Origin of the sequence: Streptomyces auratus (assembly GCF_050433025.1) — a bacterium.
Classification (GTDB): domain Bacteria; phylum Actinomycetota; class Actinomycetes; order Streptomycetales; family Streptomycetaceae; genus Streptomyces; species Streptomyces sioyaensis.
This window is the reverse complement of sequence record NZ_JBNGCB010000001.1, coordinates 4,364,227-4,420,489: the sequence shown is the minus strand read 5'-3', so window position 1 is coordinate 4,420,489 and position 56,263 is coordinate 4,364,227. Positions and strand designations below refer to the sequence as shown.

Genomic DNA, 56,263 nt, shown 5'->3' with positions numbered 1-56,263 from the left:
ACCTCCCCGTGGGGCCGACGCGCACTCCTGCCCGCCACGACCGTGCTCTACATCCACGACGCCCCCGCAGCCACCCTCCGCACGCCGTCGACCACGCGGCTCCCGACAGGGCGCCCTCGCACACCACCGAACAGACAAGCCCACCCCCACCGCCAGCCAATCCCCGCCACCCGACCCACGACACGAAAAAGCCCCGCCCGGTCGACCCGGGCGGGGCTTTCACTACTGTGCGCTCGGCAGGATTCGAACCTGCAACCTTCTGATCCGTAGGATCGGGCAGGCTGTTGGGCGGGGCCGACGCCTCCCTACCGGCTGATCGCCGATGATCGAGATCAACGGTCTCTGTGTGCCGTCGTTGCCGTCAGGGTTGCCGTCAGCGCTGCCGGACGGTGGCACCGACCAGCCCAACCCACCCACTCCTTCCAGTTCTCAGAAGCCTGGGCTCACCCAGTGGGCCATGACTCCGGTGCGTCCGTCGCCACCGCTGCTGACGGCAGCGACGGCGGCGGCGGGCCCTTGGCGGTGCGCGTAGAGTGCCACTTGGTCTTGGGCGGCGAAGGTGTGTAGGAGCGTCTGCCCGAAGGTGTTCTGGAAGCCGAAACCCGCGGCCGATTGAATACCGGACACCGCTTCGCTGCCATCGATGATCACGCCGTTTTTGTACAGCGCTGTGCGGATCAGCACCACCGCGCCGTTCGAGGGCAGAGAGAAGCTTCCGTGGGCGTGGTAGGCGATCTCCCATACCCCGGCGTAGGGAATGGTGAGTGTCGGGGCCTCGGAGATCTGCTCCCAGGCGCCGTCAGCGCCGGTGAGGCTGTGGCTGAAGGCGAGTGGACCAGTCTGGACCCAGGAGCCGCCCTGCTGGGGGGCCGCAGCGTTAGAGGTGGTCATGGCTGTCAAGCTAGCTCTGGCACCCATAGCCTCGGGGCGGAGCGCTCACCCCTAATGGCCGTAAATTCACGTTTACGTAAGAGCTGGCCAACCCGGCTCGGCATGGAGCGGCGGGGCGAGTCCGAAGACATGACGCGAACTGCGTTCATCTGTGTGAGTGACTGGCAAATGTCGCTTTGCCACATGCACCACCACACACGACCGGCGAGGTGCAGGCGGTGCCCCAGGGGTGTGCCGGCGGGCGCGGTGCAGCCGCCGAACAGCAGCATCTCGCCCTCGCCTTCTGTGTTGCGCCGTACCGCGCGGGCGACGCCCTGATGGGGCGTCGCCCTCTTGTGCTCGGCGGGGCGCTGGTCAGCAGTTGACCCACTTGTTGGACTCGATGTACATGGCCGCGCTTTGGGACCCCTTGGATCCCCTCACGTCGACTCCGCTGCTTCCGCTGTAGTTCTTGCCTGAGTACCACCGGAAGTCGCAGGAAGCGCCGTGGTTGTACCACGACTTGAAGTTCTGGAAGACCGAGTAGACGGTCAGGTCCGGGTTGTTCTTTTTGACCTGCTGCCGGTGGCCGGTGTAGTTCTCCCCGGACCAGACGCAGTAGTAGCCCGACGGGCAGTCCGACGCCGCCGACGGAGAGTTCTGTGCCGCGCTGGCTGCACTCGCGCTTCCCAGCAGGCTGCCGGTGAGCACGATGCCGCCGGCGATGGCTGTGAGCTTCCTGTTCATACGCATTCTTTTACCCCCTTCAAGGCACTTGTGTGTTCTTTGCGGATGTCGCCTGACAAGTGCTGAAAGAAGACTGTCCCGGGCCGGGCAACCCTGGCAACGTCTTCCCAGAGAGGTGGGAAGACGGAGGAGAGAAGGCCCCGCCATGCTTCGGATCCACTTCACCAGCGACGATCTGGCGCGCATCCGGATGGTCCCGACGCCCGACCCGCTGTGGGAGGTGCTGCTCAGCTCATACCGGCTGCGGCATCCGAGCGGGGCGGTGTACTTCGGTGACTGGCGGCGGACGGTCACGACGCGCCTGGCGCCTTCGGCGCATCTGCTGGCCGCTCTCGCTCCCCCGACCGGATACGCCGTCGACTTCCTGACCCCGGCGGGCGCGGGCCCGTCGCTGGCGGCGGGCATGGAGACCCTGCGACGGACGCCGCGTACGCGATTACGCAACGACCTGCAGGAGTTGCACGACCGCCACCCCGGACGCCCACTGCCCGCCTGGACGCGCGGTTTGGCGGAGGGCGCCCCGGGAGCGGTGTCAGCGGTGTCCGACGCGGTCACCGCGTACTTCGCGGCCGCGTTGGAGCCGGTCTGGCCGCAGGTGCGGCGGCAGGTGGAGCGTGATCGTGAGTGGCGGACCCGCGACATCGACGCGACCGGGTGGGAAGGGGTGCTCGCCGCCCTGCATCCGTCCGCGACTTGGCACTATCCAGTACTCGAACTCGCCTTTCCCGCCGACCATGACGTCCACCTCGACGGCCGGGGCCTGACGCTGCAGCCGTCGTTCTTCTGCTGGGGCGCTCCCACGACGTTTCTGGACACGGGGCTGCCGCCCGTCCTGGTGTATCCGGTCGAACGCAGCCTCGACTGGTTGGCGTCGCCGCACACGCCCCGGCAACAGGCCGTGGCCGCGCTGTTGGGGAAGACGCGAGCGCGCGTCCTGGAAGTCGTCGCGACGGCAGCGTGCACCACGACTCAGCTCGCCGAACGCGCGCACGTCCCCATCCAGACGGCCAGCCACCAGGCAGCGGTGCTGCGCGAGGCGAACCTGATCCGCAGCCGGCGTCACCGCAACACCGTGATCCATACGGTCACGGCCCTGGGGATGGCGTTGCTCCACGATGAGTGCGGTCCGCCGCCCTTCTTGATGCCGTGATCCCGAGGCCCGGACGCCACCGCGCGGCAGGCCCCAGCGCAGCGCGAAGGCGGACGTGCCGGTGCTTGATTTTGTCGGGGTGAACGGGAGCCACTGCATCGGCGGGATCGGGAGCCACTTTTGCTCCGTCCGTGGCGGCGGCCGTCGGCCTGGTCGAGAATGATCGGGCAGGTCGTGGCCCCGAGCCACCGAAAGAGTCGGACGACTTCCTGCCGCTGCCCGCGCTCTGCCTCAAAGCCCTCCGGATGCGACGCGCTCAGCAGACCGGGGACCGGAAAGCAGCCGGTGATCTCTGGCGGGACAGTCACGGGCTGGTCTTCACGACGAAATACGGCACGCCGATCGAGCCGGGGAACCTCACCCGGATGTTCGCTCTCCGTGCCCGCCGCGCCGGCCTCCGGGTCATGCCGCTGCGGAACACCCGGCACACCTGCAGCTCGCTCCTCGTCGCCCTCGGCGTCCACCCCAAGGTGGCTCAGCGCATCCTGCGCCACTCCCAGATCGCGATGACGATGGAGGTCTACGCCGAGGCGAGTGAGGAAGAGGTGCGCGCCGCCCTCGGCAAGCTCTCCGAGGCGATGGGTGGCAGCGGCTGACCCGCTGACCCGGTTGCTGTACTTCGCTGCTGTACGGCACGAAAAAGCCCCCGCCCGGATTACCCGGCGGGGGCTTTGACCTGCTGTGCGCTCGGCAGGATTCGAACCTGCAACCTTCTGATCCGTAGTCAGATGCTCTATCCGTTAAGCTACGAGCGCTTGGCTTTCCGGCGGTTTTTCTTGCCGGTCGGCGTTGCGGGAACAACATTACATGACCTGTGCCGTGAGGCGAAATCCATTGCCCGTAGCGCCGCTGACCTGCAGAAACGCCCTTGTGGGGGTGTTCTCGGGGGCACTCGGGCCAGGGGGCGTTCTCGATGATCCGGGCGAAGTTCGGGCGGGTGTAGCCCTCTTCGGAAGGGGTCCAGGGCGTCAGCCGTCAAGAGTGCCGAAGGCGGCCGAGGGTGCCGAGGGGTGACAAGGACCTCGCGTTCGACGGTGGCGGTGACGCGCGCCACATCCGGAGCCGCGTGGTGCGGGAGCTCCGGAGGATGCCCTCCCAGGCCAGGCGGCCGCTGGCAGTGACACGCCGGCGTGGGCGGAACCCAGGACACCGGCCGGTGGGCCCGGAACCCGGGACACCGGCCGGTGGGCCCGGAAGCCAGGCAGAACCCCAGACGCAAAGCCCCGGCGGACCCGAGCAGGAAGTCAGGCCGTGATCATTCCGGCCCGGAAAGCGCTCAGGCCCGGGTCGGGAAGACCGGGGCCTGAGCGAAGAAGAGCGGAGGCGGAGGGATTTGAACCCTCGATGGGGGGTAAGCCCCAAACCGCATTAGCAGTGCGGCGCCATAGACCGGACTAGGCGACGCCTCCACACACTCCACGCGCGCACATGCACGCTGTGGCGTGTCCAGATGATGGCACAGCTCCAAGGGCTGTCACCAATCGCCCCCTACGGTACTAGGCGCGCGGGCCACCCGGCAAAGACGTTCCTGCAGCGCAACGTCGGGGGCGGCGGCGCGTTAGGAGTGTGGGGCCGTCGCGACGCCGTTGTCGTGCGCCCCCGGCGTGTACGCACCCCGTGCCGCCCCGCACTCGCCTCTGGAGCCTGTGATGCCGCACCACCGGACGTCATCCCTCTTCTCCGCAGCCGCAGCCGCGGCCGGCGCCCGCCGCTCCGCCACGGCGGCCGCAGTGTCCCTCGCCTCCGTCGCCGCGCTGGCCCTGGCGGCGCCCGTCGCGTCGGCCGCCCCGATCCCGCTGCCGCATCACTGGTCCGGTGACGGCCTCGTCGGCGCCGGCCACCATGCCGCCGGGCCCCGCACGCCCGACGGTCACTACCTCCCGGTCGGCCACGGGCCGGCGGCGGCGCACCTCGCGGTCGGCGACCACCTCACGGTCACCGTCCAGCACTCCGGCTCGGCGCGGACCGACGGCACCTTCGAGCTGTACTGCCACCCCGGCGGCGGCAACCACCTCCATGTCAAGGCCGCCTGCGCGAAGCTCGACGGGATGACGAGGTGGGGCAGGGACCCGTTCGCCGCCGTGCCGCAGGGTGCGAACTGCACGATGATGTACGGCGGCCCGGCCACCGCCCATGTCACCGGGACCTGGGCGGGGCGTCCCGTCAACGCGGATTTCCGGCGCACCAATGGGTGTGAGATCGACCGCTGGGGGCGCTTCGAACCCCTGCTCCCCTCAACCCGTTCATGACCCGGTTCGTGCCGTAGTAGCGCGGCAGGTCAGGACGAGGGGCACATGTCGGGCCTGCGGTGAGTCGCACAGGGCCGTGGCATTACCTCCTCGTCATCCGCCTCCGCGTCCCGGGCAAGTGCCCGTAGACTCCATCCCAGCGATCCGCCACGGTGGATCGGCAAGGTGCGGTAACAGGGAGGAAGCGTCGTCGTGAGCAGCAGGCCATCCCGAGGCGCTGCTCGCCTCGCAGCCATACTCGACGCCCTCCCCGACGCCCTGTTGCTCGTGAACTGCAACGGCACGGTCGTCAATGCCAACACCATCGCGCTGGAGACCTTCGAGGCGCCGGGCACCGCCCTCGTGGGGCGCGGGCTGCTCGATCTGCTGCCGTCCTTCGACTCCAAGCGGATCCCGGGCTCCATGCGGCGCCGGGACGAGGAGGAGGAGCGCACCCGTACGAAGCCGACGCGGATGGTCGCGCGGCGGACGGACGGGACGGAGCTGCTGGTCGAGGTGACCAGCGCCAATCTGGAGGACGGGCGGACCCCGTACGAGTCGGCCTTCGAGGCGGCGTACGCCGATCACCGCAATGGCTATACGGGCAACGAGCTGCTGATGCTCGTCGTCCGTGATCTGACCGGGACGCTGGACACCGAGACCGAGCTGGCCCGTCAGCAGCGGCAGACCGAGATGATCCTGCGGGCCGCGGCCGAGGGTGTGATCGGGGTCGACGCCGAGGGCAAGGTCGTGCTCGTCAATCCGTCCGCGGCGCAGATCCTCGGCTACCGGGCGAGTGAGCTGGGCGGCAAGGAGCTGCATCCGCTCATCCACCACTCCCGGGCGGACGGCTCGGCGCTGCCGTGGGAGGACACCCCGCTGGCCGACACGCTCAAGTCCGGGCGCAAGCACCGGGTGCGCGGGCAGGCGCTGTGGGCGAAGGACGGGCGTGCGGTGTCCGTCGATCTGACGACGGCGCCGGTGCGGGACGGCGATCAGCTCGTCGGTGCGGTGATGACCTTCACCGACCGCCGCGCCTTCGATGCGCTGGCGGCCCGCCACACCCAGCTGCTGGCGGTGCTCGACCAGGCGCTGCGCGGGCCGCTGGAGGAGCTGAAGGGCGAGCTGGGCACGCTCGCCTCCGACCCGGCCGGGCAGCTGTGGCCCGAGGCGAACCAGATCCTGCACCACCTCGCGGCCGGCCACGCCCGGATGACGACGCTGGTGGACAACGTCCTGAGCTATCAGCGGCTGGACTCCGGCAAGGAGAAGCTCAACCGCACGAAGGTTTCGCTGGACGCCGTGGTCGCGGCCGGCGTGGAGGGCGCGGTCGAGCTGATCGGGCCGGGCCGGGCCCAGTTCGCGGTGCATGCGCCGCCGATAGAGGCGACGGTCGACGCGGAGCGGATCGCCCAGGCGCTGTCGCATCTGATCGCGGATGTCGCGGGGGTCGATTCGACGGGCCGGATGCCGGCCGGTGAGGCCGCCCTGGGCGGGCGGTCGGGGCCGATCCCGGGCGATTCGACGATCGTGGTGGCCGCGGCCAAGCGCGGGGATGTCGTACGGATCGAGGTGCGCGGGCCGTTCGGCGGCGGCGATCCGGTCCATGAGCCGATCGTCCGCGGCATCGTGCGGCAGCACGGCGGGCTGATGCAGACGCACGAGGTGCCGGGGGCGCCCGGCGGCGGGCCCGGTGCGGGCGGCAGTTCGTACGTGCTGGAGCTGCCGGTGGCGGCGGACGGCGCGGCCCTGGACGGCGCGACGGCCGGGGCGGACCGGCCGGCCGAGCTGACCGGCAACGAGACGACGGTGATGCCGGTGCCGGCCGCGCGTGCGCGGGGCACCCAGGGCGATGCGGCGGACCCCGCGGCCGGTGAGCGTCCGGACGACGAGGGCCGCCAGGGCCCCGCCGGTGGTGACGGCGGAACCGGAGGATCCGGCCGGCCGCTCGGCGATGGTGGTGCGGGACATGGCGCGGTCCCGGCCCAGGCGGGCGGGGCGCAGCCGACCGGTCGCCGCCGGGCGCGGCACTCGGGCGCGGAGGGAAGCGAGACGGGCTCCGGTGCCACCGACGGCGGCCGGGGAGCGCACCCGCAGCACGGTGACGGGACGAACGGTGCGGGGCTGCCGCCGGGCATGGCGGGAGCCGAGGGCGTGCCGCCGACCGGACGGCGCCGGGCGCGGCAGGGGGCGACGGAGGGCGGCGGCCTGCCCGCGCTCCCCGCCGGTGCGAACGGGACGGCGGAGCAGCGGCCGGGCCACGGGGCGGCCGGCGGGCAGGGTCCCGCGGCGGCTTCGGCCGAGGCGCCCGGCCAGGATCCGGCGGCCGCGGTTCCGGCGCGTCCGCAGATTCCGGGGCAGGCCCCGGCACCGGGCCAGGCCACGGCTCCCGGTCAAGCCCACGTTCCCGCGCAGGCCGCGGGCCCCCAGGGGCTCGGCCCGGTACAGCCGGCCGGTCGACGGGCGCGCCGGGCGCTGGCCGAGGCGCCCGAGCGCACTGCGCAAGGTGCGGGGGACCGCGCCGCCGCCTCCCGGGCTCAGCAGGCGTCCGGTGCCCGTACCGCTTTTGCGCTGCCGCCCGCCGCGGCGGACCGTACCCCGCAGTCGTCGCTGCCGGAGCTGCCCGCGGCCGCCGAGCAGATGGCCGATCAGCAGGCCGGTCAGGCCGGCGGCAGCGGCTCGGGTCGCCGTCGGGCGCGCCGTCCGGTGGCCGGCGGTCCGGAGGCGTCGATGTCCGGTGCGCAGCCGGGGTACGAGCTTGCCGCGGCCGGCGACTCCACGCCGCCGCAGGGCGCCGACTGGGACGGCGAGCCGAGCGGAAGGCGGCGGGCCAGGCGGGCCGCGGCCGAGGAGCGCGCGGCGGCCGCGATGGCCGACGCCGAGTCCTCCGGCACCTTCGTGGCGGGCCCGGAGGGGCTCGTGGCGCAGCCCGCCGAACCGGCCGAGGCGACGGGTACGGCCACCGGCACGGCGGCCGGTATCGCCCCGGCGCCGGATGCCGGTGTGCCCCAGCCCGCCGCCCCCCAGCAGGCCGCCGAGGCCCCCGCCCCCACCGGCCGCCGGCGCGGTCGCCCCAGTCCTGCCGAGGAGGCCGCGGGCCCGTCTGCGCCTGCGCAGGGCGGGCCCGCCGCGGCGTCGCACCGTCAGCCGCTGCCGCCCGCCGCCGAGGACGACGGCTCACAGGGGCGGGCGTTCAGCGTGCGGACGCTGGGGCAGGGCGTGCCGTTCGCGCAGCAGATCGCCGACCAGCAGCGTCCGCCGCTGCCCCCCGGCAGCACGCCGCCCGGCGGTACCTCCGCCGGTTCGGGCCGCCGCCGTAAGCTCGCCGCGCCGCCGCAGGAGGGTGCGCGGGCGGCGGACGCCGGGCCCGCGGCGGCCGAGCATCCGCACCCCGGGGCACCGCCGCAGCAGCAGGCACAGCACCCGGCCGCCGCCCCGCCGCAGCCGCATCTGCTGGACGCGAGCGAGGGCCGGGCCTTTGCGATCTCCGCGCCCGACGAGGGCAGCGAGGGCCCCGAGCCGCTGGACGGTCCGAACGGCGCCATAGAGGTGATGGATCGTCAGCCGATGCCGAAGGACGACGAGCTGCCGCCGGAGCCGCTGGACAATCCGCGCCGGCTGCTGGTCTGGCCGGCGCCGGACGGCGCCACCCAGCAGGCGCTCAGCGACCGCGGCTACCGCCCGGTGATCGTCAACTCCCGTGAGGAGGTGGACGCCCAGATCGCCGCGTATCCGGCGGCGCTCTTCGTCGACCCGCTGACCGGGCCGATCACCCGCACCGCGCTGCAGTCGCTGCGCCAGGCGGCGGGCGCGGCCAAGGTCCCGGTGCTGGTGACGGCCGGGCTGGGGCAGGCCACCCGGGAGGCCGCGTACGGTGCCGACCCGGCCGTGCTCCTCAAGGCGCTGGCCCCGCGCGACAGTGAGGTGCATCCGCCGCGGGTGCTGCTGATCGAGCAGAACGACGACATCGCGGCCGCCCTGACCGCCTCGCTGGAGCGGCGCGGGATGCAGGTCGCACGGGCCTCCGCGGACGCCGATGCGGTCACCCTCGCCCAGCAGATGCGGCCGAACCTGGTCGTGATGGACCTGATGCAGGTGCGCCGCCGGCGGACCGGCATCGTCGACTGGCTGCGCGCCAACGGGCTGCTCGACCACACCCCGCTGGTCGTCTACACCTCCGCCGACATGGATCCGGCGCAGCTGCCCCGGCTGGCCGTCGGGGAGACGGTGCTCTTCCTGGCGGAGCGCTCCACGAGCGCCGAGGTCCAGGCCCGGATCGTCGACCTCCTCGCCAAGATCGGCACGAACTGACGACGGCCGGCGGGCCGGACGCCCACGCCGCGGACGCCCGGCCCCACAGCACCGCTCACGGCCGGCGGCTCACGCCAGCAGGGTGACCTCCAGCTGCCCGTCCGCGTACTGCTTGCGCAGCACCTTCTTGTCGAACTTGCCCACGCTCGTCTTGGGCACCGCCTCGATCACCGCCCAGCGCTCCGGCAGCTGCCAGCGCGCGACCCGCTCGCCGAGGAACGCCTTCAGCTCCTCGTAGCCGATGGTCACGCCCTCGTTGAGCACCACCGTCGCCAGCGGCCGCTCGCCCCACTTGTCGTCCGGTACGGCCACCACCGCGGCCTCCACGACATGCGGGTGCGCCATCAGGTGGTTCTCCAGCTCGACCGAGGAGATCCATTCGCCGCCGGACTTGATGACGTCCTTGGCCCGGTCGGTCAGCGTCAGATAGCCGTTCGGGGTGATCGTGCCGACGTCGCCGGTACGCAGCCAGCCGTCGGGGCTGAACTTGTCCTCCGGGCGCAGCGGTTCGCCCTTGGCACCGCCGTAGTAGGCACCGGCGATCCAGGGCCCGCGGACCTCCAGTTCGCCGGCGGACCGGCCGTCCGCGGGGAGCCGCTCACCGTCCGGACCGATCAGCCGGGCCTCGACGGAGGCGGGGAAGCGGCCCTGGGTGGCGCGGTAGGCCCACTCCTCGTCGCCGCTGACCCCGGCAGGCGGGTGGGAGACGCTGCCCAGCGGCGAGGTCTCGGTCATCCCCCAGGCGTGCACGACCCGGATGCCGTGGCGCTCCTCGAAGCCGCGCATCAGGGCGGGCGGGCAGGCCGAGCCGCCGATGACGACGGTCCGCAGACAGGCGACGTCTCGTCGGGTGGCGTCGAGTTCGGCGAGCAGGCCCTGCCAGATGGTGGGCACGGCGGCGCCGATGGTGGGCCGTACGGTCTCGATCATCTCGGCCAGCGGCGCGGGCTGGAGGAAGCGGTCGGGCATCAGCAGGGACGCGCCGGCCATGTACGCGGCGTGCGGCAGGCCCCAGGCGTTGACGTGGAACATCGGCACGACCGGGAGGGTGATGTCGCGCGCGGTGAGGGCGAACGCCTCGGCGGTGTTGACCTGCAGGGAGTGCAGATAGAGCGAACGGTGGCTGTAGAGCACGCCCTTGGGGTCGCCGGTGGTCCCGGAGGTGTAGCAGAGCGCCGCGGCCTCCCGCTCGTCGATCTCCGGCCAGGCGTAGCTCTCCGGCCGGCCGGCGAGCAGCTCCTCGTAGTCGTGCACCCGCGCCGTGGCGCCGTCCAATACGGAGCGGTCACCGGGGCCGACGACCACGACGTGCGCCACGTTCGGCAGCTTCGGGAGCAGCGCGGCGAGCAGCGGCAGCAGGCTGCCGTTGACGAGGACGACACGGTCCTCGGCGTGGTTGATGATCCATACCAACTGCTCGGCGGGCAGCCGCAGGTTGAGCGTGTGCAGCACCGCCCCCATGGAGGGGATCGCGAGATAGGCCTCCATGTGCTCCGCGTTGTTCCACATGAGGGTGCCGACCCGTTCCTCGTCGGCCACGGACAGCTCCTCGCGCAGCGCATGGGCCAGCTGCGCGGCCCGGACGCCGATCTCGGCGAAGGTGCGCCGGTGCGGGTCCCCCTCGGTCCAGGTGATGACCTGCGACTCACCGTGAACCGTCGCCCCGTGGGCCAGGATTCGCGAGACGGTGAGCGGTACGTCCTGCATCGTGCTGAGCACCGGGTGCCTCCGCTTTGTTACGGGCGGTTAGTGGTGCTGCGATTGTCGGCGCATACCGCTTGGTATGTCACGCCCTCCGGGGTGTGTTCTTGCCCGCTCATGACCGGATGCGGCGACGGACGAGCCCCTCCCCGGCTCGCCCTCCCGTGCGGGCGCACGGGCCACGTCCCGGTCCGGGTCAACCGGCCGGGACGCCGGGCCGCCCGGTTCACCCACAGGGATGGCCCTGTCGGCACGTTGCTTGTGCCGTCTCCGTGCCGCGCAGCACGCTGACGATCACCCGGAATCCGGGCACTCGTTTTTCTCCTCCGATTTCTCTTCTGACAGGAGCGTCCTATGCGCCCCCACCTCGGCCGTTGCGTCGTCCTTGCCGCCCTGGGCGGTATCGGTGTGCTCGCCTGCGGCACCGCCCAGGCGGCCCCGCAGGCCGCACCGGTCCTGCGTCCGGGCGGCGACGGCCCCTCGGTCGGCCGCCCGTTGTTCGCCGGGCAGTTCGACCCCGTCGGCGGTATGGGCGGCGGAGTGATCGCCGGTGGCGGCAAGCCGGTGCTCCTCAAGGCCGACGGCAGGCGGTAAGGCCGACGGCAGGCGGTAAGAGCGCGGCCCCGGCCGCCGCTCCCCGCCACGAGGTCCGGTCGGCCGCACCGGCCGGCCTCACGGGCGCCGGTCGGCCTCCGGGGTCACCGCCTGAAGGACCAGCACCGACAGATCGTCCTCGACCGGCCCGGTGCCGAAGTCGTGCGCGGCGCGCCGTACATGCTCGGCGAGGGCCTTGGCGCCCAGCCCCATACCGTCCCGCAGCACTTCCATCAGACCGTCGTTGTCGTCCAACTGCCAGTTGCCGCTGCGGCGTTCGGTGACCCCGTCGGTGACGCACAGCAGCGTCTCGCCCGGTGCGAGGGTGAAGGAGCTGGCCTGGAATTCGGTGCCCTCGTCGATACCCAGCAGCATCTGCGGCTCGGCGGCCGGCTCGACGGTGCCGTCGAGGAACATGTGCAGCGGTGGCGGGTGGCCGGCCGTGGCGACCGTGCAGCGGGCCCCCGGTACGCCCGGGTCGACCTCCAGCTCGCCGTACAGCAGGCTCAGAAAGCGGGAGGTGGCCTGCTCGCCGCCCAGCTCCACCGCCTCGGCGCTCTCCTCCGCCATGGCCAGATTCAGCCGGCCGAGCACCGACTCGACGCCGTGTCCCTCACGGGCCAGCAGCCGCACGAGGTGGCGGGCCAGGCCGGTGACGGACATCGCCTCCGGATCCTTGCCCTGGACGTCGCCGAGCAGGAAGCACCAGCGGCGGTCGCCCATCGGGAAGACGTCGTAGAAGTCACCGCCGACGGTCTGGCCCTCCCCGTGCGGCTCATAGACGATCGCCGTGTCGACACCGACGATGCTGGCGAGCGACGCGGGCAGCTGCCGGCGCTGGAGCGCCAGGCTGATCGTGGTCTGCCGGGTGTACTGGCGGGCGGTGAACACGGCCAGTGCGACCCGGCGTGCCACGTCCTCGACCATCCGCACCACGGTGTCGGTCATCTGGAGGTGCCCCGCCCGGCCGAGCAGCAGCACGCCCTGGTCGGTGTCCCGGGCGACGAGGGGAAAGGCGAGCGCCGACCCGCCCGTGGAGGACGCACCGGCGCACTCCGGCCAGGGCCAGGGGATGCCGGCGGTGCGGACGACCTCGGTCGGCGGGTCCCGCTCCAGGTCGTCGCGGAGCGGGACGATCCGCCGCTCGTCGACGTGCCAGACCCGGGACAGCTGCATGCCGCCGCCCTCGGTGGTCAGCCAGATCGCACACCAGTCGGCGAGCCGGGGCACCAGCAGCTGGGCGGCGAGCGCGGTGACCATGTCCTGGTCGAGCTGCCCGGCCAGCAGCTCGCTGGTCTCGGCGAGGAAGGACGGGCCCCCGCGGTCGGCCCATTCGGCGGCGAACCCGGGCCGGCGGGCGCGCTCGCGCACGGGGTGAGACAGCGGTGCGGGAGGCTCGGCGCTGCGGCTGTCGAGCTGCCGGGACGGGCTCCCGGCGGTGCCGGGCTCGCCCTCGGTGGCCTCCAGACGGAACCAGACGGTCTTCACCGCCTTGTGGTAGGTCACGCCCCAGGACTCCGCCAGCGCGCCCACCAGCTGGAGCCCGTACCCCGGCTCTCCGCTGCGGGAGTCCACCCCGCCGCGTACCCCCCGGGAGGGGTGGCGGTCGGAGACCTCCATGACGACGCCCACCTTGGCCCGGCCCCGTCGCTTGCCCTCGCCCTCTTCGCCGGGCCGGCCGTACTCCAGGCGGCAGGTCACATCGATATCGGTGCCGGCGTACATCACGGCGTTGGTGACCAGTTCACTGGTGAGCAGGACGGCGTCATGGATCAGCTCCTGGCTGATCGCCGCCGCTCCGGGCCCGGCCGTGGCGGGTGGTGCGGCCGCCCGTTCGGAGAGCAGCGCATGCACGAACTTGCGCGCACCGGCCGCGGCAAGCTGGTTCGCCGGCAGGCCTTTGCGGGAGACGGATTCCGTCATGGGCGGGGAGGACAGCGAGGTCACTGCACCCCCTGGATGTGCCGGGAAAATACATCTACGGGCGCTTTATACTATGTCATACCTGCCCAAATGGATCACTCTGCCCGACTGGACCTTCTCCATATCGATCTTTGGGGGGATGGTGTGTCATGGCGCTCGACCCGACCCGGCGCGAGTCTGCTCCGCAACCCCCGGATCCCCCCGCGTCCACACAGTCCACCGAGGCCGCCGAGAGCGCACGGCCCGCGGAGAGGCCCGGGCCCGCACCGCCCCCTGGCCGGCCCCCGTCGGATGGCCAATGGGTGCGCACCAGTGAGCTGCGGCCGCTGCTCGCGGCGCTGAATGCGCTGCGCGACGGGGACTTCACCACACGTGTGCAGACCATGCCGGACGGCGGCTCCTCGGACCCCGTGCTGGCCGACATGGCCGGCGTCCTCAACCAGATCATCGCCCGCAACGAGCATCTGGCGACCGAGCTCCAGCGCGTACGGGGCGAGGTCATCCGGCAGGGCCGGCTGGACGAGCGGATCTCCGCGAGCCCCGGCCAGGGGACCTGGACGACGAACATCGAGGCGGCCAACACCGTGCTGGAGGCGCTGGTGGTCCCGCTCGCCAAGGCCACCCGGGTGCTGGATGCGGTGGCCGACGGCGATCTGACCCAGCGCGTCGATCTGCACGACGGCAACCGCCAGCTCCGCGGCGATCTGCGCCGGCTGGGCAGCGGGGTGAACCGGATGGTCGACCAGCTGTCGCTGTTCACCGGCGAGGTCACCCGGGTCGCCCGCGAGGTCGGCACCGAGGGCCGGCTGGGCGGCCGGGCCAAGGTCCAGGGGCTCGCCGGCGACTGGCTCCATGTGACCGAGGCGGTCAACACCATGGCGTCGCGGCTGACGGCGCAGGTGCGCGACATCGCCGTGGTCACGACGGCGGTGGCCACCGGCGATCTGACCCAGCAGGTGACGGTGGAGGCCACCGGCGAGCTGCTGGAGCTGAAGCTGACCGTCAACAAGATGGTGGATCAGCTGCGGGCGTTCGCCGACGAGGTCACCCGGGTGGCCCGCGAGGTCGGCACCGAGGGTCAGCTCGGTGGCCGCGCGCAGGTCAGGGGCGTATCCGGGGTCTGGAAGGACCTCACCGACAACGTCAACTTCATGGCGTCCAACCTGACCTGGCAGGTCCGCAACATCGCCCAGGTGACGACGGCGGTGGCCAACGGCGACCTGAGCCAGAAGATCACCGTGGATGCCCGGGGCGAGATCCTCGAACTGAAGTCGACGATCAACACGATGGTCGACCAGCTCTCCGCCTTCGCCGACGAGGTCACCCGGGTGGCCCGCGAGGTCGGCACCGAGGGCCGGCTGGGCGGCCGCGCGCAGGTCAGGGGCGTCTCCGGGGTCTGGCGCGACCTCACCGAGAGCGTCAATTTCATGGCCGACAACCTGACTTCTCAGGTCCGCAACATCGCCCTGGTCGCCACCGCCGTCGCGGAGGGCGACCTCGGCAAGACGATCACCGTCGAGGCCAAGGGCGAGATCCTCGAACTGAAGACGACGATCAACACCATGGTCGACCAGCTCTCCGCCTTCGCCGACGAGGTCACCCGCGTGGCCCGCGAGGTCGGCACGGAGGGAAACCTCGGCGGTCAGGCGCAGGTCAGGGGGGTATCCGGGGTCTGGAAGGACCTCACCGACAACGTCAACTTCATGGCGCTGAACCTGACCTCCCAGGTCCGCAACATCGCCCAGGTGACCACTTCGGTGGCCAACGGCGACCTGTCGAAGAAGATCGATGTCGATGCCCGCGGCGAGATCCTGGAGCTGAAGGACACCGTCAACACGATGGTCCAGCAGCTGCGGGCGTTCGCGGACGAGGTGACCCGAGTCGCCCGCGAGGTCGGCACCGAGGGCCGGCTCGGCGGCCGCGCCCAGGTGCACGGCGTCTCCGGCGTCTGGAAGAACCTCACCGACAACGTCAACTCCATGGCCGACAACCTGACCTCCCAGGTCCGCAACATCGCCCAGGTCGCCACCGCCGTCGCCAAGGGCGACCTGTCGAAGAAGATCGACGTCGATGCCCGCGGCGAGATCCTCGAACTGAAGACGACGATCAACACGATGGTCGACACCCTGTCGTCGTTCTCGTCCGAGGTGACCCGGGTGGCCCGCGAGGTCGGCAGTGAGGGCCAACTGGGCGGCCAGGCCCGGGTCGAGGGCGTCTACGGCACCTGGAAGCGGCTGACCACCAGCGTCAACGAGCTGGCGCTGAACCTGACGACACAGGTCCGCGCGATCGCCGAGGTGGCCAGCGCCGTCACCCAGGGCGACATGTCCGGCTCGATCACCGTGGACGCCCAGGGCGAGGTCGCCGCCCTGAAGAACAACATCAACCTGATGGTCGCCAACCTCCGCGAGACCACCCGCGCCAAGGACTGGCTGGAGTCCAACCTGGCCCGTATCGCCAGTCTGATGCAGGGCCACCGCGACCTGGTCGAGGTCGCCGATCTGATCCTGCGCGAGCTGACCCCGCTGGTGAACGCGCAGTTCGGCGCGTTCTTCCTGGCCGAGGCGGGCGCCGAGCCCGGCGAGGGACTGGAGCTGATCGCCGGGTACGGCACCGGGCAGCCCGAGGGCCGCCGTTCCCTGCCGCGGCTGCGGCTGGGCACCCCCGGCTGGGGCCTGATCACCCAGGCCGCCATGGAGAAGAAGCGCATCGTCGTCGACGCCGTCCCGCCCGACTACATCACCATCAGCTCCGGACTCGGGGCCTCGGCCCCCGCCAGCATCGTCATCCTCCCGATCCTCTTCGAGGACCAGGTGCTCGGCGTCATCGAGCTGGCCTCGTTCAGCCGGTTCAGCGACGTCCACCTCGCCTTCATCGACCAGTTCGTGAACACCATCGGCGTCTCGATCAACACCATCATCGCCAACGCCCGTACGGAGTCCCTGCTCTCGGAATCCCAGCGTCTGACCGCCGAGCTCCGCCAGCGCTCGGACGAACTCCAGCTGACGAACGCCGAGTTGGAGGAGAAGGCGGCACTGCTGGCCACCTCCTCGCAGTACAAGTCGGAATTCCTGGCGAATATGTCGCACGAACTGCGCACCCCGCTGAACTCCCTGCTGGTGCTCTCCCGGCTCCTCGCCGACAACCCCGAGGGCCGGCTCTCCCCCCAGGAAGTGGAGTTCGCCGTCACCATCCACCGTGCGGGCGCCGACCTGCTCCAGCTCATCAACGACATCCTCGATCTGTCGAAGATCGAGGCCGGCCGGATGGACGTCCACCCCAAGAACCTGCCGCTGATCAAACTCCTCGATTACGTCCGGGCCACCTTCAAGCCGCTCACCCTCGACCGCGGCCTCACCTTCGACGTCAAGGTCGGCGAGAACGTCCCCAAGGAACTCTTCTCCGACGAACAGCGCCTCCAGCAGATCCTGCGCAACCTGCTGTCCAACGCCGTGAAGTTCACCTCCTCCGGCGGCGTGGAACTCATCGTCCAGCGGGTACCGGGCACGGACTTCGACGAAGAATCCCTGCGCACCGCCGACGACGTCATCGCGCTCTCCGTCAAGGACACCGGCATCGGTATCTCGTCGGAGAAACTCGACGGCATCTTCGAGGCGTTCCAGCAGTCCGACGGCACCACCAACCGCAAATACGGCGGCACCGGTCTCGGCCTCTCCATCAGCCGTGACATGGCCGCACTGCTGGGCGGCCGGATCATCGCCGAGAGCGAGCCGGGCGTCGGTTCGACCTTCACCCTGTACGTGCCCGCTCGCTACACCGGCCCCTCCACCGCCACGGGTTCCACCGCCGGGCCCCTCACCGCGGAGGGTCCCGCACCGGCCGTCCAGGCTCCGACCCGGGCTCCCCTGCCCACCCTGGGCGAACAGCGCACGTCCGCGCCCGAGGCCCTGGAGAGCACGCCGCGCGGGGACCTCTTCCGCGGCCAGGAACCCCATGAGCCGACGGCACCGGTGACGGCTCCGTCCGCCGAAGGCGATGCCGTCACCTGGCCCGAGACCACCCGCCTCAAGGACTGGCTCAGCGGCCGCCCCGGCGAGGTGCTGGCCGACCGCCGCATCCTCGTCGTCGACGACGACATCCGTAATGTCTTCGCGCTCACGCACGTGTTGGGCCGGGTCGGCATCACCGTCAAGTACGCCGAGAACGGCCGCGAGGGCCTGGAAGTCCTCAACCGGACACCGGATGTCTCGCTGGTCCTGATGGACATCATGATGCCCGAAATGGACGGTTACGAGATGATCAATGCCATCCGGCAGGCACCTCGATTCGCGGACCTCCCGGTCATCGCGCTCACCGCGAAGGCCATGCCGGGCGACCGCGAAAAGGCCATCGAGAGCGGAGCCAACGACTACATCCCCAAACCGGTGGATGTGGACCGGCTGCTGACCGTGATCTGCCGCCTCCTGGACCCTCAGGAGGGCTGCCCCGATACGCCTCCTGAGCGCCAGGAGGGGGGCGAGGCCTCCGATACGGGCGAGATCACTGACGCCGACGAGACCACCGCCGACGAGGCCACAGACCGGGACACGAGCCAGGACGACCAGGGAACGACGGGGGAGCAGTCATGACGACCGCACCGGACACCTCACCCAGCATCCTCATCGTCGACGACATGGAGGAGAACCTCGTCGCGCTGGAAGCCGTACTGGGCTCGCTCACCCAGAAGGTGGTGCGCGCACGCTCCGGCGAGGAGGCCCTCAAGGCCATGCTCCGCGAGGAATTCGCGGTCGTCCTCATCGATGTGCTGATGCCGGGCATGAACGGCTTCGAGACCGCCGCCAACATCAAGGGCCTGGACCAGACGAAGGACGTCCCGGTCATCCTCCTCACCGGCGCCTCCGTCGACCCCAACTACGCCTACCGCGGCTACACGGTCGGCGCCGCCGATTTCCTGATCAAGCCGTTCGACCCCTGGCTGCTGCGCACCAAGGTGAACGTCTTCCTCGAACTCTTCCGCAAGAACCGTCAACTGGCCGCCCAGGCAGAGCAGTTGAAGCGCCTGCTGACCTCGCCCGAGCACCCCGGCGGCGAGGGCGCGCCGGCCCCGGCGGGGGCAACGACCCCGACGGGCGCCGCAACCGCCACGGTTGCGGCCTCGACGCCGGCAGCGGAGGAATCCCAGAAACCACCGGGGGCCGAGAAGGCCGGGCAGCCGACGACGGCCCCGCACCCCGACCTCCCACCGGCCCCGGGAGCCCCGGAGCCCGCCGAGCCCCCGCAGTCGGCCGCCGGCGACGCCTCCCGCCTCGCGGAGATCGCCGGCCAGCTCGCCGAGGTGGAACTCCTCCTGCGCGACGCCGAGGGCTCCGACAAGTCCCGCCTCGCCGACCGCATCGCGGAGCTGGAGCAGGCGGTGGGGAGGCTGATGGTGAGCCGGGGGACATAAGCGGCCCACGTACACCACTACGCGTAAAGCGGCAGGTCCTGAGTGGTGATCGTCCACTCTCCGATCGTCACATCCTCGCCGTACACGAATTCCTTGCGGGTGGCGTAGCGAGGGCCGCTCGGCGTCGGGTGGATGTCGGAGAGCGGGTCGAAGATCACATACAGCGGAATACCCAGGAGGGGGTAGTCGCGCATCTTGCTCACCCAGTCGTTGTCCGGGTTGGACCGGGAAACGACTTCGATCGCGGCGATGAGGGTACGCGGATCGAAGGGTCCCTCGACTTCCATGTCCGCCTCGGCGATCACCATCACGTCAGGGTGCCGCATGATGCGCCGCCGCGGCTGGGCAGCGGCAGTGTCTAGGCTCGGAACCTCGGCGCGGCACACAGAAGCACGGGTTTCCGGGCTCCGGTGGACGGGCGGCCGGCCGCCTCATCGGCCCCACATCGGCAGGTCGAATTCCGCCCAGACCGTCTTGCAGGGGAACGGTCCGCAGCACGTCCCCCATCGGTCGGCGAGCGCCTCGACGAGGATCAGGCCGTAACCCGATTCCCGTACGCCCGTGTCCGGAGGGGCCGGGAGCCGGTCACCCCGGGCGTCCGTCACCTCGATACGGAGCGTGTCCGCGTCAGACAGGACGGCGAGGCGGAAGTCCCGGCCGGGTACGCACCCGTGCGTAGCGGCGTTCGCGGCCAGCTCGGCAACGACCTGAGCCGGGGCTTCGAACGGCAGCCCCCATGACCGGAGTTCCTCCGTGGCGAGGAGCCGCGCGAGGCGGGCACCCCGGCGGGTGGCGGACAGCTGGACCTTGAACTGGAGCTTGTACGCGGCGATTTCCTGATTCACGTCACTCAGCGTGGTCGTCCGTGTCTACGCTGAAAAGTGATTCGGCCGGTACGCACGGTGACTGTCCTGGCGTTGTCCAGGAGTGTCCCCGCTGTCCAGGAGGTGGGAGCGGATGAACGTTGACGGAGCGGATGAGGCGAGCTGGGAAGGCCCGGAAGACGAGACACAAGCCGTCGTCGAGGCGGTCGGCCGCCAGCTGAAAATGTGGCGCAAGGCCGCGGGACTGAGCCCGGCGGAATTCGGGGCGCTCATGGGGTACGGGGAGAACCTGATCTACAAGATCGAGCGGGGTGTGCGTATCCCCCGCCCGGAGTTCCTCGACAAGGCGGATGAGGTGCTGGGGGCGGGCGGCAAGATCGCCGCAATGAAGGAGGACCTGGAGCAGGCCAGGTACCCGAAGAAGGTCCGGAAATTGGCCAAGCTGGAGTCGGAAGCGGTCGAACTCGGGGGCTACAGCAACCACAACCTGCATGGACTATTGCAGACGAAGGAGTACGCGACGGCACTGTTCGAGATGCGAAGGCCTGCGTACTCGCAGGACGAGGTGGAGCGACTCGTGGCGGCCCGCATGAACCGACAGGCAATCTTCGATCGAGCTCCTGCTCCAGCGCTCATGTTTGTCCAGGAAGAGGTGACGCTTCGTCGCCCCCTCGGAGGCACAATGGCCTTGCGCCGACAACTCGAACGTCTGCTGGAGATCGGACAGTTGCGTAACGTCGAGATCCAGGTAATGCCGACCGACCGCGAGGACCACGCCGGAATGGGCGGCGAGATTGAGGTCCTGAAGTTCGGTGATGGTTCCGTTGTGGGCCGCGCCGAGGATCGATCCTTTGCCGGTGCGATCTCCGACCCCAAGCAACTTCGGGTCCTCGAACTGCGGTATGGAATCATCCGGTCCCAGGCTCTCACCCCACGAGAGTCGTTGGCATTCATCGAGAAGCTGCGGGGAGAGACATGACGCTGAGGCCTTCCGGTACCACGCTGGTGTGGAGAAAGAGCAGCTACAGCGGCAGCGACAACAACGACTGCGTAGAAGTTGCCTGGCAGAAGAGCAGCTACAGCGACCAGGGCAATGGCAACGAGTGCATCGAAGTCGCCACCACCCCCGACACCATCCGCATCCGCGACTCCATGAACCCCCACGGTCCGCAGCTGCGCGTCCAACCGGCTGCCTGGGCCGACTTCCTGGCGTACGCCGCCGACCGGGGCTGACTCGGGACGAAAGGCCTCGGGCGCCCGCGTCCCCTCAGGCGATCATCCCCAGCTCCGGGTCCTCGCGGAGCTTGGCCAGGGCGCGGGAGACGGCGCTCTTGACCGTGCCGACCGAGACCTCCATGACCTCGGCGGTCTGGGCCTCGCTGAGGTCCTCGTAATACCTGAGGACGACCATGGCCCGCTGGCGGGGCGGCAGTCGCAGCACCGCGCGCCACATCGCGTCGCGCAGGCCCTGGAGCTCGGCCGGGTCGGGCGCCGGCAGCGGGTCCGGCTCCGGCAGCTCGTCGACGGCGAACTCCTCCACCTTGCGCTTGCGCCACTGGGAGGTGCGGGTGTTGATCAGCGCGCGGCGGACGTAGCCGTCCAGGGCGCGGTGGTCCTCGATGCGCTCCCAGGCCATGAAGGTCTTGGTGAGCGCGGTCTGGAGAAGGTCCTCGGCGTCGTTCGGGTTACCGGACATCGACCGCGCAGCGCGCAGCAGGACCGGCCCCCGGGCCCGTACATAGGACGAGAACGTCGGGAACACAGCGGCGGTCGAAGCGCTTGTGCACACTGGCGTGGTCATGTGGACCACGCTAGGAGCGAGGGTGGTCCCAGCGGATCGCCCCCAGGTGCCGAAGCGTCATCCGCCTCAAGTTGTACGGGTAGGGGCCGCCGGACCTCCTTTGGGGGGACGGCCGGGGCGGTTCCCCCAAGGGGACGGCGCGTGCCACACCCTCCCCTTCTGTCCCACCCGTCCCAGGCTGCCGCCTCTTCCTGGGCGGTGTCGTAGGCCTGGCGGACGGCGGTGACCTGCGGAAGCCGCCGGGCAGCCGCTAGCCGTCCGCGCCCAGGACCAGCCCCGAGGTCGGCACCCCCGTGCCGGCCGTGACCAGTACATGCGCGGGGGTGCCGGCCTGGTTGACGGAGGTGCCGCGGAGCTGGCGGACGGCCTCGGCGATGCCGTTCATGCCGTGCAGATAGGCCTCGCCGAGCTGGCCGCCGTGGGTGTTGAGGGGGAGGGCGTCCGCGGCGACGAGATCGGCGGCCTCGCCGGGGGCGCAGAAGCCGAACTCCTCCAGCTGCATCAGCACGAAGGGGGTGAAGTGGTCGTAGAGGATCGCGACGTCGATGTCGGCGGGGGTCAGTCCGGAGGTGCGCCAGAGCTGGCGGGCGACCACCTGCATCTCGGGGAGGCCGGTCAGCGCGTCGCGGTAGAAGCTGGTCATCTGCTCCTGGGCGCGGCCCGCGCCCTGTGCGGCGGCGGTGATCAGTGCCGGCGGGTTAGGCAGCGTGCGGGCCCGCTCGGGCGAGGTCACCACGATCGCCTGGGCGCCGTCCGTCTCCTGGCAGCAGTCCAGCAGCCGCAGCGGCTCCACGATCCAGCGGGAGGCGGCGTGGTCGGCGAGGGTGATCGGCCGGCGGTGGAAGTACGCGGCCGGGTTGGTGGCGGCATGGCGGCGGTCGGTGACCGCGACATGGCCGAAGGCGTCCGGCGTCAGCCCGTAGGTGTGGAGGTAGCGCTGGGCGGCCATGGCCACCCAGGAGGCGGGGGTGAGCAGGCCGAACGGAAGGTTCCAGCCGAGTGCCGCCCCCTCGGCGGAGGGCTCCCGCTGCTGTACGCCGGAGCCGAAGCGGCGGACGGAGCGCTCGTTGAACGCGCGGTAGCAGACGACGACTTCGGCGAGGCCGGTGGCGACCGCGAGGGCCGCCTGCTGGACGGTGGCGCAGGCCGCGCCGCCCCCGTAGTGGACCCGGGAGAAGAACGACAGTTCGCCGATGCCGGCCGCCTGCGCGACGGTGATCTCGGGGTTGGTGTCCATGGTGAAGGTGACCATGCCGTCGACGTCCGCGGGGCTCAGCCCGGCATCGTCGAGGGCGGCCCGTACGGCCTCGACGGCGAGCTTCAGTTCGCTGCGGCCGGAGTCCTTGGAGAACTCGGTCGCACCGATTCCGGCGATCGCGGCACGGCCGCCGAGGGAGTCGGCGCGGTGGATGCTCATGTGGTGCCCTTGGGGTGGCTCATCGTCGTCGCGTCTTCCGGGAGGCTCACCGTCGCCGTGCCGGTTACGTGGTGGCCGAGGCCGTTCGCACCGACGATCCGCACCACGGCCGTACCGTCCGACACCTCGGTGACGGTGCCGCGCAACACCATGGTGTCTCCCGGGTAGTTGGGGACGCCCAGGCGGATGGCGACCTTGCGCAGGACGCAGCGCGGCCCGAAGTGGTCGGTGAGATAGCGGCCGACCAGCCCGTTGGTGGTGAGGATGTTCATGAAGATGTCCGGGGAGCCCTTCTCCCGGGCCGCCTCGGTGTCGTGGTGCACGTCCTGGTAGTCACGGGAGGCGAGTGCTCCGGCGACGATCAGGGTGCGGGTGATCGGGACGGTGAGCGCCGGAAGCTCGTCACCTGGATTGATCTCGTCACCGGCTTTCATGGGGTGGCCTCCTGCCGGTTCTGCAAATCCCGCGCTTCCCGTGACGTGAGCAACTGCCCCAGCTCTTCGAGCACTTCGGCGCCCGAGCCCAGATAGCCGGCCAGTTGCCGGCCCCACAGGAAGTGCCGGTGGACGGGGTGTTCCAGGTCGGCGCCGATACCGCCGTGCAGATGCTGGCCGGTGTGCACCACACGGGTGCCCGCCTCGGCGGCCCACCAGGCGGCGGTCAGCGCCTGCTCCCCGGCGTCCAGGCCCGCGTCCCGGCGCCAGGCCGCCTCGTACGCGGTCAGCCGGATCGCCTCGGTGTCCATATAGGCGTCGGCGGCGCGCAGCAGGACGCCCTGGTGGGTGGAGAGCGGACGGCCGAACTGCTCACGCGTGGTCGTGTGGGACACCGCACGCGCCAGGGACCCGGCGCAGACCCCGGCCTGGAGGCCGGCGAAGGCGGTACGGGCGGTGGCCAGGACATCGGCGTACGGGCGGGTGGCGGGCGACTGCGGTGCGGCCGCGTCCCGGCCCGGACGTTCGGCCTCGTCCGAGCCCAGGCATTCGGCCGCGTCCGGCCCCAGGCGTTCGGCAGGGGCGTCGTCGAGGGTGAGCCGGCCCGCCGACCAGGGGGCGGTGGTCTCGACCGGGTCCCGTCGCACCCCGGGGGCGTCGGTACGAAGCAGCCACAGCGTCCGCGTCGCCCCGTCCGGCACCAGCACATGGGTGGCCGCGCACAGCCACGGCACTACGGGGACGCTGCCGGTCAGCCGCCCCGCCCCGTCCGCCGACGGCGCCGCCCGCACCCCGCCCGGCCGGGCCGGAAAGGCCCCGGTCGCGATCGCGGCGCCGTCCTGGAACGCCGTGAGCAACCGCGCCCGTTGGTCCGCATCGCCGTGCGCACCGACCGCCAGCAGGCCGTAGACGCAGCTCGCGGCGAACGGCACCTGCGCCGTCGTACGCCCCTGCTCCTCCAGCATCAGGACGAGGCCGAGCAGCCCGGTCTCCGCCACCGCGCCCGGCAGCCCGGCCGTGCACAGCGCCTTCCAGAGCTCGGCGTCCGTACCGCCGCCGCAGTCGGCGAGGCGCTCGGGGGTGGACAGATCGCCGAAGATCTCCGCAGCCAGTTCGCGGGCCGCCGTCTGCTCCGGTGTGGGGGTGAAGTCCATGTCACCCCTCACCGCCCGGCGTCGCACGGAAGACCGGCAGCTCGTACTCCTCGTCCACCCGCTGAAAGGCGAGCCGGACGGGCATGCCGATGCGCACCTGGTCGTACGGGACGCCGACGATGTTGCTGACCATCCGCACCCCCTCCGCGAGTTCGATCAGTCCGACCGCGTAGGGCGGGTCGAAGGCGGGGAAGGGCGGGTGGTGCAGCACGACGTAGGAGAAGACCGTTCCCTCGCCGCTCGCCTCTACGGTGTCCCACTCCGGTGACCCGCACCGGGAGCACCCCGGCAGCCAGGGGAACCGCAGCGTCCGGCAGCCCGTGCACCGCTGGATCAGCAGCCGGTGCCGGGCGACGCCTTCCCAGAAGCCGGCGTTGTCGCGGTTGATGACGGGGCGGGGGCGCCGCGGGGCGGACCGAGCGGCTGCGGCGGGCTGCTCCGGATTCCGTTCCGGCGGCCGCTCGGGCTTCCGCTCCGGCGGGGCCTCCCGGGCGTCCGGGGCCTTCCCGGCCGCCGGGGCGTACTTGAGGATCCGGAAGCGATGCGTCCCCGCCGGCTCCCCGTCCGCGCGTACGTCCATCCGCGTCGTGACGAAGTGCCCCGTCCCCAGCTTTGTCGTCTTACGCTCCGATACGGCTTCGATCACCGCGTCGAAGGTGATGCGGTCACCCGGCCGCAACGGCCGCAGGTACTCCTGCTCGCAGTCGGTGGCGACGACGGAGGTGTACCCGGCGCCGTCCAGCAGCGCGAAGAGTTCGTCGAACGCGCCCGAGCGGTCCGTATGGCCGGAGAGGCCACCCATCGTCCAAGCCTGGAGCATCGTCGGCGGAGCGATGGCATCCGGCCCCCGATAGGCCGGTCCGGTGTCGCCCACCGCCTCGCACCAATGCCTGATCATCGGCGCGTTGACCAGGTCCTTGCCGACCCCCGAGGTCGCGGCCTGCCGCCCCTCGTACGCCTTGAGCCGCTCGTGGGGGAGCGCGTCCACGGCCCGGGCGGTACGCGCCCCAGGCCCCGGCTCCCGGTGCGCCGGCTCCCCCTCCGCCCGCTGCTCCCGCGCCGACTCCCCCTGCGCCGGCCCCTCCTGCGCCACCTCGCTCATCGCCGCCCCCTCCGCATCCCCAGCCGCATCGTCGCGACGATCTCCCGCTGGATCTCGCTCACTCCGCCCCCGAAGGTGTTGATCTGCGCGGCACGGTTCATCCGCTCCAATTCGCCGTTCCCGAAGGCGCCCGGTGAACCGGCCCGTACCAGGGCGGCGTCCCCCGCCACCTCCTGGCACATTCGATAGACCTCGACGGCGCTCTCCGTCCCGGCGAACTTCACCCCGCCGGCGTCTCCGGGGCTGAGCGTCCCGGCGCCCACGTCGCCGACCAGCCGCCAGTTCAGCAGCCGGGTCGCGGCCAGCCGGGCGTGCGCCTCGGCGAGCCGGGACCGTACCCAGGGGCGATCCGCGGGCCGCTCGCCGGTCTCCGGATCCGGCGTACGGGCGTACGCCAGCGCCGCGTCGAAGGAGTCCTCGGCCTGCATCCCGAGGGCGGCCAGGGCGACGCGTTCGTGGTTGAGCTGGTGGGTGATCAGCTGCCAGCCGCCGTTCTCCTCGCCGACGAGGTTCCCGGCCGGGACGCGGATGCCGTCGTAGTAGGTGGCGGTGGTCATCAGCCCGCCGACCGTCTCGATCGGCGTCCAGGAGAAGCCGGGTGCGTCGGTGGGCACCAGGAGGAGGGAGATTCCTCGGTGCTTGGGCGCGTCGGGGTCGGTGCGGCAGGCGAGCCAGATCCAGTCGGCCCGGTGGGCGTTGCTGGTGAAGCTCTTGACGCCGTTGATCAGCCAGTGGGTGCCCTCGGCTGCGCCCGCTCCACCCGGCTGTTTCACCGCGCGGGTGCGGAGTGCGGCAAGGTCGGTGCCGGCCTCGGGCTCCGTATAGCCGATCGCAAAGACCAGCTCGCCACTGAGGATGCGGGGCAGGAAGAAGTCCTTCTGCTGCGGGGTGCCGTACTTCATCAGGGTCGGGCCGACGGTGTTGAGCGTGACCATCGAGACCGGAGCGCCCGCGCGGTACGCCTCGTCGAAGAAGACGAACTGCTCGTCGGGCCCGCGGCCCTGCCCGCCGTACGCGGTCGGCCAGCCCATCCCCAGCATGCCGTCGGCGCCGATCCGGCGCAGCACCGCACGCTGCTGTGCGGCGTCCTCGACCGGCCCGTTCGGCAGCAACTCACGAAAGTAGCTTCGTAGCCGGCTGCGCAGCTGCTCCTGGCGCGCGGTGGGGGCGAGGTGCACGTCGGCGGCCTCCCCTTCTGGTGGCCGTACGCCCGTTGCGCAGGGAGCCGGGCACACGAACGAAGCGAGCGGGTTTCTGACTGTCTGTCAGAAACCCGCTCACTGTCAAGGCCGGCGCAGCGAACTCCGGAGCAGCCCCATTCACTCCGTGCCGGCCCTGACGCCTCACCCGTCGGTCAGCCGCACCGCACTCCCCTTGCGGCGGGCCGCCGACTCACCAGAGCTTGGTGAAGTTGACGGTGGTGTTGGTCTGGTCGATCTGGGTGGGACCGGAGCCGTTCACGCTCGCGGTGTTGTTCTGATTGGCGGCGCCGGCTCCGTTGGCGACCTGCTGGCCCGTGGTCGAGTTGCCGAGGTTGGCGCCGCCGACACCGCTCCCCTCCTGGCTCGTCGCCGCCGAACTCGACCCGCCGGTCGCAAAGCCGCCGTTGTCGGCCTGCGCCACGCCGGTGCAGAGCACGGCCGCGCACGGAAGTGCGGCGGCAGCGGCGAGAACGCGGGCGGTACGGATGCTTGCCATGTTTCTCTTCCTCCTACGGAACACGACTTCTGGATCTACCGCGCCGACTCTGGCGCGGACCTGCTGCGCGGGGGTCCGATGTACGACTGACTTACGACTCTGATGTACGGCTCTGCTTTGCGGGTCCGCTTTACGGGTCCGCTTTACGGCTCTGCTTTACGGCTCTGCTTTACGGCGCTCTTGTAGGGCTCTACTGCGCGGGACCGGAATTGCTGGACCCGCCGATCCGGTCTCACGTCCCGTCTCACACGATCCGGGCTCGACTCACTGGAACTCTGTTGCGTCACCGGGCAGTTGGCCGACCACCGCGATGCTTGCCTCGACGTCGCGCACTCAGGCTTGCCCACGAATCCGCCGCGAACCCATCGCGAGACCCCGATTCCCCCGCAAGCATGAGCACCCCCGAATAAACCCCTGCCGCCCCGCGCCCTCGCCCGCGCGCACCCCCTCGACGACGACAGGTCCCGCCACACCCCCACCACACGCCCCACGACAAGGCCTACCGCCCTAACCCCGATCCCCCGAACCCCGTCCCACCCGGCCGACGCACCCGGCGCACGGGCCGCTCCGTCCACACCCCCTTCCCTTCATCGAACGCTCGTACGAAAATAGAGCCATGGCCACGCACCGAAGCCATGGACGCCACACCGAAACACCGACCGACCGCCGGCCCGATCCACGCCCCGACCACCCGCCCGACCTGCGAGCCGACCTGCAGCCCGACGCGTCGCTCGACGTGCCGCCCGATGTGCCGGCCGGGCCGCCCGCCTCCGACGCCCTGCCGGACCCACCTCCCGGACGTCGGCCTGATGCCGCGACCGGAGCGCGCCCGCATACGGCCACCCCTGCCACCCCTCGCACCACCGAGCACCCGGACGCCCAGGGCACGGCCCCCACACCCACCGAGCCGCCGGAACCGCACGCCGCCGCGCTCGCCGAGGCACTCCTCGCGGCCGGCCGCGGCTACCCCGTCATCCCGCTGACCCGCAACAAGCTCCCCGCCATACGGTCCCCGCACCGCGGCCGCCCCGAGAGCCCGCCCTGCCGCGGCCAGTGCGGCCGGCTCGGGCACGGCGTCCATGACGCCAGCACCGACCCGCTCACCATCCGCCGGATGTTCGCCACCGCCCCCTGGGCCACCGGCTACGGCATCGCCTGCGGACGCCCCCCGCACCACCTCATCGGCATCGATCTCGACACCAAGAACGGCGCCGACGGCCTGACCGCCCTGCGGTTCCTCGCCGAACAGCACGACTTCCCGATCCCGCCGACCGTCACGGTCCTCACCCCCAGCGGCGGCCGCCACCTCTGGTTCACCGGCCCACCGTCGCCACCCATACCGAACTCAGCCGGGCGGCTCGCCCCGGGCATCGACATCCGCGGCACAGCCGGCTATCTCGTGGGCCCCGGCTCGGTCACCACCCACGGGCGATATGCCCACGCACCGCACACACCCCGCCACCCCGCCCCCCTGCCGGGCGCCCTGCTCGACCTCCTCCTCGCCCCGCCGCCGTCCGCCCACCGCGAGCCCCCGCCCGACGTTGCACCCCAGCACGCCGCGGCGCTCATACGCTTCGTACGCACCGCCCCGGACGGCCAGCGCAATGCCCGGCTCTTCTGGGCCGCCTGCCGCGCCCACGAAGCCGGCCTCGGCCAGGAACTCGCCGCCCGCCTGACCCAGGCCGCCCGCGACACCGGCCTCTCCGCACACGAGGCCCACGCGACGATCGCCTCAGCGGCCCGCGCCACTTCCTCCTCCACACCCGACAACCACTAGCAACCCCGAACACCACAACCCCAGGCACGGACCTCACTCAGGCCCCAAGGCCCCGCATCCTCCCCACCTATCCCTTACGCGCCTCGATCAGGAACCGGGTCGTCCGCGCCACGAACGCCCCCTCGCGACGCATCAACTCGTCCAGCTCCCGCAACCGCTCCCGATAGCGCTCCACCGTGAACCCGGGGACCATCCACACCACCTTCCGCAGGAAGTAGACGACCGCCCCGATGTCGAAGAACTCGGTCCGCAGCGACTCCGCCCGCAGATCGACCACCTCAAGCCCGGCCGCCTCCGCCTCCTGGCACGCGTCCTCGGGATGACGAGCCCGCCGTATGTGCTCCGGCTGCGGCCCCAGAAAGTACTCGACCAGCTCGAACACACTGGCCGGACCGACCTGTTGGGAGAAGTACGTACCCCCCGGCCGCAGCACGCGCGCGATCTCCGCCCACCACACCGACACCGGATGACGGCTGGTCACCAGATCGAACGCCGCATCGCCGAACGGCAGCGGGGGCTCGTCCGCATCGGCCACCACGACCGCCCCGCGCGGATGCAGCAGCGCGGTGGCCTGGGCGACATTCGGCGGCCAGGACTCCGTCGCCACCATCACCGGCGGCAGCTTCGCCGCCCCGGCGAGCACCTCACCGCCGCCGGTCTGCACGTCCAACGCGGCCGACGCCCGCGCCAGCCGCTCGCCCATCGCCCGCTGATACCCCCACGAGGGCCGCTCCTCCGTGGCCCGCCCGTCCAGCCACGAAAAGTCCCACCCCTCAACCGACACGGCCTCAGCCTCGGCCACCAATTCCTCAAACGAACGCCTCATACCTCCACACTCACCGCAAACCTCGTACGCTGCCAGCGTTTTACGCCCCCACTGCCCCTCGCCCCTGCTACTTCTCCCCCTGGCTCCCGACCAGGAAAGCGAGCTCCGGACGGTCCCACATCACCACCGGCGGATTCGCCGGCACCATTCCGACGGGCCGGGCGCCCACGCTGCGATAAAAACCCTCGGCGGGCGGATGCGAAACCACCCGCACCCGCTCGATGCCCAGGCGCCGCGCCTCTCCTTGCATGTGCTCGACCAGCCGACGCCCTATCCCGTACCCCTGCGCCTGATCCCCCACAAACATCAGATCAAGCTCGGCCGGCTCCACCACCAACGCATAAAACCCCAACACCCGCTCATTACAACGGGCTTCCCCACCAACTGCCTCCTCCACACCAACATCCGCATCCGCATCCATGGCCACAGCCACAAAGACCCGATGCGCCTCGATGTAATCCGGCCCCACCCGATATCCGTCGACCATCGCGGCATAGCGCCCCTCATACGCCCGCGAACTGCGCACCATCCGCGTGAGCCGCCGCGCATCCCTCCCCTCGGCCCGCCGCACCACCACAGCGCCCAACCGGCCCGCACCCCCGACCCCCGCCCTGCGCACACCCACGGCGACCACACCCCACTTCCCGCATAACGCCCGGACAGGAACCCAACAACATCGGCCATTCACATTCCAATTACCCCCAACCCACCCTACCTCGCCACCCACACAAACCTCCCCCACCAACAAATCAACCCCAGCCCAACACAAACCCCCTCCCTTGTTGCATACAAACAGCGACCAGGAACAAAGCAGTTACACCGCCACTTTCTGTTTTCTCAGAAAACTGCAGAATTGCCCCCGTAAAGAAATCCCCCTCCAGCGCCTCGACTGGCACTGGCCGGAATGACAGAGAGCCGGCACCGGCCATCAGCCCGGAGAAGGCGGTCGCCCCCCAGGAGCACCACCCAGCACCTCCCGCCACAGCGCGGGCCCGCCCGTTCGACGCATGGCATCACCTGGCATCACCCGGCATCGTCTGGCATCACATGACGTCGGATGACACAGGCTTGGCACCATCCGGCGTCACCCGGCACCACCCGGCATCACCCGGCGCCTTCTAGCGCCACCCAGTGCCACCCGACGCCACCCCCCGCCCCCCACAGCAACTGAGCAACCACGCACGGCGCCACAATGACCCAGCTCACCCCCTTAGCCTTTCACCAGCTCAGAGCGGCCCCCCTCAAGCCCGCCCCACACCCCCTCCCCACACGCACACCACTCACACTTGCGCATGGCACCACAGTGGTGCCACTATGACGCCATGGACCTCACTCCGTATGTCGACACCCTGCGTCGCGAACTCGCGGTGGCCGCCGAAGCCGGCGGGAAAGACGCCCGCGAGCTGGCCGAACGGCTCACCGCTCCCCTGGAGTCGGCGACCCGTCTGACCATGCTCAATGTGCTCTCCGCCGCGATGGACGAGATCACCCGCGAGCTCGCCCCCGGCTCGGTCGACGTACGGCTGCGCGGGCTGGACCCCGACTTCGTGGTGACGCTGCCGCCCGGCGACAGCGGCCCCCCGGAAGCAGCCGCCGCACCCGCCGAACCGCTCGCGGCGCCGCCCCCCACGGACGACGACGGTGGCACCGCCCGCGTCAATCTGCGACTGCCGGCCCACCTCAAGGCGCGCGCCGAGGAGGCCGCGAACCGCGAGGGCCTGTCGGTCAACGCGTGGCTGGTGCGCGCCGTGTCGGCCGCGGTCGACGGCGGCACACGGCCGCGTCCGACGGAGAGGGCCCACACCGTCGGACAGAACTTCAAGGGCTGGGTGCGCTAGCCGCACCCGCGCCCGCTCCACTTCACCCACACCACGTCCCCACCAGCGGGGACGACCATGAGACCCAAGAGGACGGGACAGCCATGCCTTCTTTCGACACTCCCGAACCGATCTCGGCCACGGCGCACGTGGAGGCCGGTTCCATCCGGTTCACCGCGGGCGACCGCCTCGACACGGTCGTCGAGGTGCGGCCCCGCGACCCGAAGCAGGACCGGGACGTGCGGTCGGCCGAGCAGACCGAGGTCACGTACGCAAGCGGCACCCTGACCGTCAGGACCCCCAAGCTGCGCAATTCGCTTCGCCGCCCCGGCACCGTCGATGTGACGGTCGAACTGCCCACGGGCTCACGCATCGACATGACCGGCGCCTGGGCCCAGGTGCTCGGCGAGGGCCGGCTCGGCGAGGTCCGCGTGAAGACCTCGTCCGGCGACGTCCGCCTCGACACGACCGGGCCGCTCCAGCTGACCGCCTCCCACGGCTCGATCACCGTGGACCGCGTCGAGGGCAAGGCCGAGATCACCACCAGCTCCGGCAGCCTGCGCGTCGGCCACCTCGACGGTCCCGCGGTCCTGAAGAACTCGCACGGCAGCACGACCATCGGCGCCGCGACCGGGGAGCTGCGGGTGAGCGGCGCCAACGGCGACATCGACATCGTGCGCGCCGAGGGCTCGGTCACCGCGACCACCGCGAACGGCACCCTGCGCGTGGCCGAAGTTGCCCGCGGAACCGTCCAGTTGGAGACCTCCTACGGCGCCATCGAGGTCGGAATTCGCGAGGGCACGGCCGCCTGGCTCGACGTCAGCTCGGGCTTCGGGCAGGTACGCAACACGCTCACCGCGTCCGAGTCCCCGGAGAAGGCCGAGGACACCGTAGAGGTCCGCGCCCGTACCCGGCACGGCAACATCGACGTCCTCCGCGCCAAGCCCTGAGCAACCCCGCCGCACCCTCGCATCATCCTCAACTCACCCACCTCTCCTGCTACTTGAGAATGCGAGCTGGAGGCCCCATGGCGCGATCGGGCGCGGTCTTCTGTCATGCCCACGCCACAAGCGCGCGGCCGGGCCACGCACTCGCCCACCACCCTCCAGCCGCAACAACCAACAACCGCCTCACCAAAGGACATCCGATGAGTCAACCGGTTCCCGTCCCACACGGTCTCCCCATGGATCGCGATGCGGGTCCCTTCGACCCGCCCCGCGAGATCACCCGGCTGCGCGAGGCTCGCCCGGTCAGTCCCCTGGTCTTCCCCGACGGTCACGAGGGCTGGCTGGTCACCGGCTACGACGCGGTCCGCCGGCTCATGGCCGACACCCGGTTCAGCTCCCGCCAGGACATCGGCGTTCTCCACGTCCCGTACGAGACCCCCGGCATGCCCGTCCCCACCGAACCGTCCCCGCAGATACCGGGCCTGTTCATCGCCATGGACCCGCCGGACCACACCCGGCTGCGGCGCAGGCTCACCGGCGCCTTCACCGTCAAGCGCATGAAAACGCTCGAAGAGCACATCATCGCCATCACCGAGCGACAACTGGACGCCATGGCGCGCCTCACCCCGCCGGTCGACCTGGTCAAGGAGTTCGCGCTGCCGGTGCCTTCGCTGGTGATCTGCGAAATGCTCGGTGTCCCCTACGCGGACCGGGAGACCTTCCAGGTCAACTCCGCCAAGTTCATGGTCAAGGACGTGACGCTCGACGAGAAGATGGCCGCGTACGGCGCACTGACCACGTACCTCGCCGAACTGGTCACGCGCAAACGCGCCGAACCCGGCGACGACATCCTGTCCGATCTGGCCCGCCAGGACGACCTCACCATCGAGGAGCTGACCGGCGCCGCCTTCCTGCTGCTGCTCGCGGGCCACGAGACCACCGCCAACATGCTGGCACTGGGCACCTTCGCGCTCCTGGAGCACCCCGAGCAGCTGGCCGAACTGCGCGCCACCCCGGATCTGCTGCCCGGTGCCGTCGAAGAACTCCTGCGCTACCTGTCCGTCGCCGACACCTTCTATCGCTACGCCACGGAGGACATCGAACTCGGCGGCGAAACCATAGCCAAGGGATCGACCGTCGTCGTCTCGTTACTGGCCGCCAACCACGACCCGAAGCGCTTCGAGAACCCCGACACCCTGGACATCCACCGCAAGGCCCGCGGCCACCTGTCCTTCGGCCACGGCATCCACCAATGCCTCGGCCAACAACTGGCCCGCATCGAAATGCGCGCCGGTTTCGACGGCCTGCTCCGTCGCTTCCCGACCCTCAAACTCGCCATCCCCGCCGACGAGGTGAAACTCAGGACCGACATGAACATCTACGGCGTCCACGAACTCCCGGTCACCTGGACGGAAACGCCCCGGTAAAACCGTCGGCCGCCAGCCCCTCTGTGCCTGCCAAATCCGTGCCAGATCCGCGCCAGATCCGCACCAAACAGGCCGGCACAACGCGGTCAAGAGCGGAGCGGCCAGCCACCGATGCACGGCGATCGGGCACGACAACGGCCCCTCGACCGGGAGTTACCTGGTCAGGGGCCACTTTCACTGCTCCACCTGCGGAGGCTGTGCTCGCTGAACACGGGAGTCCCCACGTGTCGGCGGCCTTCTCTTCCACCGTGACCGCCCTCGGAATCGCGCGAATGCCGTGCCGTTCAGGTGACCGAACAGGTAAGCGGAACTAGGCGCTACCGTGGCCCACTCCTTCGGTGGATCTCCACGGGCGACGGCCCTACAGGTGAGCCAGGCTGACGGCATGACGAATGCCCCATCACCGGGAAGACGCCGACGCTGCGATCATGGTCATGGCCGGGCCTTCGTGGCTGCAGCCGCTGTTCTCGCCGTCGGGATCGGTGGTGGGCTCGTCACGGCATGCGGTTCTGACGAGAACTCCGCCCAGAACGAGCTCAGGAAGCGCCTCGCCGCCACCGAGCGGCAGCTGCCCAAGGACGAGGTGCACGCCACCTTCCAGAAGCTCGCCGATGCCATGACCGCGGCCAAGGACGCGGGCATGAGCGACAACGAAATTCTCGCCGAGGTGATCGCGTCCAACGTCCGCCAGTGGAATCGGCGCGGAGGGCTGGCGGCCTACACGGCGAACGACCAGGCGTTGTCCGAGGAGACTCGGAAAGGTCAGGTCGTGACCGTCCCCGCTTCCTCCGGGCAGAACGACAAGCCGCCCCGAGGCTCCCTCCGTGCACAGGCGAAGAAACACGGGGCGCCGGCCCAGCCGGCCGCGTCGCAGGAAGTCGTGGGGGTGTTCGCCAACGGCATCGCCAACACCGGAAAGGACGGACTCGCGGTCACGGCCGCGTTGAAAGACACCCTGAAACAGGACATCAGCCTCGCCTACAACCGTAGCTTCCGAGACGCCGCCGTCTCCATCCAAGACGGCCGGCAGTCGGTCGACGCGATCAAGGACAAGATCCCTGACTCGGATGCCAGGGACCTCGCCCTCACGCTGACCAACGAGTACAAATGGCCCGGGGGCGGACTGTCCCAGGCCATGGGAGTCGACCTGTTCAAGAACTCCCTTTTCAAGACGGTGATGGAGTACGCCGGGAGCGACGCGCAGGCTCGGACGAACCCGGCGTACGACGGCCTGATGGATCAGGGCCGCAAGGCTCTGAACGCCGGAAAACCTGTCGTCTTCATCTGCCACAGCGAGGGATGCTTCGCGGGAATGGTGGCCAAGAAGGACCTGGACAGCGAAATCGCCAAGGCGCGTGAGGCGCGAGGTGAACCCCCCGGCCCCTCCCCGGTCGGGACGCTCTACATCGCGCCTCCCTTCGGGAACGAGGGCACGGAGACCCTGTCCACGGGCGACAGCAAGTACGTCCTGATCGACGGGGACATCATCATGACGATTCACGACCCGGGGGTGTTCTACTCCCTCGACCCCACTACGGAAGCGAAGCCCCCGCAGCCGACGGATGCCATCGGCAAGCACTTGATGACCACGTACCTCCAGGACGGTTCCGCATCGCGTCAGCAGATCATCAAGGCTTTCGAGGACCTCAAGAAGAACCTGTGCAGGCCGGTTCCCGGCGGCGGGCAGAAGGGCCGCCCCGGCCAGGAGGGGTGCGGCGTGATGGCGCCGCAGCCCAGTGGACCGACCGAGAGCAACGCACCGGGCCAACCGCCCGGCGGACCGACCGAGAGCAACGCACCGGGCCAGCCACCCGGCGGACCGACCGAGAGCAACGCACCAGGCCAACCGCCCGGGGAGACCCCGCAGCACACCCCCGGACAAGAGCCCAGCGAGCCCGGCGGTCAGCCGCCGAGCACTGAAGAGCCGCCCCAAACGCCCGAGCAGCCCCCCGGTGAAACACCGGAGAACCCCTGCTGCGAGCAAAGCTCTTACACCACAGGATGGGGCGTCCATCCACTAGCCGATGCCAGACGAACGGCCCCTGCCGACCCAGCCCTCATCTATCCAAAGATTCGCCGCACGATGCGAATCACAGCCGTTGAGGCGACACGGGACCACCATCCCCGGGAGCCTGACCGTGCTCCAGATAGGCCACCCGCCCTTCAACCCGTGCCACTGCCGCAGCGACGATTCGCCGAGCCGGCCGCGGGATGGTGAGGTCAGTGACAACGCCCAACGGGTGGAAGTCGTACGCCCCGATCTCCGTGACGTGCCATTCGATCCGATCCCGGAGTTCCGCCGGCAGCACACCGCCGTCGATGAGGTAGAGCACCTTGTCGCCTTCAGCTGGACCGGGTGCCCAGTCCACGGCGAGGAGACGGCCGATCTCAGGCGAGACGCCCAGTTCTTCGCGGACCTCCCGGACACCCGCCGGCAACGGTGACTCGCCGACTTCTCAACTTAGCGACCAGGAGTCTCCCGGTACTCCTTGTACGTCGGCTCCAGCATCAGAACGGCGGCACCTGGACCCGGTGGAAGTCGCCACCACAGAGTGAGGTCGCGCCACCGGCCGAATCCTGGCCACACGCCCTGGTCACGACTGAGATCCGGGCGCATGAGGTGAGACAGCAAAAGCAGTCGGAGCGGGCCCGTGGAAGTACCGGAACCCGCTCCGACCTGCATGTTCTTCTACCTCTGCGGAGGCTGTGGGATTTGAACCCACGGTGACGTTGCCGCCACGACAGTTTTCAAGATGTCTTCCCGGATCATGCAGGGTGAGCCGTTCGTGCAGGTCAGCGGCTGGCCGGAGGCTCTTCCCCAGTCTGAGGACTGTCACCGTGCCCTCCGCGTGCCCCTAGATCGATGTCGTGCCCTCCGATCCAGGACTCGGACGCCTCGGCCACCTGAGCATCCCGACCGGCAGCAGGACGGGCGTAGTGGCGCGTGGTCACGCTGGCATTGCTGTGCCCGAGCCGATGAGCCACCGTCATCACTCCGTACCGATCCGCTACCCAAGTGGCGTGCGAGGCTCGCAGATCGTGCGGGGTGACGTCCTTCAGCCCGGCCGCCGCCACCGCCGGATTGAAGTACGCCTTGCGCCACTGGTTGTACCGGAGCGGGTTGCCGGCGCGGTTGGTGAACAGGAGCGCGTCCTCTCCACCGGACAAGCGGTCGAGATACGCCGACAGCCGCTCGACCAGCGACGGGGCGAGCGAGAGAACGCGCTTCTGATGTGACTTCGGCGTGTCGAACACCAGGGCCCCGTTGGCTTCCGCCAAGTTCTCGTCCACGACCAGGAGGCGGGCGCCGACGTTGATGTCTGCTCGCCGAAGGGCGAAGGCCTCACCGATACGCAGGCCAGCGAAGGCCAGCAGGGCGATCAGCAGATCGTGCGGCGCCTTGGCGTTGGAAACGATCTCCGCTGCTTCCTGCGGCGTGAGGATGTGCGGCTCTGTCTGAGGCATGCGCGGCAGACGCACCCCACGGCACGGCGTCACAGCAATCAGCCCGTTGTCCACGGCCGAATCCATGATCTGTGCCAGCACTCGGTAGCACTGCCGGATCCAGGACGCTCCCATGCCGTCCGTCTGCATCTTGGAGACCCACTCCGCCACCGTGATGGGGCGCACGCTGGAGAGCTCCCGGTCACCCAGTACCGGGTTGATCCGCGAATTGATGATCGAGCGGTACGTAGCCCACGTCTTGTGCTTGAGCTGCGGGCCCACGGAAGCCAGCCAACGACCCGCCCAGTCCTGAACCGTCGCCTTGCCCTCAGCAGGATCGAGCCAGCGTCCCTCTTCGATCTCGATCCGCTTCCTGGCCAGCCACAGGTCCGCATCCGTGGTCGTCGGGAACGTTCGATCCGCCGGGCGGAGAATGCCGTCCGGCCCGGGGTAGCGCACCTGATAGCGCCCCGAAGGCAGCTTGCGCACCCGGCCGAACTGGCGACGGCTCTTGCGCTTACCCGGCATCAGGCCACCGCCCGCAGAGGACGGAGCGGAGCGACGGGCTGCACCGTGTTGTCCTCGATGAACACGGCAACGGCGCTTTCGGGAACACGGACATGGCGACCGATCTTGACGAAGGTGATGCGCCGTTCCTCGATCAGCCGCCGGGGGAACCGGACCGTCGTACCGAGCCGTTCAGCAACCTCTTGCACGGTCAGCAGGCGATCAGCCACGGTCACCACTCCCCTTCTGTGTCGAGTTCGGCGCGGACTTCACGGGCGATCTGCCGGTTGGCTTGGATCTCCTTGGCGAGGTTGGCGGCGAGCCAGGATTCGCCGGGCGTGTGGCCATGGCCGGCGTAGGCCCAGTGGGCGATGACGCGGGTGGTGGCCTCGGGGTGGTCGTCGGGGTCGGGGAGGCCGAGGGCGGTGCGTTGTTGGGTGGCGCGGTAGTCGGCGCGGACCTGGCGGAGGGCGCCGAGGGTGGTGGAGTAGCGGCGGGATTTGGTGGAGAAGTGGCCGCGGAAGCCCAGCATGTGCGCCCACTGCCAGAGCCGCCGGTCGGGGTACAGCTCGTCGAGGTCCCGGCAGGCGCGGATGAGGCGGCGGGTGTGGTCGGGCAGGTCGGGGTGCTTGTCGAGTTCGTGGAGTTCGCCGATGCGGCGGTCCACGGTGCCGGTGGTCTCGGCGGCCTTGGTGGCGTACTTCGCCACGTAGGACGCGACGGCCTGTTCGGTCAGGTCCTCACCGGCTCCGAAGGCGCCGATGCGCTGGACGTCGAGCTGCTTGCCCCAGCGCAGGACGCGGGCAGGTTGGTCTCCGGCCGATGCGAGGTCGATCTCCGCACGGGCGGCAGCAGCCTTGAGGGCGTCGGTGAGGAGATCGTGGGTGGCCCAGGCCGGGGGCGCGGTGTCCGGGCCGTCGGGACCGTCGAAACGGATGACGGCGTGGAAGTGGATCGCGCCACGCTTTTGGTACTCGGCGACCTTGCCGTAGGAGACCCGGAGCTGTTCTTTGAGGGTCTTCTGCGTGATGCCGGCGCGGCGGGCCAGCTCGCGGGGCAGGTAGATGGTGACGTAGCGCCAGAGGTGTCCGGCGTGGTTGTTCCACAGCACCGCACCCGCGTAGTCGTAGCGCTCCGGGTCCAGCGCGGTCCCGAGTTCGGGGGCGTCCTCCTGGTGGTGGGTGCCGCAGCGGCAGGGACGGCGGCCGTTGTCGGGGCGGTTGTGCACCGGACCGAAGGACGGAGCGGTGAGCGTGGCGAAGACGCGGGGGTGGTCGCGGACGGTCTCAGGGGTGCCTTTGGCTTCGTCGCCGGTGAGGCCTGCGCGGATGAGGTGGTAGGTGTCGCCCGCGTAGGTCCAGGCGCAGGAGGGGCAGCGCGACGCACGGCGGTTGCCACAGGCCACCCGGAGGCGTCCGCCGGGCTCGGCATCGGTGGAGTAGGCGTGCAGGACGGTGCCGGTCGCGCGGTCGATCGTCTTCGTGGTCCCGGTGAGGTGGATCGGGTCGGCGCACGCGCCGGTGCGGCGGATCTGGTCTTGCCAGCGGTCGAAGCCGGGGGACCCGGCCACGCGGAGGAGGTCCCCCAGGGTGGTCGGGTCCAGGCCCGCCAGGGTGGCGGCGTCGGTCATCGGACACCCCGTCCGGTGCAGGCGTTCTTGTGGGCGGTGTAGTCCTCCACCAGGGTCTTGACGTCGGCGTCGCCGTTGGCGTGGTCTTCCGCACCGCAGCCGCAGACGTAGTCGCCTTCGGCGGTCGTGTACTGGCTGCCTGCCTTGACGCGCAGGCCGGGGAAGTCGGCGGTGGGACGGGCGGTCTTGGGGAACATGCCGGTCACCTCGCGATCTGCGGGGCGAGGCGGGCGGCGGCCGGGGCATTGCCGGTGCCGTGGCAGGTCCGGCAGGTGGCGGTGATGGTGCGGCGGGTGCCGTCGGGGTTGGTCTGGCCGGTGGTGATGGCGACGGCGGGGAAGCCGTCGCAGTCGCGGCAGACGCGAGTGCGGGCGGGTGTGCGGGTGGCGTTCTCGGGCATGATGAGGAGTCCCTTTCGGGTCGAGTGGTCTGGAAGGGGTTGCTGGCGCCCGGGGCGGCGGAAGTTTGGCGACCGAGGCCGCCCCGGGGGCCGTTCAGCTCTTGTGCTGCTTGCGAGCGAGCTTGATCGTGATGCTGGCGCCGCCGATGGTCGGCACTGCGGCTGCGGCTGCGGCGGCGGCGATCTGGAAGGCGAGGGCGAGCACGATGAGGACGACCGAGGCGCCGAGGGTGATCGCGACCGTGAGCAGGATCGGGCCCGCGTAGGAGCGGGGCGGGGCCTGGACGATGACGACGTTGCGCGGATCGACGCCGGGCGGGATCAGATGTGCCGGGCGGTGGTTGGCGCGGAGTTGGGCGTCCGGGTAGCGCACGGCTGCCTCCCTTCGGTGGCGGGCTACTTGATAGCCGTGCCGATCACGGGGCCGAGGAAGCTGTTGGCGAGGAGGTAGCCGCCGAGCAGGAACACGGCCACGAGCCACCAGGGCGGGCGGACGAGCTTGATGCTGAGAATTCCGACGACGATCAGGGCGAGCCAAAGCGGGACGTTCACGGCGGTACCTCCTAGGCGTTGCAGCGGTGGGTGCGGGCGGCGAGTTCGGCGCCGGAGCGGTCGCGGTAGTCGGCGGAGAAGCCACAGCCGGGAGCGGTGCAGGCAGCGGTGTGCTTGGTGCGGCCACGGCCGTCGTGGTGGCTGCCGACCTGGACGGGGCCGATGCGAAGCACGTCGTAGAAGCGGTTCGGACGAGGCATCGAAGTCACCCCTCCCGGCGGACCGAGTCCCCGGCGTGCACGTCGAGCCAGCGGCGGATGGCGGGCTGCTCGTCGCGGGTGGCCTGGTCGATGGCGGCCGTACCGAGCTGAAGCGCTTCGACGATGCGCCCGCTGCGGGCGAGTTCAACGGCGAGGTTCAGGGCGACGAGGGTTAAGGGACGCATGCGTTCTCCAGTCAGGCGAGTTGGGCGGTGATGGCGTCCGCGAGCACCGGCGGGACGCCCAGGCGGGCGCGCAAGGTGTCGCGGTCGATCGGCGTACCGGTCGTGGCGCGGTGGGTTTCGGCGATCTTCCGGGCGTGATCCAGCAACGCCGGCGGGACCGAGGCAACCGGCCGAGCGGCAGCCGCAGGCTCAGGCGCCGGTGCAGACAGAGCAGGCTCGACCGGCGGGGCGGCCGGCTTATCCGGGGCCTCAGGTACCGGCTTGGGTGCGGGCAGAGTCGCGGGCGGGATCTGCGCCGGCTCCGTCTCCGGCAGGCGCTCCACGCTGGCCTCTTCGGCGCGGGCCGGTTCCTGGGCAGGGTCGGCTTCTGCTGGTTCGGTGGCGGGGGTGTGGGCGAGAAGCGTGCCGCCGAGGAAGGCCAGAGCAGGCCATCCCGCGACGAGGATCCGCAGCCAGGCCGGCACGGCGCCCAGGTCGAGAAGTCCGGCCGTGGCGATGTTCGCACCCAGCGATGCGGCCAGGGCGATCACGAACCAGGTCCAGGCGGCCCGGGCGCCCCGCTCGTCAGCCCGCATGGTGCGCAGGCGTCGCCAGGCAGCGACGAAGAGCAGATCGACGCTGACGGGATAGGCCCAGGCTTTCCAGCCGTGCTGTCCGGCCGCTTCGGCGATGTCGTGGAGGTGAGCGAAGGACAGGGCACCAGCGATCACAGCCTGAACAAGCACAGCGTCCAGGCGGAGCTTGGAGCGCATCGCGGTTCCTCCTTCCGGAATCGAGCCGGGCCGGGCGGCTCGTGAGTGCCGCCCGGCTTCCGGCGGTCAGTAGCGGTCGGGCGTGGGGTCGATGCGGGTGCCGAGGCAGCGGGGGCAGAGCACGTCCGTGGACCCGACGGAGCGGCGGCGTCCTCCCCGGCCGGCGTGGACGGACTCGGTCTCCCAGCCGGTGCCCCGGCACTTCGGGCACTCCGGCGCAGAGGCCTCCTTCGTCGCCGTGCGGCGGGCAGTGGTCTTGCGGGCAGCCACCGAGATCACCGCCGGCGCGACTGGAAGCGGGCACGACCGCGCGGGCCAATGTCGATGCCTGTCGAGTCGCACGGGTCGCAGCCGGCGGAGGACTTGCGGTCTTCTCCCGAGCCGTCGCAGTCGTCACACGGCGGGCACCCTCCGAACGCCTTGCTCTTCTCGTTGTAGGCGCGCTCTTCCTGGCTCTTGCGTCCGAACATGAGGTTCTCCTTGGTGTTTGAGACATGGGTGGGGTAGGGACCTGGCGCGAGACGGTCACGCCAACCGATGTGCGGGGAAAGGCAGTTACTCAGTGACGGGCTGCGGCTTGAACAGCGGCACCGCATCATCAGTCGTCGGCTCGGCGACAACGGCCGGCCGGAAGGGCGCCAGAGCCGGGAGGTCCGGCGTCAGGTGCGCGTAGGCGCGGCAGACCTGAGCCGCTTCGGCGGGGGACATGGCGGGGGTACGGATGCGGGACCAGCCACCGGAGGAGTCACCAGCAACCGCAACGCCGGGCCGGTCCGCCGGGATCGTCGTTGCCGCGAACACGGCATCGGGAGCGATGTCACCCAGACCCATTTCAGCGGTCTGCTTGTCATTGACGCGGTGCACCACACGGCCGCTGAGCTGGGCACGAAGCATGGTGGCGCCCTTGCCGAGCTCGGAGCCGAAGCGCTGCCCGCACACCTCCAGATAGATGCCGACCGCACGGGCCATCTGCGCGAGGCGCACCATCTGCATGACCATCCGGTCCCGGCGTTCCTCATCCTTCTTGGCGGCGATCAGGAACAGCTCCGCCACCTCGTCGACGAGGACCACCAGCGGCACCGGACGCACCTTGGCGGGCAGGTCCCACAAGTCCGAGACGTGATGCTCGCTGAGCTGGTCGAAGCGGTTTTCCATCTCCTCGACCAGCACGCCCAGCACCTGTGAGGCAGTCTCCGGCGTTGTGGCCAAGGCAGACAGACGAGGCGCATACGCGCTCTGCTCCACCCCGCGTTTGCAGTCGATCCCCACCAGCCCCACCGGCATCTTCGCCAGGCCGGCGACCAGGTTGCGTTGGAACATCGACTTGCCCGAGAAGTTCGCCCCCAGCGTCAGACTGTGCGGCACCTGCCGGTAGTCGCGCACGAACACGGTCCCGTCATCGCGCAACGCCACCGGCACGACCATGTCCGCAGCCTTGCCCCGGCGCGGCATCCGCACCCGCTTGAGCACGTCGTAGCCGGTCATCCGCAGCTCCACGACACCCGGCTTGGCCTCGATCACGTTGACCGAGTGGACACCCCAGGCATGCCGGAGCCGCTGGGAGGCCGCCGCCACATCCGCGGGCTCCAGACCGGCCGGAAGCCGCAGCGACACACGCAGGCAGGTCGAAGTGCCCCGCACCCGGCGGACCTTCGGCACAACCGGCTGCACCTCACGCCGAGCGACATTGCGCGCCATGAACGCCCGCAGACGAGACGGCTGCACCGTCAGCCCACACACATCCATCGTCGACCGGTACGTCACCGTGAACCGGCCCCAGGTGACCGGCAGGCCCACCAGCGACCAGTACACCCGCGGCGCACGAACCTTCGCGTACCCGAGGCCACTCGCACCTGCTAAGGCGCCGGCCGCTTCGAGAACGGTGGTCAGGTCCGACATGATCAGGCGCCCGCCGTGATCGCGACCGCGCGGAACGAAATCCCGTGCCGCTTCTGGCCGTTGAACTCGTTCTCCCAGTCCCGCGCCTTCAGCCCCACCACCGACACCGGAGCGCCCGGCGTCAGACCCTCCGGGATCCCCGTGTCCGGGACGGTCACCTGGTAGAGGTTCCCCTCTCCCTCGTCGGAGATCAGCAGCCCCACCGTCATCAGCCGGGCGCCGGTCTCACGATCGGTGGCGATCTCGCCGGTCTGCTTGTTCACGAGCTTCGGAGTCGGAGCAGTCGCAACGAACACCACAGCGGTCGAAGTGTCGATCTTGAACGAAGGCATAGAGCACCCCTTGTTGCTGGGGAGGCCACCCCTTCCGGCGACCTCTCTAGACATCTACGAGTGAAGCGCAGATCTCTAGAGACGTCAATAGAGATCTCTAGAGAGGTTCGCGGGAAGGGGCACCGGGCCCGGATGCAGCGACGTAGGCATGTCCTAGGCTGTCTAGAGAGGATGAAAGGAGGGAGACGCAATGACCGCGAATAGCGGCGCTCGACAGCCGAAGTACCAGCGCATTGCTGACGCGCTTCGGGAGGCAATCACGGCAGGTGAGTACGGCCCTGGCGATCGCTTGCCAGGCGAGAACGACCTCATGGCCAAGTACGACGTGGCCCGGATGACGGCCCGGCAGGCTCTTGGAGTCCTGCAGAACGAGGGACTCGCCGAGTCACGCAAGGGCGCCGGCGTATTCGTTCGGGCGTTCCGACCGCTACGACGACGCGGCATCCAGCGCCTCTCCCAAGAGCAGTGGGGCTCAGGCCGCTCGATCTGGTCGGCCGACACCGAAGGCCGGCAGCTCACGGTGGACCAAATCACCGTCACCGAGGAGCCGACTCCTGAGCGGATCGCGGGAGTCCTGGACGTCACCCCCGAGTCGGCTGTCTGTGTCCGCAGTCGGCGATTCGTCCTTGACGGAAAGCCGGTCCTGCTGGCCACGAGCTACCTGCCCGCAGAGCTTGTCGCAGGCTCGGCAATCACCCAGGAGGACACGGGACCGGGCGGTACGTACGCCCGCCTTGCTGAACTCGGAGCCAAGCCAGTCCACTTCCGCGAAGAAGTGCGGTCCCGCATGCCCTCCCAGGACGAAGCGAAGCGGCTCAACCTCTCCATGGGCACGCCAGTGATGCTCATCTGCCGAACCGCCTTTGCCGATGGAGGGCGACCTGTCGAGGTCAACGAGATGACTCTCGACTCCGCTTCCTACGTGCTGGAGTACGACTTCGACGCGTAGCCGTTTCGTGCGGTGGGGCAGGGAGCTGTTACAGGTTTCTCTACGTCATCAAGCCCCGCCCTTCGGCCGGGGAGAGGGTGTGGAGGTGGGGGTGGAAGAGCACTCCGGGAGCTCTCGCGGGTGGTGCCGTTCCCTTGCCGGGTCTCCGGATGCCGATCGCGCGGTATCAGCCCGTTGAGCCCGTGGAGTGCCGATCCAGGCCAGCACCCGCCATCCACCTCATTGGTCAGCGTCTCGCGGCTCGGTCCCCGCAGGAGGGCATGCGGCTTGTGGCACTGGCCTTGTGGGTGCTCTTGCCTTCGGCATCCGGCGCGCAGGCCAACGGCTTGACAGCCGCCGCTACGAATCACACCCCACCGGCCCGCCAAGCGGGCCGGCGCGGGCTCGGGGACTGGGGGCGACGCTCCTGCCTTCGGCCCGCTCCGCCCCCGCCCCCGGCCCCGCGCCACCACAGTTGCCACGGGGTGATCCGCTAGACGCTTTGTCCCGCCCAAAAGCAGCGCCGGACCAAGCAAACACCCCACTGACCAGCACCATCGCCGACACCATCCCTCGAACCCGACCGCGGTCACCCACCATCAGGACTGGCTGAGCAGCGGCCGAGGCACTCGTATCTCAGAGGCATGTCCAGTCGGGAGCCCCGAGGGCGGCGAGGAAGGTGCGAGTAGCGGGTGGAGGAGAGGTAGAGGGTGGAGGAGAGGTAGAGGGTGGAGGAGAGGTAGAGGGTGGAGGAGAGGTAGAGGGTGGAGGAGAGGTAGAGGGTGGCGGCGTTCCGAGACTTTAAGAAATCGACCTTGGCGCGAGCCTCTACGATCGAGCCTCAAATCGGGCTATTGCGGGCAGGTGGCAAGCCTGCCCGATCCGCTGGCGAGCGTACGAGCCTCGATCACTCACCCCAAGGCCGATTTCTCAAACTCTCTCCACGCGATCTGCGCGGGCGCCTTTCCCGTGAATGCCCCTCCCGTGCCTGAAATAAGACGAAAGCGCAGGGGTAGCGGAGTTCACAGCGGCAGCCGGTGGCGAACCACCAGGTACGGACGAGGAACGCATTCTTGTCGTTACGTGTCGAGGATAGGAGGCCAATCGTGTTCATCTTCAGGAGGGTCGCCGTCCGATTCATTCCCTTCACTTGCTTCAGCTCGTTGCCTTCTACTCGCAGACGCGACCTCTGCGATCACTGCCAGGACTACCGCGACGCCTACCAGGTCTACAAGCATCTGCGTCGTTACGATTAGTTTCGCAAGGCTTCCTTGCGGATGTACGTCTCCGAAACCAACTGTCGCCATCACGGTAACCGAGAAATATAGAGCATCCAGGCCGCTGTGTAGATTGCTGAATTGCCCGGAGTTGATATTCTCGATCACTCGATACTCTGCAGCAAAACCGCCCGCAACAACGGCAAGCGTCATCGCGAGCCATGCTGCAAGCCGCGGCCTTCTCGGCGCCACCCTGTTGGCTGCGATCAATGAAGCGGCGCTGAGCGGAATGATGAGTGCAATTAGCAGAAACTGTACAGTAACCCAAATCCGCCAAGCTAAATATTCATAGAGCGGAATGAAGACTACTGCAATCACACCGCAGGGCATTACCAGGTAAGGCCAGGACCTCCACGCCAAGCGCCCGACTCGTTTCAGATCTCTCCGAGTGAGGGCGAGTACATCTTCCTTTTCCTGACTGGACACCGGCTGCCTTTCGAGGCCTCGTGAAGCTGTTCCAATTTCGGTTACCGCAAGCTGCCAGTGCCGTAACATGCGTCACCCAGTCGATGCATTTTGGTGAAAAGCATGTAATTCATGCGACGAGGGCTGGTGGGAGAGCCTGCCTACCGGTCGCGTGTGGCGATGCTCCGCAGTGTTCGCAACCGTTGTCTTGGTTCAGCGGATCAACTGGCCATGTTTCGCTGGTAGTTTGCAAAATTGGCTCCATGCGCTGTCAGTGCCTCATGGGAGGCTGGGCACATGATTGGTGAAGTGCCCAACGTCCAGGCTGGCCAGAAGTTCAGCACCCGTCGTCTTGCGCACGAGGCAGGCGTCCATCGCCCTCTCCAGGCCGGCATCTGCGGTACCAAGAGGGCCGGTGCGGAGTCCATCGTCGTGTCTGGCGGATACAAGGATGACGAAGACTACGGTGACGTCATCGTCTACACGGGGCATGGCGGCCAGGACGGCGCAGGCAACCAAGTCAGCAACCAGTCCTTGGACGATTCTGGTAACGCGGCGCTGGTGACCAGTTGCCTCGAAGGGCTCCCCGTCCGGGTTGTCCGCGGGGGGCAGAGCGGGTCCACCTTCGCTCCCTCGGAGGGCTACCGGTACGACGGCCTCTACCGGGTTACGAGCTACGGCAGCAAGCTCGGCATCGATGGGTTCTTGATCTGGCAGTTCCGGATGGAGGCGTACGACGGCACGCCGATGCCGCAGGCACAGCGGCAGGAGGAGCTTCCTGATCTGGTGGACGAGCCCTTGGTCGACGATGAGAGCAGTCAGCGGCCGGCGGGCAGTGAGGAACCTGGACGGGTCACCACAACTGTGCAGCGGATCGTGCGCAGTAGCGCCGTGAAGCGCCGGGTGAAGGAGTGGCATGACAACCGGTGCCAGATGTGCGAGCTGCGTATTGAGGGACCCGGTGGCAGCTACAGCGAAGGTGCGCACATTCAGGCTCTGGGTAGTCCGCACAACGGTCCGGACACGACAGGCAATGTTCTGTGCCTCTGCCCGACCTGCCACGTGATGTTGGACTTGGGTGTCATTGTTCTCGGCGACGACCTGGCCATCATCCGGGACGGCGAGGTAACGGGAGCCTTGCGCACTCACCCCAAGCATGTGATCGACCTGGAGTGTGTGAAGCAGCATCGCGAACGCTGGCGGCAGTGAGCTGTGCGGTACAGCAGTGGAGTACCGCAACCTCAGCAGCCGCCTACTGCCGGCGACCGCCTCCATAGGCCAGCAGATGGCCTATACAACCGCCGTTGATCGGTCCAGATAGAGCTACGGATCAAAAGCCCACCGTGCCCCTCCCGTGCCCGATCCACCGGGGAATCACGGGGAACGCCGGGTGGTCGCGGTATGCGGACAAGGCGAAGGCCCCTGGCCAATCTTCCTGGTCAGGGGCCCTTTCGCTGCACTGAGCTGCGGAGGCTGTGGGATTTGAACCCACGGTGACGTTGCCGCCACGACAGTTTTCAAGACTGTTCCCTTAGGCCGCTCGGGCAAGCCTCCCCGCGGCACCGGTGCGCGTGGGCGTGCGGTGTCGCGGGATCAGACTAGCGCGTCACTTGTCGCCCGTGCGCTGGCCCAGGGTGACTCGGGTGGTGTGCTCCTTGCCGCCTCGCTTGTAGGTGAGGGTGACCTCGTCGCCGGGCTTGTGCTGCCAGATCTCGCTGATGAGGGTGGGGCCGCTGTCGATCACCGTGTCGTCGAGCTTGGTGATCGTGTCGCCGGGCTTGAGACCTGCCTTGGCGGCCGGGCCGTTCGGGCTGACGGGGTCGGAGCCGTTGTTGCCGGTCTGGGCGATGGTCGCGCCGTTGCCGGTGTCCCGCATGCCGACCTGGACGCCGATCTGCGGATAGACCGGCTTACCCGTCTTGATCAGGTCCTGCGCCACCCGCTTCGCCTGGTCGATCGGGATCGCGAAGCCCAGGCCGATGCTGCCGGACTGCTGGGACTCGCCGCCCAGTCCGCCGCCGTTGCCGGCCGACTGGATGGCGGAGTTGATGCCGATGACGTTGCCGCCGGCGTCCATCAGCGGGCCGCCGGAGTTACCGGGGTTTATCGAGGCGTCCGTCTGCAGCGCGCTCATGTACGAGGCGCTGGCGCCGCCGCCGTCGCTGGAGGCCACCGGGCGGTCCTTGGCGCTGATGATGCCGGTGGTGACGGTGCCGGACAGGCCGAAGGGCGCGCCGATGGCGATCGTGGCGTCGCCGACCTGCACCTGGGAGGACTTGCCGAGCGGAAGGGGGTTGAGCGGGGCGCCGGAGGCGTTCTTGAGCTTGATCACGGCGACGTCGTAGCCCTGGGCGTGGCCGACGACCTCGGCGTCGTACTTCTTGCCGTTGGAGAACGTCGCGGTGAGCTTGCCGCCGCCGGCGGCACCGGCGACGACGTGGTTGTTGGTGAGGATGTGGCCCTGCTTGTCGTAGATGAAGCCGGTGCCCGTGCCGCCCTCGCCGCCGGCACCCTGGGCCTCGATCGTCACGACGCTCGGCAGCGCCTTCTGCGCTATCCCGGAGACGGAGGTGGGCTTGCGGTTCAGCGCCCCGGCGTCGCCGGGCGCGGAGACCGTCGTCGAGGCGTCGTCGCTGCGGCCCGCCAGCCAGAAGCCGACACCGCCGCCGACACCGCCGAAGACCAGCGCGGCCGCCAGGACGGCCGCGATCAGACCGCCATTGCGCCGCTTGGGAGCGGGGTTCCCGGTGAAGCCCCAGGGGTCACCGCCGCCACCGCCGCCATAAGGGGGACCGCCCCAGCCGCCGCCGGCGCCCGCTCCGGGGGCACCGTGTGCGGCGGTGCCGTACGGGGGGAACTGGGCGGTCTGTTCGGTCGTGGGCTCGTCGCCGGGGCGGCCGAAGCCGTGCTGCGGAGGGTGCCCGGCGTCGTAGGGCGGCATCCGCCCCGGGTCGCCGGAGCCGGCCCCGCCCTGGGACGAGGCGGTGGCCGGCGCGAAGTCGGGCGGCGGGGGCGCCATGGGGGGAGCGGCCGGCGGCGGGGCGCCGGGAGTCCGGGCGCCGGAGGCGGAGGCACCGTCCGGCTGCGGCCCGGCCGGCGGCTTGGCCTCCGACGGGACGGCGGCTCCCTCGTTCTCGGTGCTCACAGCTCTCTCCTCAGCTTCACGACTGTCGGCGTCCACGGTCCCGCGGGCGGTTGCCCTGTCCGCCTCATGCCTCAGCTGTCTGAAGCCTGGGGCGCGCCGTTTCTTCCGGGGCTTGCAGTTCGGCCGGACCCTGGGGGTGCGTCCGGGTGGTGCGGTCTCGTCCTGCCGGCGGGCCGGGTGGTCCGCCGGGTGGTGCGGTTGTTCCGTGCCGGCGGGCCTTGCGGGCCCTCCGGGTCGTACAGCTCCTCGATGCCGGCACATACGGAACCCGGCACTCCAGGATTCAGGATCCGGGATCCGGGCGATGCGGGCGAGTCCCGGTCCGCCGGTCCGGGGCCGCGGGCCGTGGCCCACCGGTCCGTCGGGCAGCTCCCGTCCGTCCACGAGACCCGGTCCGTACGTCCGGTCCGGGCCATTCGGGCCGGACGACACGGGCGAGTCTCCGTACCAGCCTTACCCACAGCGCGTCAGAGCACCGTAAGCCGAGACTGTGACTGTCCCCTCATCCTTTATCCCGGACAAAACCGGCGCATCCCCTGTTCCGCGGCGTAGGGAATGCACCCGCAGGCCCGGCAGCAGTGGGTGGCACGATAACGCGGTGACCTATGTACGCCCCGCCCAGGACGCCCGTCCGGATCGTCCCGCCATGTCCGTCGTAGCCCATCGCGGTGCCTCGGAGGACGCGCCGGAGCACACCCTGGCCGCCTACCGCAAGGCGATCGAGGACGGCGCGGACGCCCTGGAGTGCGATGTCCGGCTGACCGCCGACGGCCATCTGGTCTGCGTACACGACCGGCGGGTGAACCGCACCTCCAACGGGCGCGGCTCGGTCTCCGCCCTGGAACTCGCCGACCTCGCGATGCTCGACTTCGGCTCCTGGAAGGCCGAGGGGTTCGCGAACGAGGCGCCGGACCGGCAGCACGAGGACCCCGAGCGGACCGCCGTCCTGACGCTGGAGCGGCTGCTGGAGCTGGTCGCCGACGCGGACCGCCGGGTCGAGCTGGCCATCGAGACCAAGCATCCGACGCGCTGGGCCGGACAGGTGGAAGAGCGGCTGGTCGAGCTGCTCGGCCGGTTCGGGCACACGAAACCGGCCATGCGCGCCGACTGGACACCTCAGGTCCGGGTCATGAGCTTCTCGGCACGTTCCCTGCACCGTGTCCGGGCCGCGGCGCCCACCGTCCCCGGGGTCTACCTGATGCAGTTCCTCACCCCCCGGCACCGCGACGGCCGGCTCCCGCCCGGTGTCGGCATCGCGGGCCCCGGCATCCGGATCCTCCGCTCGCACCCCGACTACGTCGCCAAGGCGCACCGCGCGGGCCACCAGGTCCACGTGTGGACCGTCAATGACGCTGCCGATGTCGAGCTCTGCCAGGAATTGGGAGTGGACGCAGTCATTACAAATCGCCCCAAGCAGGTACGAATCCAGCTCGGCCTGAGCTAAAGCCCCTCACAGGGTGTGCACCGGCGCATTCGACCCGTATTCGATTATGTCCAGTGCGTCACCGAGTGTCGCTTGGCCGGTTTCCGGTCCAGTCCATTGGGGCATTCATCCCGTGGCGTGGGGCAAAGGAGGTCTCGGGGGTGGCGTTGGTGGTGGCACAAGAGGTGCCGACGTCGTCGATCATGGCCGTACCCCATGGACCAGTGGGTGTGGGCATGGCCAGGCGGCGCATGCGTGAAGAGCTACTGGCAAGTGGAGTTCAGGACACGGTCGTCGATGACGCGGTCCTTATTCTTTCGGAGCTGTTGAGCAATTCGTGTCGCCATGCGCGTCCGATATACGAAAACGGCGCACCGGATTCCGTAACGGCCGGGCAGGGTGACACCCCGTCGGCATCCGTGCGGGCCTCCTGGCGTATCGACGTACAGGGCAAACTGACCGTCGCGGTCACGGACGGCGGCGGCCCGACCCGGCCGCTTCCGGCCACTCCGTCGGTGACGGCGCGCGGCGGCCGCGGGCTGGCGATCATCCGCTCGCTCGCCAAGGACTGGGGCGTCCGCGACACCGCCGTCGGCGAAGTCACGGTCTGGGCCGCCCTCTCGCTCCATGACGCGTTCGCTACGCGCGTGGACCTGACGCCCGATCTGCCGCCCTCGCTCGCCGCGGGCGCGCCGGTGCGCACCGGGCATCCGCTGGGCCCGGGCTTCCCCGACTTCGACGACCTGGTGTAGCGGCCCGGCCGGACGGCGCCGCACCGGCCGGGACACGGCCGCGGACGCAGCCGGACGCGACCGGGTACGCAATCCTCTAGGCTCGCGCCGAAACGCGTCCGTACGCCCAGGATCGACCAGGAGACACCGTCGCCATGGCCAAGAAGCGCCGTCCCCAGTCCCAGGCCGCAGCACCGCAGATGAAGGACGGTGAGGTGCCGGTCGTCGGCGCTCGTGAGCCCTGTCCCTGCGGCTCCGGCCGCCGGTACAAGGCCTGTCACGGGCGGGCCGCGGCGCAGGCCGCCACCACACTCGTGCAGCGCCCCTTCGAGGGGCTGCCCGCTGAGTGCGACTGGGTGGCGCTGCGCGAGCTGGTGCCCGCCGCCACCGCCGAGTTGACGCTCAAGGGCGGGCTGCCGGAAGGGGTCCCGTCGGTGACGCTGGCGACCGTCCTGCCGATGGCCTGGCCCGCGCTGCGCCGGGACAACGGTGCGGTCATGCTCGGCCTGCAGAACGACACCGCCTCCGGCGACCTCAGCCGCGACCTCGCGGACACCCTCCAGCGTGCGCTGATCGCGGAGCCCGGCACTCCGGTCGCCGCCGGACGGCCCGCGCCCGACGGCCCGCGGCTGCAGGATCTGCTCGACCCGGAGGCGGCTTTTGAGCCGACCGTCCACACCGGATTCGAGTTCTGGGTGGAGAACCCCGAGAACGCCACCGGCGAGGTCGCCGCCTCGCTGGAGCGGGCCAACGCGGCGGCCATCCCGACCGCGCGGATCCCCGGGCTGGAGGGCGCGTACTGGTGCGAGGCCCCGGACAAGAACCACCTTCGCTGGGTCACCGGGCACCCCGAGGAGCAGCTGCTGGACGCGCTCGCGCGGCTGCATGTCGCGGGCGCCACCTCGCTCGGCGAAGACACCCGTCTGGTGGGCTCGTTCCGCGCCCACGGCCTGGTCGTTCCGGTCTGGGACCTGCCCTCGTCGATGAGCGCCGACGACGTCGCCGAGCCCGCCGCGGCGTTCGCCGAGCGGCTGGCGAAGGCCCTGGCCACGGACGCTCCGCTGAGCCCCGAGGAGCGCCGGGCGCGGGGCGGTCTCACCAACCGTCAGGTCACCCTGAGCTGACCGGGCCGGCCCGGAAAAGCGGACCGGATGACTCCGGGAAATCGGTGCGTGAGGCCGGTCACAACTGGCTGTACCTGCCGGTAAATAGGCGTCCGGAATTCCACGATCGAATTTGCGAACCGCCGATCTCTTGTTACGGTTCTAAAAGCCCGGTCGCTGGTGCATCCCCCGTCGCCAGCGACCGGGCGCTTCCATGTCCGGAGGCGAATGATCCGCTTCGCCGGACCGGGCGCGGGCCCCGTGGGCGGCCCGCCCCCTCGACGCCCGTCCCGTCAGTGGTCCGAACCACTGTCTTCCATGGGCGAGTTGCTGCCGGAACGCAGCAGCAGCCGCTCCCCCGCCGCGTCGGAGACCTCCGCCACCGCGTCGTACGGCAGCCCTCCCGCGTGCAGGGTCGGGCCGGCCGGGGTCTCGCACACCCCCGGCACATCGGCCGCCGGCACCGCGCAGTGCACCTGGACGGACCCGCCGTCCGGCCGCAGCAACGTGAGGGCGGCGCGCAGGGGGTGGCCCGTGCGGTTGCGGTAATACGTACGCGCCCGGGTCCGGCCCGCATGGCCGAGCACGCAGGTCTGGGCCTCGATGCCCCGGGGAACGGTGAGTTCGGGGCCGCAGCGGGCGGTGCGGCCGGGGAAGCGGCGCAGACCGAGGCCCGTGCGGGCGCTGCCGGAGCGTGTGGAACCGACGCCAAGGGCAGGGCTCTTGCCCTGATTCACCCCGCTATTGGACGGGATTCCCGTTTCGACCGAAGGGCTATTTTCGGACGTGACCGCTTTCCCGGACCGCGCCCCCGGAGCCGGGCGGCCGGCCGGACCGGCCATCGCGACACCCAGCGGCACGACGAGGGCGAGCAGCGCCACCCCGGCGAGCCCGGTCAAGCGGAGTTTTTGCGCACGCTGCATGGCCCCCACCTGCGAATTGAGATGCCGCCGACGACGGCTTGACGGTGCTGCGAACCTATCGGCCGGCGGGGGTGCCCCAGGACACCCGAAGCCCGATTCCGGGCGGGATCGGGGGCGGTCACACCCGTACGGGTGATGCGGCCGGGGGCGGTGGGCGACACCGCCCGCACAGCACGGGGGCCGGGCCGCAGCGCGGCGTCAGTACGCGAGCCGGCTGCCGCCGTCGGGGGTGCTGGTGCTCGCCATGACCAGGGCGTCCACGATCGTGGCCACCTTCGGCAGCCAGGGCCCGGCCGAGGAGGGGGGTCCCCCCTGCGCGAACGAAGCGGAGAGTTTGGGGGAGGCCGGCGGCCGCTCCCAGCGGACCCGGCCGGCGCCGACCGGTGAGGGCGGGAGCACCACATAGCCGCCCTCCCCGTGGAACCGCAGCGAGCTGGGCACCCAGTCCTGGGAGTGCAGCAGCTCGCCCAACTCCGCGAGGTCGTACGGCGATACCAGCAGCGACCAGCGGGTGGGCGTGGCCACCACGGGGCCGAGGCGTACGCCGAAGTGGTCCAGGGCCGCCAGGGCGCGGGCGCCGGCGACGGCGGGCAGGCTCACCGCGCAGGGCGCGCGGCCGCCCGTGGCCAGCACCAGCGGGGCATCGGGGCGGTTGGTCCACCACCACCGCAGCATCCGGGCATCGGTGGTGGCGGCCAGCAGGCCGGGGTCGAAGGGGTGCGCACCGGGCACCACACAGTCGGGGTCGGGGCAGTTGCACCGAGGGGCGGGCCGCTCGCCGAGGCCGAGCCGGGCGCCGGCCGCCTGCCGGCCGCCGGACCTGAGGCCCACTCCGGGAAGTACGGGCCACTGCCACTCGGTGGCGCACTGGAGCGCCGCACCGAGCAGCGCCGACCTTCCGCCGCGCCGGAACAGGAGCTTGCGTCGCCTTCCGAGGATCTCGCGCATGAGCGCTCGTTCCTTTCCGTTAACGCCGAGGGCTATGTCCATCGCACTACATGGCACTGCTTCCGGTTCGCCATCGTTTTCGCCGTGCCGCTTCATGCCGTTGTGTGACGTTTCCTGCGGCCCGGCCGTGCCGCCCGGGGTCGATCGCGCATCGATCACGCCACGTGGATTACTGGTCACCGCGTGTACAAGGCAGCGCATCACGCCGTACGCCGAGCGTGGAACGTGGCGGGGGGTGGCGCGCACATGGCGCTTGCGCTTGGGTCGTGCAGTCCCCGCCGCTCGGGAGTGCGTAGCGGTCGTCGGCGTATGAGACGCCGGTGCCCGCCGGAGGGTTCCGGTGCGGCCCCAACTGGCCCCGCACCTTTCCGATTACGTACCCGCCACTGTGGTGATGACGCGCTGCTGATCGCCGTCAGTCGACCTCAAATTGACGCTCAGGGGGCTCTTTTCAGGCCAATCTACAGACCTCGCTGACACCACAAACCCCATAGGGACAGTGCTGGACATCACATCGTTGATGCGTGTACATCTGGAGCATTGATAGCGGAGCAGCATGACATGGGGGTTTGCGATGCTATTGAGGAAATTGAGCGGCCCACTGCACCGCACAACATCACTCAACAAAATGCCGCACTCCCTGGCAAAAAGCGGCCTGACCTGGGGTCACACCCGGCGCGACGATAGCCGTCGGCCATGAGCGCCCCGCACGTACCGAAAGTGGCTGGAATCGAACCAGCTCTTCCCGCCCCCGCGCACACTGTCGCCCCCCACGCGGCGAACGCCCCCGCGGACCCCGCCTCCGGCGCCCTGTCCGAGGGCTCGCCGGGCACCCCTCCGGCCCCCGGTTCCGACACCTCGTCAGCCACCGTCACCGGGCTGGACCCCGACGTCCCCGGCGTCGCTCAACTCACCGCCGTCCAAGACCGGCTGGCCGGCTGGATCTCCGACCTCAGCACCCTGCACGACCTGACCGAACGGCTCGCGCACACCCGCACGCTGGACGAGGCCCTCCGCGAGCTGCTGCGGGCCGGCGCCGCCCTGGTCGGTGCCCGCCGCGGCCTGGTCGTCCTCGCACCGGCCGACGGCCTCGGCCCGGAGACCACCGTCGGTCTCGGCCTCGGCCACGCCGAGATCGGCCACATCGAGACCGTCCCGCGCCGCGCCCTGTCGTACGCGCGGATACTGGACGGCCTTCCGGAGCCGGGCGCCTGCGGCGACGACGTCCCGGCGCCCGGCGCGGGCCGCGCCCCCACCCCCCGCACGAGCGCGGCGGCCGCGGCCTGCACCGAGATCTCCGAACCCGACATCCCCGGGGAGAAGG

General features: G+C 70.1%; 51 protein-coding genes, 3 tRNA genes and 2 pseudogenes (1 of these 56 cut by a window edge). 20 read left to right on the top strand and 36 right to left on the bottom strand.

Going from position 1 to position 56,263, the window contains the following annotated elements:
- Positions 1-429 precede the first annotated feature (429 nt).
- A complete protein-coding gene (locus BKA18_RS19300) occupies positions 430-891 on the bottom strand; it encodes a hypothetical protein (RefSeq protein WP_366043999.1) in 462 nt (153 codons plus the stop codon).
- A gap of 354 nt (positions 892-1,245) precedes the next feature.
- On the bottom strand, positions 1,246-1,617 hold the full coding sequence (locus BKA18_RS19295; protein ID WP_366043998.1) for a peptidase inhibitor family I36 protein: 372 nt from the start codon (positions 1,615-1,617) through the stop codon (positions 1,246-1,248).
- Between the two features lie 145 nt (positions 1,618-1,762).
- Between BKA18_RS19295 and BKA18_RS19290 the strand changes: the two genes are divergently transcribed.
- Positions 1,763-2,767 (top strand): ArsR/SmtB family transcription factor, encoded by a 1,005-nt coding sequence (locus BKA18_RS19290; protein WP_366043997.1) that lies wholly within the window; start codon positions 1,763-1,765, stop codon positions 2,765-2,767.
- A 191-nt stretch (positions 2,768-2,958) separates the two neighbouring features.
- Positions 2,959-3,363 (top strand): annotated as a pseudogene (locus tag BKA18_RS19285) (tyrosine-type recombinase/integrase); the annotation flags it as partial.
- Positions 3,364-3,449: 86 nt separating this feature from the next.
- On the opposite strand, the gene BKA18_RS19280 reads toward BKA18_RS19285, so the two are convergent.
- Positions 3,450-3,522, bottom strand: a tRNA-Arg gene (locus BKA18_RS19280).
- Positions 3,523-4,085: 563 nt separating this feature from the next.
- Positions 4,086-4,176 (bottom strand) — tRNA-Ser (locus BKA18_RS19275).
- A gap of 240 nt (positions 4,177-4,416) precedes the next feature.
- Here BKA18_RS19275 and BKA18_RS19270 point away from each other — a divergent pair.
- Both BKA18_RS19270 and BKA18_RS19265 read left to right on the top strand, forming a co-directional pair.
- Entirely contained in the window at positions 4,417-5,016 is a 600-nt protein-coding gene (locus BKA18_RS19270; RefSeq protein ID WP_366043996.1) for an SSI family serine proteinase inhibitor, read from the top strand.
- Positions 5,017-5,208: 192 nt separating this feature from the next.
- On the top strand, positions 5,209-9,306 hold the full coding sequence (locus BKA18_RS19265; RefSeq protein ID WP_366043995.1) for a PAS domain-containing protein: 4,098 nt from the start codon (positions 5,209-5,211) through the stop codon (positions 9,304-9,306).
- Between the two features lie 69 nt (positions 9,307-9,375).
- Here the strand turns inward: BKA18_RS19265 and BKA18_RS19260 are convergent, their stop codons facing one another.
- Positions 9,376-11,025 carry a long-chain fatty acid--CoA ligase gene (locus BKA18_RS19260; RefSeq protein WP_366043994.1) on the bottom strand — a complete coding sequence of 550 codons (1,650 nt, stop codon included), beginning with the start codon at positions 11,023-11,025 and terminating at the stop codon, positions 9,376-9,378.
- Between the two features lie 336 nt (positions 11,026-11,361).
- Here BKA18_RS19260 and BKA18_RS19255 point away from each other — a divergent pair, with 336 nt between their 5' ends.
- A complete protein-coding gene (locus tag BKA18_RS19255) occupies positions 11,362-11,601 on the top strand; it encodes a hypothetical protein (RefSeq protein WP_366043993.1) in 240 nt (79 codons plus the stop codon).
- A gap of 78 nt (positions 11,602-11,679) precedes the next feature.
- On the opposite strand, the gene BKA18_RS19250 is transcribed toward BKA18_RS19255, so the two are convergent.
- A complete protein-coding gene (locus tag BKA18_RS19250) occupies positions 11,680-13,524 on the bottom strand; it encodes a SpoIIE family protein phosphatase (RefSeq protein WP_366043992.1) in 1,845 nt (614 codons plus the stop codon).
- 149 nt (positions 13,525-13,673) lie between these two features.
- Between BKA18_RS19250 and BKA18_RS19245 the strand changes: the two genes are divergently transcribed.
- Together BKA18_RS19245 and BKA18_RS19240 are read left to right on the top strand one after the other, a co-directional pair.
- On the top strand, positions 13,674-18,113 hold the full coding sequence (locus tag BKA18_RS19245; RefSeq protein WP_366043991.1) for a HAMP domain-containing protein: 4,440 nt from the start codon (positions 13,674-13,676) through the stop codon (positions 18,111-18,113).
- Positions 18,110-18,931 carry a response regulator gene (locus BKA18_RS19240; protein WP_366043990.1) on the top strand — a complete coding sequence of 274 codons (822 nt, stop codon included), beginning with the start codon at positions 18,110-18,112 and terminating at the stop codon, positions 18,929-18,931. The genes BKA18_RS19245 and BKA18_RS19240 overlap by 4 nt, the downstream gene beginning before the upstream one ends.
- 17 nt (positions 18,932-18,948) lie before the next feature.
- Here the strand turns inward: BKA18_RS19240 and BKA18_RS19235 are convergent.
- Positions 18,949-19,260 (bottom strand): annotated as a pseudogene (locus tag BKA18_RS19235) (Uma2 family endonuclease); the annotation flags it as partial.
- Between the two features lie 102 nt (positions 19,261-19,362).
- On the bottom strand, positions 19,363-19,776 hold the full coding sequence (locus BKA18_RS19230) for an ATP-binding protein (protein WP_366043989.1): 414 nt from the start codon (positions 19,774-19,776) through the stop codon (positions 19,363-19,365).
- A gap of 112 nt (positions 19,777-19,888) precedes the next feature.
- On the opposite strand from BKA18_RS19230, the gene BKA18_RS19225 reads away from it, so the two are divergent.
- On the top strand, positions 19,889-20,734 hold the full coding sequence (locus tag BKA18_RS19225) for a helix-turn-helix domain-containing protein (protein WP_366043988.1): 846 nt from the start codon (positions 19,889-19,891) through the stop codon (positions 20,732-20,734).
- Positions 20,731-20,988 carry a DUF397 domain-containing protein gene (locus tag BKA18_RS19220; RefSeq protein WP_366043987.1) on the top strand — a complete coding sequence of 86 codons (258 nt, stop codon included), beginning with the start codon at positions 20,731-20,733 and terminating at the stop codon, positions 20,986-20,988. Before BKA18_RS19225 ends, BKA18_RS19220 begins: the two co-directional genes overlap by 4 nt.
- 34 nt (positions 20,989-21,022) lie before the next feature.
- Here BKA18_RS19220 and BKA18_RS19215 read toward each other — a convergent pair whose 3' ends face one another.
- The 7 genes from BKA18_RS19215 to BKA18_RS19185 all read right to left on the bottom strand — a co-directional run bounded on the left by BKA18_RS19215 (position 21,023) and on the right by BKA18_RS19185 (position 27,361).
- Entirely contained in the window at positions 21,023-21,556 is a 534-nt protein-coding gene (locus BKA18_RS19215) for a SigE family RNA polymerase sigma factor (protein ID WP_366043986.1), read from the bottom strand.
- A 250-nt stretch (positions 21,557-21,806) separates the two neighbouring features.
- Positions 21,807-22,973 (bottom strand): lipid-transfer protein, encoded by a 1,167-nt coding sequence (locus BKA18_RS19210; RefSeq protein WP_366043985.1) that lies wholly within the window; start codon positions 22,971-22,973, stop codon positions 21,807-21,809.
- Positions 22,970-23,407: a MaoC family dehydratase gene (locus BKA18_RS19205; RefSeq protein WP_366043984.1), complete on the bottom strand. Its 438-nt coding sequence runs from the start codon at positions 23,405-23,407 to the stop codon at positions 22,970-22,972. Before BKA18_RS19205 ends, BKA18_RS19210 begins: the two co-directional genes overlap by 4 nt.
- Complete coding sequence (locus BKA18_RS19200; protein WP_366043983.1) at positions 23,404-24,561, bottom strand: acyl-CoA dehydrogenase family protein; 1,158 nt, start codon at positions 24,559-24,561, stop codon at positions 23,404-23,406. Before BKA18_RS19200 ends, BKA18_RS19205 begins: the two co-directional genes overlap by 4 nt.
- Position 24,562: 1 nt before the next feature.
- The gene (locus BKA18_RS19195) at positions 24,563-25,663 is read right to left on the bottom strand and encodes a bifunctional MaoC family dehydratase N-terminal/OB-fold nucleic acid binding domain-containing protein (protein WP_366043982.1); all 1,101 of its coding nucleotides are present in this window, start codon (positions 25,661-25,663) and stop codon (positions 24,563-24,565) included.
- Positions 25,660-26,841, bottom strand: a complete 1,182-nt coding sequence (locus tag BKA18_RS19190; RefSeq protein ID WP_366043981.1) for an acyl-CoA dehydrogenase family protein — start codon at positions 26,839-26,841, stop codon at positions 25,660-25,662. The genes BKA18_RS19195 and BKA18_RS19190 overlap by 4 nt, the downstream gene beginning before the upstream one ends.
- 214 nt (positions 26,842-27,055) lie before the next feature.
- Positions 27,056-27,361 carry a hypothetical protein gene (locus BKA18_RS19185; protein WP_366043980.1) on the bottom strand — a complete coding sequence of 102 codons (306 nt, stop codon included), beginning with the start codon at positions 27,359-27,361 and terminating at the stop codon, positions 27,056-27,058.
- Between the two features lie 778 nt (positions 27,362-28,139).
- On the opposite strand from BKA18_RS19185, the gene BKA18_RS19180 reads away from it, so the two are divergent.
- Positions 28,140-29,138 carry a bifunctional DNA primase/polymerase gene (locus BKA18_RS19180; RefSeq protein ID WP_366044221.1) on the top strand — a complete coding sequence of 333 codons (999 nt, stop codon included), beginning with the start codon at positions 28,140-28,142 and terminating at the stop codon, positions 29,136-29,138.
- A gap of 67 nt (positions 29,139-29,205) precedes the next feature.
- Here BKA18_RS19180 and BKA18_RS19175 read toward each other — a convergent pair whose 3' ends face one another.
- The gene (locus BKA18_RS19175) at positions 29,206-29,964 is read right to left on the bottom strand and encodes a class I SAM-dependent methyltransferase (protein WP_366043979.1); all 759 of its coding nucleotides are present in this window, start codon (positions 29,962-29,964) and stop codon (positions 29,206-29,208) included.
- 67 nt (positions 29,965-30,031) lie between these two features.
- Complete coding sequence (locus BKA18_RS19170) at positions 30,032-30,598, bottom strand: GNAT family N-acetyltransferase (protein WP_429638352.1); 567 nt, start codon at positions 30,596-30,598, stop codon at positions 30,032-30,034.
- A gap of 688 nt (positions 30,599-31,286) precedes the next feature.
- On the opposite strand from BKA18_RS19170, the gene BKA18_RS19165 reads away from it, so the two are divergent.
- From BKA18_RS19165 to BKA18_RS19150, 4 genes are all read left to right on the top strand, one after another.
- The gene (locus BKA18_RS19165; protein WP_366043978.1) at positions 31,287-31,802 is read left to right on the top strand and encodes a hypothetical protein; all 516 of its coding nucleotides are present in this window, start codon (positions 31,287-31,289) and stop codon (positions 31,800-31,802) included.
- A gap of 83 nt (positions 31,803-31,885) precedes the next feature.
- Entirely contained in the window at positions 31,886-32,731 is an 846-nt protein-coding gene (locus BKA18_RS19160) for a DUF4097 family beta strand repeat-containing protein (RefSeq protein WP_366043977.1), read from the top strand.
- Positions 32,732-32,928: 197 nt separating this feature from the next.
- Positions 32,929-34,155 carry a cytochrome P450 gene (locus BKA18_RS19155; protein ID WP_366043976.1) on the top strand — a complete coding sequence of 409 codons (1,227 nt, stop codon included), beginning with the start codon at positions 32,929-32,931 and terminating at the stop codon, positions 34,153-34,155.
- A gap of 385 nt (positions 34,156-34,540) precedes the next feature.
- Positions 34,541-36,373 (top strand): hypothetical protein, encoded by a 1,833-nt coding sequence (locus tag BKA18_RS19150; RefSeq protein WP_366043975.1) that lies wholly within the window; start codon positions 34,541-34,543, stop codon positions 36,371-36,373.
- 575 nt (positions 36,374-36,948) lie between these two features.
- Here BKA18_RS19150 and BKA18_RS19140 read toward each other — a convergent pair.
- From BKA18_RS19140 to BKA18_RS19075, 14 genes are all read right to left on the bottom strand, one after another.
- On the bottom strand, positions 36,949-38,127 hold the full coding sequence (locus BKA18_RS19140) for a tyrosine-type recombinase/integrase (RefSeq protein ID WP_366043974.1): 1,179 nt from the start codon (positions 38,125-38,127) through the stop codon (positions 36,949-36,951).
- Complete coding sequence (locus BKA18_RS19135; RefSeq protein WP_366043973.1) at positions 38,127-38,342, bottom strand: excisionase family DNA-binding protein; 216 nt, start codon at positions 38,340-38,342, stop codon at positions 38,127-38,129. Before BKA18_RS19135 ends, BKA18_RS19140 begins: the two co-directional genes overlap by 1 nt.
- Positions 38,339-39,736 carry a replication initiator protein RepSA gene (gene repSA / locus BKA18_RS19130; RefSeq protein WP_366043972.1) on the bottom strand — a complete coding sequence of 466 codons (1,398 nt, stop codon included), beginning with the start codon at positions 39,734-39,736 and terminating at the stop codon, positions 38,339-38,341. The genes BKA18_RS19135 and repSA overlap by 4 nt, the downstream gene beginning before the upstream one ends.
- Positions 39,733-39,933 (bottom strand): hypothetical protein, encoded by a 201-nt coding sequence (locus BKA18_RS19125; RefSeq protein ID WP_366043971.1) that lies wholly within the window; start codon positions 39,931-39,933, stop codon positions 39,733-39,735. The genes repSA and BKA18_RS19125 overlap by 4 nt, the downstream gene beginning before the upstream one ends.
- Before the next feature lie 5 nt (positions 39,934-39,938).
- On the bottom strand, positions 39,939-40,136 hold the full coding sequence (locus tag BKA18_RS19120; RefSeq protein ID WP_358916291.1) for a hypothetical protein: 198 nt from the start codon (positions 40,134-40,136) through the stop codon (positions 39,939-39,941).
- 94 nt (positions 40,137-40,230) lie between these two features.
- The gene (locus tag BKA18_RS19115) at positions 40,231-40,509 is read right to left on the bottom strand and encodes a hypothetical protein (protein WP_366043970.1); all 279 of its coding nucleotides are present in this window, start codon (positions 40,507-40,509) and stop codon (positions 40,231-40,233) included.
- A 23-nt stretch (positions 40,510-40,532) separates the two neighbouring features.
- Positions 40,533-40,688, bottom strand: coding sequence for a hypothetical protein (locus tag BKA18_RS19110; protein ID WP_366043969.1), 156 nt, complete (start codon positions 40,686-40,688; stop codon positions 40,533-40,535).
- Positions 40,689-40,699: 11 nt separating this feature from the next.
- Positions 40,700-40,888 carry a mobile element transfer protein gene (locus BKA18_RS19105; RefSeq protein WP_366043968.1) on the bottom strand — a complete coding sequence of 63 codons (189 nt, stop codon included), beginning with the start codon at positions 40,886-40,888 and terminating at the stop codon, positions 40,700-40,702.
- Positions 40,889-40,893: 5 nt separating this feature from the next.
- A complete protein-coding gene (locus tag BKA18_RS19100) occupies positions 40,894-41,073 on the bottom strand; it encodes a hypothetical protein (RefSeq protein ID WP_366043967.1) in 180 nt (59 codons plus the stop codon).
- An 11-nt stretch (positions 41,074-41,084) separates the two neighbouring features.
- Positions 41,085-41,825: a DUF2637 domain-containing protein gene (locus BKA18_RS19095; RefSeq protein WP_366043966.1), complete on the bottom strand. Its 741-nt coding sequence runs from the start codon at positions 41,823-41,825 to the stop codon at positions 41,085-41,087.
- 66 nt (positions 41,826-41,891) lie between these two features.
- A complete protein-coding gene (locus BKA18_RS19090; RefSeq protein WP_366043965.1) occupies positions 41,892-42,095 on the bottom strand; it encodes a hypothetical protein in 204 nt (67 codons plus the stop codon).
- Positions 42,096-42,100: 5 nt separating this feature from the next.
- Positions 42,101-42,295: a hypothetical protein gene (locus BKA18_RS19085; protein WP_366043964.1), complete on the bottom strand. Its 195-nt coding sequence runs from the start codon at positions 42,293-42,295 to the stop codon at positions 42,101-42,103.
- 85 nt (positions 42,296-42,380) lie between these two features.
- Entirely contained in the window at positions 42,381-43,724 is a 1,344-nt protein-coding gene (locus BKA18_RS19080; RefSeq protein ID WP_366043963.1) for an FtsK/SpoIIIE domain-containing protein, read from the bottom strand.
- A gap of 2 nt (positions 43,725-43,726) precedes the next feature.
- The gene (locus BKA18_RS19075) at positions 43,727-44,056 is read right to left on the bottom strand and encodes an SCO3933 family regulatory protein (protein ID WP_366043962.1); all 330 of its coding nucleotides are present in this window, start codon (positions 44,054-44,056) and stop codon (positions 43,727-43,729) included.
- Positions 44,057-44,246: 190 nt separating this feature from the next.
- On the opposite strand from BKA18_RS19075, the gene BKA18_RS19070 reads away from it, so the two are divergent.
- Positions 44,247-45,005: a GntR family transcriptional regulator gene (locus tag BKA18_RS19070; protein WP_366043961.1), complete on the top strand. Its 759-nt coding sequence runs from the start codon at positions 44,247-44,249 to the stop codon at positions 45,003-45,005.
- Positions 45,006-46,063: 1,058 nt separating this feature from the next.
- Here BKA18_RS19070 and BKA18_RS19065 read toward each other — a convergent pair.
- Positions 46,064-46,579: a potassium channel family protein gene (locus BKA18_RS19065; RefSeq protein WP_366043959.1), complete on the bottom strand. Its 516-nt coding sequence runs from the start codon at positions 46,577-46,579 to the stop codon at positions 46,064-46,066.
- A gap of 384 nt (positions 46,580-46,963) precedes the next feature.
- On the opposite strand from BKA18_RS19065, the gene BKA18_RS19060 reads away from it, so the two are divergent.
- Positions 46,964-47,875, top strand: coding sequence for a YDG/SRA domain-containing protein (locus BKA18_RS19060; RefSeq protein ID WP_366043958.1), 912 nt, complete (start codon positions 46,964-46,966; stop codon positions 47,873-47,875).
- A 258-nt stretch (positions 47,876-48,133) separates the two neighbouring features.
- Here BKA18_RS19060 and BKA18_RS19055 read toward each other — a convergent pair.
- Positions 48,134-48,220, bottom strand: a tRNA-Ser gene (locus BKA18_RS19055).
- A gap of 52 nt (positions 48,221-48,272) precedes the next feature.
- Complete coding sequence (locus BKA18_RS19050; protein ID WP_366043957.1) at positions 48,273-49,811, bottom strand: S1C family serine protease; 1,539 nt, start codon at positions 49,809-49,811, stop codon at positions 48,273-48,275.
- Between the two features lie 646 nt (positions 49,812-50,457).
- On the opposite strand from BKA18_RS19050, the gene BKA18_RS19045 reads away from it, so the two are divergent.
- The 3 genes from BKA18_RS19045 to BKA18_RS19035 all read left to right on the top strand — a co-directional run bounded on the left by BKA18_RS19045 (position 50,458) and on the right by BKA18_RS19035 (position 53,089).
- Positions 50,458-51,255, top strand: coding sequence for a glycerophosphodiester phosphodiesterase (locus BKA18_RS19045; protein ID WP_366043956.1), 798 nt, complete (start codon positions 50,458-50,460; stop codon positions 51,253-51,255).
- A gap of 53 nt (positions 51,256-51,308) precedes the next feature.
- Positions 51,309-51,986, top strand: a complete 678-nt coding sequence (locus BKA18_RS19040; protein WP_078568666.1) for an ATP-binding protein — start codon at positions 51,309-51,311, stop codon at positions 51,984-51,986.
- Positions 51,987-52,120: 134 nt separating this feature from the next.
- Entirely contained in the window at positions 52,121-53,089 is a 969-nt protein-coding gene (locus BKA18_RS19035) for a DUF5926 family protein (protein WP_366043955.1), read from the top strand.
- Positions 53,090-53,361: 272 nt separating this feature from the next.
- On the opposite strand, the gene BKA18_RS19030 is transcribed toward BKA18_RS19035, so the two are convergent.
- Both BKA18_RS19030 and BKA18_RS19025 read right to left on the bottom strand, forming a co-directional pair.
- Positions 53,362-53,991, bottom strand: a complete 630-nt coding sequence (locus BKA18_RS19030; RefSeq protein WP_366043954.1) for a hypothetical protein — start codon at positions 53,989-53,991, stop codon at positions 53,362-53,364.
- 198 nt (positions 53,992-54,189) lie between these two features.
- Complete coding sequence (locus BKA18_RS19025) at positions 54,190-54,939, bottom strand: bifunctional DNA primase/polymerase (protein ID WP_366043953.1); 750 nt, start codon at positions 54,937-54,939, stop codon at positions 54,190-54,192.
- Positions 54,940-55,635: 696 nt separating this feature from the next.
- On the opposite strand from BKA18_RS19025, the gene BKA18_RS19020 reads away from it, so the two are divergent.
- Positions 55,636-56,263, top strand: the beginning of a protein-coding gene (locus BKA18_RS19020) for a PP2C family protein-serine/threonine phosphatase (RefSeq protein WP_366043952.1). It continues 1,067 nt past the right edge of the window; the window shows 628 of its 1,695 coding nt (coding positions 1-628); its start codon is at positions 55,636-55,638; the stop codon falls past the right edge of the window.

What these genes read in the sequence shown, in the direction of transcription:
- BKA18_RS19240 (WP_366043990.1), top strand. Translation starts at nt 18,110, where the DNA reads ATGACGACCGCACCGGACACCTCACCCAGCATCCTCATCGTCGACGAC.
- BKA18_RS19150 (WP_366043975.1), top strand. Translation starts at nt 34,541, where the DNA reads ATGACGAATGCCCCATCACCGGGAAGACGCCGACGCTGCGATCATGGT.
- BKA18_RS19250 (WP_366043992.1), bottom strand. Translation starts at nt 13,524, where the DNA reads ATGACGGAATCCGTCTCCCGCAAAGGCCTGCCGGCGAACCAGCTTGCC.
- BKA18_RS19045 (WP_366043956.1), top strand. Translation starts at nt 50,458, where the DNA reads ATGTCCGTCGTAGCCCATCGCGGTGCCTCGGAGGACGCGCCGGAGCAC.
- BKA18_RS19175 (WP_366043979.1), bottom strand. Translation starts at nt 29,964, where the DNA reads ATGAGGCGTTCGTTTGAGGAATTGGTGGCCGAGGCTGAGGCCGTGTCG.
- BKA18_RS19070 (WP_366043961.1), top strand. Translation starts at nt 44,247, where the DNA reads ATGACCGCGAATAGCGGCGCTCGACAGCCGAAGTACCAGCGCATTGCT.
- BKA18_RS19125 (WP_366043971.1), bottom strand. Translation starts at nt 39,933, where the DNA reads ATGTTCCCCAAGACCGCCCGTCCCACCGCCGACTTCCCCGGCCTGCGC.
- BKA18_RS19225 (WP_366043988.1), top strand. Translation starts at nt 19,889, where the DNA reads ATGAACGTTGACGGAGCGGATGAGGCGAGCTGGGAAGGCCCGGAAGAC.
- BKA18_RS19290 (WP_366043997.1), top strand. Translation starts at nt 1,763, where the DNA reads ATGCTTCGGATCCACTTCACCAGCGACGATCTGGCGCGCATCCGGATG.
- repSA (WP_366043972.1), bottom strand. Translation starts at nt 39,736, where the DNA reads ATGACCGACGCCGCCACCCTGGCGGGCCTGGACCCGACCACCCTGGGG.
- BKA18_RS19030 (WP_366043954.1), bottom strand. Translation starts at nt 53,991, where the DNA reads ATGCAGCGTGCGCAAAAACTCCGCTTGACCGGGCTCGCCGGGGTGGCG.
- BKA18_RS19080 (WP_366043963.1), bottom strand. Translation starts at nt 43,724, where the DNA reads ATGTCGGACCTGACCACCGTTCTCGAAGCGGCCGGCGCCTTAGCAGGT.
- BKA18_RS19155 (WP_366043976.1), top strand. Translation starts at nt 32,929, where the DNA reads ATGAGTCAACCGGTTCCCGTCCCACACGGTCTCCCCATGGATCGCGAT.
- BKA18_RS19075 (WP_366043962.1), bottom strand. Translation starts at nt 44,056, where the DNA reads ATGCCTTCGTTCAAGATCGACACTTCGACCGCTGTGGTGTTCGTTGCG.
- BKA18_RS19270 (WP_366043996.1), top strand. Translation starts at nt 4,417, where the DNA reads ATGCCGCACCACCGGACGTCATCCCTCTTCTCCGCAGCCGCAGCCGCG.
- BKA18_RS19025 (WP_366043953.1), bottom strand. Translation starts at nt 54,939, where the DNA reads ATGCGCGAGATCCTCGGAAGGCGACGCAAGCTCCTGTTCCGGCGCGGC.
- BKA18_RS19295 (WP_366043998.1), bottom strand. Translation starts at nt 1,617, where the DNA reads ATGAACAGGAAGCTCACAGCCATCGCCGGCGGCATCGTGCTCACCGGC.
- BKA18_RS19165 (WP_366043978.1), top strand. Translation starts at nt 31,287, where the DNA reads ATGGACCTCACTCCGTATGTCGACACCCTGCGTCGCGAACTCGCGGTG.
- BKA18_RS19215 (WP_366043986.1), bottom strand. Translation starts at nt 21,556, where the DNA reads ATGACCACGCCAGTGTGCACAAGCGCTTCGACCGCCGCTGTGTTCCCG.
- BKA18_RS19160 (WP_366043977.1), top strand. Translation starts at nt 31,886, where the DNA reads ATGCCTTCTTTCGACACTCCCGAACCGATCTCGGCCACGGCGCACGTG.
- BKA18_RS19210 (WP_366043985.1), bottom strand. Translation starts at nt 22,973, where the DNA reads ATGAGCATCCACCGCGCCGACTCCCTCGGCGGCCGTGCCGCGATCGCC.
- BKA18_RS19195 (WP_366043982.1), bottom strand. Translation starts at nt 25,663, where the DNA reads ATGAGCGAGGTGGCGCAGGAGGGGCCGGCGCAGGGGGAGTCGGCGCGG.
- BKA18_RS19140 (WP_366043974.1), bottom strand. Translation starts at nt 38,127, where the DNA reads ATGCCGGGTAAGCGCAAGAGCCGTCGCCAGTTCGGCCGGGTGCGCAAG.
- BKA18_RS19100 (WP_366043967.1), bottom strand. Translation starts at nt 41,073, where the DNA reads ATGCGTCCCTTAACCCTCGTCGCCCTGAACCTCGCCGTTGAACTCGCC.
- BKA18_RS19095 (WP_366043966.1), bottom strand. Translation starts at nt 41,825, where the DNA reads ATGCGCTCCAAGCTCCGCCTGGACGCTGTGCTTGTTCAGGCTGTGATC.
- BKA18_RS19205 (WP_366043984.1), bottom strand. Translation starts at nt 23,407, where the DNA reads ATGAAAGCCGGTGACGAGATCAATCCAGGTGACGAGCTTCCGGCGCTC.
- BKA18_RS19255 (WP_366043993.1), top strand. Translation starts at nt 11,362, where the DNA reads ATGCGCCCCCACCTCGGCCGTTGCGTCGTCCTTGCCGCCCTGGGCGGT.
- BKA18_RS19220 (WP_366043987.1), top strand. Translation starts at nt 20,731, where the DNA reads ATGACGCTGAGGCCTTCCGGTACCACGCTGGTGTGGAGAAAGAGCAGC.
- BKA18_RS19245 (WP_366043991.1), top strand. Translation starts at nt 13,674, where the DNA reads ATGGCGCTCGACCCGACCCGGCGCGAGTCTGCTCCGCAACCCCCGGAT.
- BKA18_RS19185 (WP_366043980.1), bottom strand. Translation starts at nt 27,361, where the DNA reads ATGGCAAGCATCCGTACCGCCCGCGTTCTCGCCGCTGCCGCCGCACTT.
- BKA18_RS19035 (WP_366043955.1), top strand. Translation starts at nt 52,121, where the DNA reads ATGGCCAAGAAGCGCCGTCCCCAGTCCCAGGCCGCAGCACCGCAGATG.
- BKA18_RS19060 (WP_366043958.1), top strand. Translation starts at nt 46,964, where the DNA reads ATGATTGGTGAAGTGCCCAACGTCCAGGCTGGCCAGAAGTTCAGCACC.
- BKA18_RS19120 (WP_358916291.1), bottom strand. Translation starts at nt 40,136, where the DNA reads ATGCCCGAGAACGCCACCCGCACACCCGCCCGCACTCGCGTCTGCCGC.
- BKA18_RS19200 (WP_366043983.1), bottom strand. Translation starts at nt 24,561, where the DNA reads ATGGACTTCACCCCCACACCGGAGCAGACGGCGGCCCGCGAACTGGCT.
- BKA18_RS19085 (WP_366043964.1), bottom strand. Translation starts at nt 42,295, where the DNA reads ATGTTCGGACGCAAGAGCCAGGAAGAGCGCGCCTACAACGAGAAGAGC.
- BKA18_RS19300 (WP_366043999.1), bottom strand. Translation starts at nt 891, where the DNA reads ATGACCACCTCTAACGCTGCGGCCCCCCAGCAGGGCGGCTCCTGGGTC.
- BKA18_RS19105 (WP_366043968.1), bottom strand. Translation starts at nt 40,888, where the DNA reads ATGCCTCGTCCGAACCGCTTCTACGACGTGCTTCGCATCGGCCCCGTC.